Below are 57441 nucleotides of genomic sequence, written 5' to 3' on the forward strand. Positions count from 1 at the left end.
AATTGTATTCCTTTTTATTTTTTAATTTATTTTTATTCTTTATTGTTTTATTTTTTTGCTATGGTTTTTTATTTTTGTTTTTAGTTGTTTGTGTTTTTAGTGATTTGGCTTTTGGATTTATATTGTTTGGGGATTTAGTTGTTTTATCTTTAAAATGTTTATAGCGAGTTTGATAAATTTGGTTTTTTTAGTTTTTATTGCTTATGTTTTTGCTTTTTTATTGATCTGAAAAATTAGGTTTGTTTAGTTGTTTAGTTGTTTAGTTGTTTAGTTGTTTAGTTGTTTTTATGGCTTAGATTTGTGTTGTTGGTTATTGAATTGTTATTTGGTGGGTTGTGGGAGGGGGTTATTATTTTATTTTTTATTGTTTTTATTTAGTGGTTTAGTCAGCTTGGTTATTGACTACAGATGGGCTTTAATTCTTATTTTTAGTTGTTTGATTTAGTTTTAGGTTTTTTATTATTCAGCTTGTAAAATAAATTATTTTAGTGTTAGGATGGTATAGATTTTGTTTTATAAGTAGTGTATTTGTAAGTGAGTTTGTGGTGGATTTTTGGGTGAGATAGTAGTTTTCTAGTAGCAATACTTTAATTTGATATTTGAAGCCATTGTGGTTGATAGGTTTTAGTTTTTACGTCTTTGTTTTTATTTGTTTTAATTGCTTATATTTTTTTATTAATCTGATAAATTTGGTTTTTACGTATTTTAGTTAGGTTAGGATTATGTGTTATGAAAATAGTAAATTAGTTGACTAATTTAGTTATTTAGTTGAATTGGTTTATTTTTAGCTTTTTTGTTTTTGGTTGTATTATAAAGTGTTATACGTGATTTTAATTTATAATAAAATCTATAATAAGATACAACATATGGATTGAAAAATCTAGCTTTCTTAGAAGAAAATTATCTTCTAAGAAAGAATGTTTTATTCAGCACCTTTTGGAGCTGTAAATGCTGTTATTTCAGGCGGTAATCCTTTGTATTTTTCTATATTTACTAAGCTTGTATGAGAAATGTTTCCGTTTGCTAATTCAGAAGTTGGCATATCAATAGTCAAGACATTTACGTTTCCGTATTTGCACATTCCTTCATCATTTGGGTCATACCACCCACCTTCGCATAATCTTACAACATTTGGCATAATGTCTTTTGTTACAACAGCACCTGCGAGAACTTGACCTCTTTTATTGAAAACTCTTACAATATCGCCATTTTTGATTCCAAGTTTTTTAGCATCAATTGGGTTAATCAATATAGGCTCTCTACCATTTACCGCATACTTTTCACGCAGTGAAGTATGGCACATTTGTGAGTGGAGTCTATTTGTTGGGTGATTGGTTAGTAGATGAAAAGGTGTTTCCTTGGTAGCATTTCCTAGCCATTCTATCGGCTCCATCCACATTGGATGTGCTTTGCAGTCTTTATAGTTATACTTTTCGATTGTTTTTGAGTAAATTTCTATCAAGCCTGATTCAGTACCTAGAGCATTTAAGATAGGATCTTCGATAAATTCAGAAAATCTAACCCATTCCATGCTTTCTATAGTTGGAGAAAAAGTTATAGGCTCGTTTTTCGCCCAAAATTCTTCAAAACTTGGCATTTTTGGTTCAAATACATCCCCATAAGCTTGAGTTTGTTTTAAAGCGCTATTGTAGTATTCTTTGATAAAATCTTTTGCATTTTTACCATTTTCAGTATAAGCATTAAATACATCATCTCCATACACTTTACAAATATCAGCAAAAATTTCATAGTCATCTTTGCTCTCGCCTATTGGTAATACCGCTTGCTTCATTGGAACTATATTCATATTAGAATAATCACCACTCATGGTAATATCATCTCGTTCATAAGAACTTGTAGTAGGCATTATAATATCTGCCATTTTGGCAGTTGGAGTCCAATAAATTTCATTTACAACTATAGTTCTTGGTTTTTGCCATGCTTTTACATTATTGTTTGTATCTTGATGATGAACTAATGGATTTCCACCCGCCCAATAAATAAAGTCAATATCAGGATAGGTTATCTTAGAACCATTATTGTCTATAACTTTTCCAGGATTTAACAAAGCATCGGCTATTCTAGCTACTGGAAAAGAATAACTAGCAGCATTTTGTAGCCATTCGGCACCACCTTGACTAACTCCTGCTTTTGGTAGCCCCTTAAATTTTCCATTTTCCCAAATTCCCACAGCTCCTGCTGTAATACCTCCTATAACACCACCTTTGCATGATGGAACCCCACCATTACTATAGTGATAGTTTAAGCCAAAGCCACCTCCTTTAGTACCAATTTGTCCTATCATTGAAGCTAGGGTTATTAACATCCAATGAGGTTGTTCACCATGATGAGCTCTTTGCATACCCCAACCACTCATGAGCATGGTAGGGTTATCATAAAAGCTTTCAGCTAGTGTTTTAATGGTTTTTTCATCAATCCCGCAAATTTTGCTTGCCCATTTTACATCTTTTTTAATACCATCATTCTTGCCATCTAAATAAGCTTTAAATTTATCAAAACCACTTGTATAATTTTCTAAAAATTCATAATTGACTTTATTTTTTTCGATCAGATGACTAGCCATACCTATCATCATAGCAACATCTGTATTTGGTCTTGGGGAGATCCATTGTGCATTTAAAAATTTAGCAGTTTCAGTTTTTATAGGATCTATACAAATAACCTTGATCTTGCTATTTTTTAATTTTTCAAAATACTGCAAACCCCTTTGGTCGTTTGAAGTCCAAGCTATTCTTAAAGTGGCGATAGGATTAGCACCCCAAATAACTACTATTTTAGAATGTTCTAAAATATTTTCCCATGAAGTTTGTTGTTCATAAACTTCAATGGAGCCTACAACATAAGGCATGATCACTTGAGAAGCTCCGGTTGAGTAATCTCCAGTAGTCCCTACAAACCCACCTGTGACATTTAAAAATCTATGAAGTAATATTCTACAATTTTGCATATTTCCGCTAGATTTCCACCCATAACTTCCACCAAATATAGCTTGAGTTCCTTTTTGCTCTCTTGTTTTTTTAAGTTCTTTTGCTATAAGTTTTATAGCCTCATCATAACTTACACGCACAAATTCATCTTTTCCTCTAAGCTCAGGCTTTGGATTGTCAGGATTTTCAAGATAACTTTTTCTTACATAAGGATATTTCACGCGCGATTTGTAGATCATATCTGCTGTATAGTGTTGTAAAGGATTGTCAATTTGTGTTACTTTTTCCCATGGCTCACTTTTGATCACAATGCCATCTTTAATGGTAAGCTTTAAAATTCCCCAATGTGCTGCTGTTATCACGCTTCCATTTTTTACTAAACCTGAATTTATAGTCGAAGCTTCAACGCTTTTTCCCATAACCAAACTAGGAACCAGAGGTAATACACTTAAACCAGCACCAATTTTTAAAAATTTTCTTCTATCAAGCCCCATTTTATTTTACCTCCTTAAAATCTTTTGCACTTTTTTGTAAATACTGTATCACTAACCAATGATCTTTTTTATCAATTCCTGTTCTATTTACCATTGATCTAAAAGTAGCAGGCCAACTATTAGCGCTAAATTCACTTTCTTTATGAACACTATGACAAATTCCGCAGTTATTCATATAAAGTTCTTTTGCTTTTATAAACATTTCTTTGTTGCTTTTTGCAAAATCTTTCTTATCAGTCCAAACTTCTATGGTAGCTTTATCCCATTTGCCATTTTTACTTTTAGTGTAAGTTTTAAAATCAAGTTTTGTATTTTTAGAAAATGCAGCAACTATGATTCTTTGACTATCGTTGTAATAAAGCACAGAAGGTGAAGCAGGATTAACATAGCCTGTGATCTTGACTAAAACTTTATTTCCATCAGTTTTTAATACTTTAAAAGGATTTGTAGGTAGCAATCTACCAACAGCTTTTGTGTCATTTTTGCTTAAGTAAAGTGAGCTTACTTCACTTGTAAAAAATTCATTTTTAGCACAAACAAAAGAAACAAGTGCTAAGCAGAAAACCAAAATTTTTCCCATTTTGCCTCCTTGACATTTTTTTGATATAAACTTATTGTATATCAATAAAATTAAAAATTTCTTAGTACAAAAAATGTAAAATTAAATATTATTTAATAATTTTTTATTGATTATCAGTTTATTTGTTTTTATATTTTCACAAAGTCTTTTCAATCCTTTAAAGTAAATTTTAGTAAAATACAAAATATTCTTTATAAAGGTTAAAAATGCACTTTACTTTGCTAAATGAAAAAGATTTTTTCAACCCTTACTACCGCAAAAAGCAAATTACACAAAATGAATTTGACACTTTTGGCAAGGCTTTAACGCAGTATCTAGAAAGGCTTGAAAGCTCACAAAGTGAAAATGAAGATTATCTTGTAGCTAACACACTTAGTCCATTTTTAACCACCCTAAATTTCAAAACCCACATCAAAACCAAGCAAAAAGGCAAAAGCGAGATTGATTTAGCTATTGCTAAAGATGAACTTAGCAAAGACTTAGAAGTTCTCATCGAAGCTAAAAAGCCCAACTCAAAAGAATTCATCACCCATACAAAGCCAAATTCCAAAGCCTTACATGAAGCCATTTTGTATTATTTTAGAAACAGAGAGCATAGCTTTAGTTTGAAATTTATCATCATCACAGACTTTTATAAATTCTACATTTTCAAAGCTAGTGAATTTGAAGAGCTTTTTTATAAAAACACAAGCTTTAAAAAGCTTTTTGAAGAATTTCAAAGCTCAAATTCACTTTTTAAAGGCAACACTGATGAATTTTACAAAGAAGCAAGCAAACTCATAGAAAATTCCAAAGAAAGCTTAAAAGGCTTTTTTATTGACTTGGCATTTTTAAAAGACAAGCAAAAGTCAAATTTCAAAAACCTAGCAAGCATTTTTAAAACCTTTCATAGAGACTTTTTGTTAAATGAATTTAGTCCAAATGACGCAAACTCACTAAACAACGCATTTTACAAAGAGCTTTTATACATCTTAGGTTTAAGCGAGAACAAACAGCTTTCTAAATTCATCATCACACAAAGTGAGCAAAGCAAACAAGCCCAAGGCACGCTTTATCATCTCATAGCGAGCAAACTCTCAAAGCATGACTTTGAAGAGGTGTTAAAATTCATCATACTTTGGCTAAATCGCATTTTATTTTTAAAGCTTATTGAGTCAAATTTAGTTAGATTTAACGATGATAAAACCCTTAAATTTCTAAACTACGAAAAAATTCCAAATTTTACTACCCTTTCACATCTTTTCTTTGATATCTTAGCTAAAGAAAAGCACACAAGGACGCAGAGTAAATTTAGCTATTTGCCTTATTTAAATTCATCGCTTTTTGAAAAACAAGCCATCGAAAAAACCACATTAGAAATTGCCACTTTAGAAAATGACGCTTTGCTAGAGTACCACCCACACACGCAGTTAAAAGATGACAAAGGCAAAAGCAAAAAAGGCAAAGTAGGTTTGCTTGAGTATTTGTTTGAGTTTTTAGACAGCTTTGACTTTGGAGCAGATGAGCAAAGCGAAGAACTTATCAAACAAAAAGAACTCATCAACTCAAGCGTTTTGGGAAATGTCTTTGAAAAGCTAAATGGCTACAAAGAAGGTAGTTTTTATACTCCAAGTTTTATCACTTCATATATGTGTAAAGCAAGTATAGAAAAAGTCGTGCTAGATAAGTTTAACCATACTTTTAAGTTAAATGCCACCAAGCTAAACGAGCTAAGAACCCAGCTACGCCAAGAAAAAATCCCTCAAGAACAAAAACTAGCCTTGCTAAATTCCATACGCATTTGCGATCCTGCGGTGGGAAGCGGGCATTTTTTAGTTTCAGCTTTAAATGCCATGCTTATGGTGCATTATGAGCTTGGTTTGTTTGAAGAGGACTTTTACTTAAGCGTGCAAAATGATGAAATTTTAGTGCAAAATCACAAAGGCCAGTTTTTAGAGTATAAACGCCCTGATTTTGACAAAGACAAAACCCACCTTTGCCAAAAAGAACTTTTCGAGCGTAAAAAAGACATCATAGAAAACAACCTTTTTGGAGTAGATATCAACCCAAACTCATGTGAGATCACTAAACTAAGGCTTTGGATAGAGCTTTTAAAACACAGCTTTTATGAAAGCTTTGATGATACAAACTATCATGATCTTAAAACCCTACCAAACATCGACATCAACATAAAATGTGGGAATTCGCTTATAAGTTATTTTGAAATTCACAAAAGCCTTTCTCACTACCCAAACATCAAAGAACGCATGGATAAATACAAACGCATAGTCAAAGACTACAAAGAAGGCTTTTACGCCGATAAAACTCTCATCGCAAAAGAGATCAAAAACCTTAAAGAGTCTTTTAAAAATTTCTGTTTAAAAGACAAATTTGCCAAAGAGATCAAGCAACTTACCAGCGGCGCTAATGAATACTCTAAAAAATACGGCGATTTTTTAGCACAAGATGAAAAAGATGAGAATTTTAGAGCATTTTTCTCTAAAAATATGTTTGAATTTGACTTTGATGAAAGTGCAGCTAAGAAAGAATTTAAAAAGCTTAAAAAGCTTTATGAGAGTATATTTGACTTAGAAAGTGCAAATCCTTTTGAATGGCGTTTTGAATTTAGCGAAGTGCTTGATGAGGGCGGGAATTTTCAAGGGTTTGATCTCATCATCGGTAACCCACCTTACATCAGACAAGAAGACATCAAAGAGTTAAAGCCAAATTTAGCCAAAAACTATAAGGTATATAAAGGCACAAGCGACATTTATACTTACTTTTATGAGCTTGGGTTTAATGTGCTAAAGCAAAATGGTGTTTTGTCGTTCATCACTTCAAACAAATACACAAGAGCAGGTTATGGAGAAGCTTTAAGAGAGTTTTTACTCAAAAATACCACACTTTTAGAATACATCGATCTAAATGGTATAAAAGTCTTTGATAGTGCTACGGTAGATACTTCCATACTAAGCTTTGAAAAAGCAAAAACTAAAGATAGTAGCTTCAAATACCTAGCCCCAAACACCGAGCTTTTAAAAGAAAATGACTTTAATATAGAAAGCATTTTAAATTTTAACAAAATCGCACAAAATTCTTTAAGCAAAGAAAGCTTTGCTTTCAATGATGAAAGCACAAACGCACTAAAAGCAAAGATAGAAAAGCACGGCACTCCGCTTAAAGACTGGCATGGGCTTAATATAAACTATGGCATAAAAACGGGCTATAATGAAGCCTTTATCATCACTACTGAAAAAAGAGATGAAATTCTAGCTAAATGCAAAGATGAAGCCGAAAAAGAACGCACCGCCAAACTCATACGCAAAATGCTACGCGGTAGAGATATAAAAAGATATAGTTATGAGTGGGCAGGGCTTTGGGTGATAGGAACTTTTCCAAGTTTAAAAATCGATATAGAACAATACCCATCATTAAAATCTTATCTATCTAAATTTTTACCACGCATAAAACAAAGCGGAGAAAAAGGCTGTCGTAAGAAAACAAGTAACAAATGGTTTGAGACCCAAGATAGTATAGCTTATTATCAAGAATTTGAAAAAGAAAAGATAGTGTATCCTAATATGAATAAGGAATTTATAGCATTTTTTGATAACGAATTATTATTGCTAAATCAAAAATGCTTTATTTTATCTCATCAATCAAATAATAAAAAAGAATTATTGTATTTAACAGCATTGCTGAATTCTAATGTCAATTTTTATTATTTTAAACAGATTGGAGCGAAGTTAGGTGCTAGTGGTTATGAAATGAGTAAAATATTTGTCGAAAAACTTCCTATACCAAAAATAAATTCTAAAAATGAAAAATTAGCAAACGAGCTTATAAGCTTAGTCGATGAGATTTTAGTTTTAAAAGAACAAGACAAAAATGCAAACACCAAAACCCAAGAAGATAAAATAAACTCTATCGTTTACAAACTTTACAACCTAAACGAAGAAGAAATAAAAATAATCAAAAACAAGGAGTGAAAATGAACCAAAATAAAATCGAGAAATTAACACAGCATATTTATAAAAGTAAAGAAATCTTAAAAGAAGAAAATCCATCGAAATGTTGGAAACAAATAAAATATATAGAAGAAATTTATAAAAATATATATTATGAAAATTTTGACATAGTATATCCTACTATTGAAGGTGAATATTACCCTAAGCCATCAGAAAATGATTATGGTATGATAGAATCTTTACAAAAGATGATAGAAAGAATGGAGATTTATTTAGCAGAGTTAAAAGATGAAAGTGAAAAAATAAAAGAAGATAAAAAGTTGATTAATATAAATAATGACATTAAAAACAACAATACAAATACAGCAAATGCCACTATATTTCAAAATATAACAATAGAACAAGCATTAGAAGAGTTAAATAAAATTCCAGAAGGTATTTTAGATAAAAATCAAAAAGAAGAAATAGAAAATTTACTTTTGGCTATTGATACATTAAAAGAAAAAGATAAGACAAAAACAAAAGAAAAGATATTTTCTGTTTTAAAATATTTAAGCGATAAAAGTATAGATGCTTTTATATCTTTGCTGCCTTATTTAGGACAAATTGCAGGAGTAGTAGGAAGATGACTCAAATAGTTTTTTCGAAATATTTTAAAGATCACAGTAGTTCTAACAAAATAATATTTGAAGTCGATAACAAATCTTTGAAAATAAAAATAAAAGAATATGGTAAATTAAAAGAAGTAAAAATCTTAAAGTCGGATAATTATGAAATACATATAGATGATATAGATAAAAATATATTTAAAATAGAGTGTATAGAATTTAAAAATTGTAGCTTTAAAGATATTTATTTTGAAAGTTTTGAAGATAAAAGACAAAATGCAGTGTTGTTGATTAGTGTAAGTCAAGATAACAATGAAATGCAAAGAAATACAAAACCAGATTTTAAGTCTAAAACAACTAAGGAAAATTTATGTTATCCAAAATTATATTTCGAGGCATGTAAATTTGAATATTTTGGAATAAAAAAAGCAGAAATTGATTACGAAAAAAATGAGAATGTTTCACGCGAATATATCAATTCGTATGCATTTTCTATGGATGCAATTTTTAATTATGATTTGCATGTAAACGCGTGTGAGTTTGATTTTGGTTTTCAACTGCTTGGTGTTCAGGTAAAAAGTAATATAACTTTTGAGGATATTACGTTTTCAAAAACTTTTAAAATATCCAGAAGTAATTTCAGTAAAAATATTAAATTTAAAAAAATTACATTTGATAGGGTTGTTTTAAAGAGCAATTCTTATGAAGAAATTCAAATGGAAAAAGTTGATTTTAAAAAAGATATTCTATTTATTAGTAATGAAATTATTAAGAGTGCATTTTTTAAAGGCATAACTGTTGAAAAGATTGAAAAGGATAATACTGTAGAATTTTATTTTAGATGTAAAGAAAATTCAGAAATAAATTTTACTAAGTGTTGTTTTTATAGAAGAATTAATTTTATTGGAAAATTTGATAATACTACACTAGATATTGATAATGGAAATATCTTTTATGAAAATGTTTTGTTTAAAGATATGAAATTTAAGAATAAACAAATTTTATCGGTAAATCAATTTAAAAAAGAAGTTTCTTTTTTTGGGGTAAAGTTTGATGATGGTATAGAAATAAAAGATGATTTCTTAAAAACAAAAAATATATCGTTTAAAAGTTGTGAATTTAATCAAGTAATTGCTTTTGAAAACAAAACTATAAAAAACTTAACATTTGGAACATGTATTTTTAATAAGGGTGTGTATTTTGTATTTTGCAATTTTTTTGATGTGAAAATTTATAGTTGTAGTTTTAACCATCCTGCTTCTTTTTATGGGTCTACTTTTAATATGGTTCCAAATTTTTCTCAATCTACTTTCAAAGATAGTATAAATTTAGTAAATATAAAAACTAATTTTAACTTCAAAAATTTAAACACTACTATAGATAACATAGATAAACCAAAATATGAAGCAGCAAATGATTTTAGAGATTCTTTCAGGAATTTTAAAAGTGCTTTGATAAAAGATAACAATTTTTTAGATGCTTCAAATTTTCATAAATACGAGCTTTATTGTAAAGAGATAGAACTAGAAGAGAAAGAGCTTAGAGTATTTTCTAAAGAGTGGATAGACAAATGGCAACTTGTTTTTTATCGTAAACTTTGCGATCATCATACAGACTTGCTAAAGGTATTTCATAATCTACTTATCATCATCATGCTTTTTAGTGTTTTTTATTTTGTACTTGATAAATTTAAACAACCCAGCATAGAAAATCATGCAAAATATCACATCGTTCAAGTAGATACTAACGAAAGCTATATCTTTAAAGAACACAATAAAACGACTTATAATATCTTTGGTTTAAATATAAACAAAGAAAGTGGCAAGCTAGATGAATTTATAAAAAACAATTTTGTTTATATATTGATTTTGTTATTTATAGTTTTACTGATACTTTCTTTCAATATTTTTACTAATTTATATATTTTTGTTAGCTTTTTTTATGTGATTTTTAATTTTTTAGATTTTGTAGCTTTGTATACACATATTGCTATTATAAGTCTTTTTGTATTTTTTGTATTGAAATTTATTTTACTTGATGATAAGCAAGAAATTATAAGAAAAATCATCATTGGTATTTCTTATATAGTTTGCATTTTTGCACTACTTGCAAAACCTAGTTTAATGCTTCCTGTGTTTGGAAGCTTTTTAGAAAAAGACAGCAATGCTACTTACCTTTTATTGCTTAGTTTATCGGTGGTGTATTTTATACTTGTAGCTTTAGTGATATTCTCACTCCAAAAAACCGCACGTAAAAACTCCATAGTGCCAAGTTGAAAAATATAAAAATGGAAAAAACAATAATTCAAGATGAAATAAAATAATAATAATAATAGGTGTTTAAATTTATATATGATATACTTTAAACAATTGATTAGGATTTTATATGTTGATATGATTAATAAAACAAACTAAAGGAGTAACAATGGTTAATGCTTTAGATTTAGCAAAATATATTCTTTATAAATCAGATAAAGATTTGAGTAATTTAGAACTACAAAAAACTTTATATTTTACGGAACTTGATTATATTAAAAAATTTGATAAACATCTTATTAATGATGATTTTGAAGCTTGGAAGTATGGCCCTGTTGCTAGAGATGTTTATTGTGAATACAGAAATTATGGAGCTAATTCTATAGATAAGCCTAATGAAGAAATTCAATTAAATCTTGACAATGATGAATTGGATACAATTAATGATTCGATTAAAAAATGTAATAAACAATCTTATTGGATTCTTGTTGAAAAAAGTCATAGAAAAGGTGGAGCATGGGAGCAGAGTTTTAAAGAAAATAAAAAGGAAATTATCGATAAGAAATTAATAAAACAAGAAGCCAAAAATGAATTTTAAAGAAGAACATAAGGAACTAAAAGTAATTATAGAAAAAATATATAATGAGCAAAGCTTAGAAAGTAGTTGTGATGACATTGTAGAAAAGTTAATCGCAATTTATAAAACAGAATATAAGCATAAGTATTCAGAGCTTACGACGATAATATTAAATATTACAAAAAGCGACAGAGAACAAGATTTGATGACATTAGCTCAAAATGTGAGAATGCTTGAGGAAAAATTAGATGATAAAAATTGCGATAAGTGTATTAAAGAAAAAATTAAAGATTTTTATGATCATATTAATTTAGAGTGTGTCAGATTACAAGATTCTGATGGTAAAATAAAAAAGATAAAAGATGAATATAATGAGCTTTATAAAAACTACAATAATATAAAAGACAACCTTAGCAAGCAACAAACTCAATATATCACTATTTTAGGTATTTTTGCTTCTATTGTTTTAACTTTTGTAAGTGGTTTGGTTTTTTCAAATTCTGTTTTTTCAAATATAGATAAATCAAGCATATATAGACTGATTTTTGTTATGTCATTTATAGCTTTATTTATGGGAAATACTCTTTATGCTTTATTCGCATTTCTTTTAAAAATTTCATTATCGCATGATTTTCAACATAATAAAAAATTTCTCTACGGGTTTAATGTGAGTGTATTGTTAATTATGTTTGCAAATTTTTTATTTTATCTATACGAAGAGAAACTAAAAGATATATCTTTATTTATTGAGAAAATGGTATATATTTTTATATAAGATATTTTGGAATTTAGCTTATGGTATAATGAAAATTATCCAAAAAAGGAGTACCATGCTAAAGACAAGTTTTAAAAAATCAGTTTTTATCCCAAGCATTAGCATTATAATCATCTTAAGTCTTAGTTGTATTTTCTTGCCTAAGCTTACAAATGATTTTATCAATCATATTAAAAGTGGAATTTTTTCAAATTTTTCATGGTTTTATATATTAAGCGTGAGTTTTTTTGTGTGTTTTATGCTAGCACTTGCTCTTTCAAAATTTGGCGATATCAAGCTCGGCGATGATGATGAAAAACCTCATTTTAAATTCACTTCATGGCTTGCTATGCTTTTTGCTACGGGTATGGGTGTGGGGCTTATGTATTTTGGTGTGGCTGAACCTCTCATACATAAAAAAGCCTTGCAAACAAGCGATGAAGAAGCTATGCTACATACTATCTTCCACTGGGGAATTCACCCATGGGCTATTTATGGGGTGTGTGCTTTGGCTATGGCGTATTTTGGTTTTAGATATAAAATGCCTCTTAGTTTGCGTAGCGCTTTTTACCCTTTGCTTAAAGACAAAATTTATGGCTTTTGGGGAAATTTAGTCGATATGCTAGCTTTGATTGTCACGGTTTTTGGCATTAGTACCACACTTGGTTATAGTGCTTCTCAGCTTAATGCTGGCTTTTTAAATTTAGGCATTTTAAACGAACAAAGCTTTTTAGAACAAAGCGTGATTATAATCATCATCATTTCTTTAGCTACGCTTTCATCGATTAGCGGTTTGACAAAGGGCTTAAAAATTTTAAGCGAGGCAAATTTGGTTTTTGCAGTGTGTTTAATGCTTTTTGTGCTTTTTTCAACCAACACCATTCAAATTCTTTCACAATTTAGCTCTAATATTGGAAATTATTTGCAAAATTTAATTTCTTTGAGCTTTAAGACTTATTATTATGAAAAAGAACATATAGAGTGGTTTAATAATTGGACTATTTATTATTGGGCTTGGTGGCTTAGTTGGGCACCTTTTGTGGGCTTTTTCATCGCTAAAATTTCTCGCGGTAGAACGATAAGGGAATTTATCTTTGGTGTGCTTGTAGTACCTACTAGTTTTAATATACTTTGGTTTAGCATTTTTGGCAATAGTGCTTTAAATTTTAATGATATTTTAAGTCCTTTTACTTCAGCACCTGAAAGTTTGCTTTTTTATTTTTTACAAAATTTTTCTTTTTCTTATTTTAGCTCTTTGCTTGCACTTTTGGTTTTAGCTTTATTTTTCATCACTTCAGCAGATAGTGGGATATTTGTGTTAAATTCTTTAAGCAGTGGTGGTGCTCATGAGCCATATAAATGGCAAAATGTCCTTTGGGGTTTTGTACTTGCGCTTTTAGCTACTTCTTTGCTGTATTCAGGTGGCTTGGGAGCGATTTTAAGTATCACTATGATAGTGGCCTTACCTTTTGCTTTTTTGCTTTGTTTGATGTGTTTTTCACTGCTTAAAGGTTTAATCGTAGATGTAAATTACTCTTTAACTAAGCTTAGTCAAAGCAGTGTGTATTTTTCAGGAGAATTTTGGCAAGAAAGACTAGCTAGAATTTTAAAACAAAGCAAAGAACAAGACATACAAAATTTCTTAAATACCAAAGTTAAAAATGCTATGGAATCACTCAGCCAAAGTCTAAAAAATTACGGCTTAAAAACACAGATTGTTCAAGAAAAATCAAGTATAAGTTTGATTATAAAAAAAGAATTTGCAAAAGATTTTATCTATGGAGTGCAAGTAGTAAAAAAACAAGCAAGCCAAAGCATAATCGATGATAAATTTATGCCAACTTATTCTAAAGAATTTATCTTTGAGCCACAAACTTTTTTTGCTGATTCGCGTAATGGTTATAATATAGAGTATTTAAACGAACAAGAAATCATCGTAGATATACTAAAGCAGTATGAGAGGTATTTGCAACTTTTATTTGATGATAAAAATGAAATTTTTACCAAAGCTTATGATTAAAAAGCGTTATAATTTCACTTTATTTTATAAGAAAGGCCTTTTATGTTGAGATTTTTTATCATGCTTTTTTGTGCTTTAAATCTTTTTGCTATCACGCCAAAAGATACGATTGTTATAGCAGTGGAAAATGAGCCAGAGCGTATAAATCCGCTTTTTAGTGAAGATCATGATGTGGCAATTGCTCTTGTGTTTTCAGGACTTACACGCTTTGATGAAAATATGAGCTTAGCGCCTGATCTTGCTAGCTCTTGGAAAGTTAGTAAAGATGGACTTGTTTATGAATTTACTTTAAGAGATGATGTGTTGTGGCATGATGGGACTAAATTTAGCGCTAAAGATGTGGAATTTAGTATAAATGCTTTAAAAGATGAGAAATTAAATTCACCTTCAAAGGTAAATTTTGACGCAGTTAAAGAAGTAAAAATCATCGATGATTATCACTTGTCTATCACACTTTCAAAGCCTTTTCCTGCATTTTTAGACGCTTTGAGTGTAGGGATTTTACCAAAACACTTACTTGAAAAAGAAAATTTAAACACTACTAAATTTAATCAAATGCCTATAGGAACAGGATCATATAAGCTAAAGCAATGGAAAAAAGGTCAATACATGATCTTAGAGGCAAATGAAAATTATCATTTAGCTAAGGTAAAAACACCAAAACTCATACTAAAACACATTAAAGATTCAAGTATAAGTGCTATTGAGCTTAAAAATGGTTCTATTGATGTGGCTTTGGTTGATTTTGCTCTAGCTTCAAATTTTGCAAATGATAAAAACTTTAAAATGCTTATAGAACATTCGGCTGATTACCGTGCTTTGATGTTTAATCTTAATCATGAGTTTTTAAAAGATCAAAATGTACGTTTAGCACTAAATTATGCTATCGATAAACAAGCTATTGTAAATTCACTTTTGCATTCTTTTGGAAAAGTAGCAAATCATCCTTTAGAAAAATCATGGGCAAATCCTAAAGAATTTGCAAGCTATGCTTATGATGTAAAAAAAGCAAACGAGCTTTTAGCAAAAGCAGGCTTTGTGAAAAACAAAAATGGAATTTTAGAAAAAAATGGCAAAGAATTTAGCTTTGAAATGTATGCTATGAGTGAAGATCCACTAAGAGTAGCTTTGGTAAATATCTTGCAAAGTGAGTTTTTAAAGCTTGGCATAAAAGCAAAAGCGGTAGCTAAACCAAGTGGAAGTTTTGATTATACGAAAATTGATAGCTTTTTAGTAGGTTGGGGTAGTCCTTATGATCCTGATTTTCATACCTTTAGAGTTTTTGCAAGCTCTCAAGATAGTGCTTTAAACTCAAGTGGATGGAATTTTGGCCATTATCAAAATGCTAAAGTTGATGAGGCTTTAACAAAGGCTAGAAATTCACTTGATGTAAATGAAAGAAAAAAACACTATAAAGAATTTATCGATGCTTTATATAAAGATCCTGCGTTTTTATTTATAGCTTATATTGATTATCCTTTAGTTTTTGCTAAAAATATCCAAGGTATAAAACCTCATATTTTAGGTCATCATGGGGTAGGTTTTACTTGGAATGCTTATGAGTGGAGCAAAAATTAGTGCTAAAACTCATTTTTAAACGCCTTTTATGGGCGTTTTTCTTGATGATTTTTGCAAGTTTTTTATGTTTTGTGATGATTTATCATGCTAAAGGAAGCGTGGTTTTTGCTAGTGTGCCTCAAGGAACTAGCCTTAAAATAAAAGAGCAAATCGAGCGTAATTTAAATTTAGACAAGCCCTTGTTAGAGCAGTATGAAAATTGGCTTTTTAATGCCATGAAAGGCGACTTTTCCTACTCTTTAATTAGCGGAGAAAAGGTTAGTGAAATTTTAAAAGAAAAACTTCCCTATACCATCATACTAGGGAGTTTAGCTTTTTTTATACTTTTTGTGTTATCTTTGGTTTTAGCGCTTTTTTGTGTTCTTTATAAAGATAGCTTTTTGGATAAATTTATTACTTTTTTAACGATGAGTTTTTTTGCACTGCCTGCTTTTTCTTTATCACTAATGCTTATTTTGGTTTTTGCTGTATTTTTTAAGCTTTTTCCAAGTTCGGCTATTGCAGATATTGGCTTTGAAGATGATGTGTTTAATCGTTTGTGGCATTTGTTTTTACCAGTATGTGCTTTGGTGCTTTCGCATTTAGCTGTTTTTGTGCGTTTTATAAGGACAAGTTTGATTGATAGTTTAAATCAAAGCTTTATAGAAAGTGCTTTTGCAAGAGGGCTTAGCAAAACAAGAATTTATTTGCACTTTGTGTTAAAAGATGCTTTTGGTTCTATACTTGCGTATTTTGGTGCTTCTTTTGTGAGTTTTTTAATGGGAACTTATATAGTAGAAAGTGTGTTTTCTTATGAGGGTGTGGGAAATTTGGTGATTAAAAGCATATTATTTAAAGACTATCCTGTGGTGCTAGCTGTGGTGATTTTTAGCATTTTGGTGGTGGTGCTTGTAAATTTGATCGTAGAAATAATTTGCAAGATGATTAATCCAAGGTTTGCTAATGCGTAAGTTTTGTGTGATGATGATTTTGCTAAGTTTTATTTTAGCACTTTTTGCACCTTTAATAAGTTCTTATGATCCAAATTTAGTGGATTTAAGTAAGGCTAAAATAGCCCCAAATTTAAATCATATTTTTGGTACAGATTTACTTGGTAGGGATGTTTTTACACGTATTTTATACGCCTTGCGTGTTTCTTTATTTGTAGGGGTAATGGCAGCATTTTTTAGTGTGCTTTTTGCTTGTGCTTATGTGTTTTTAACAAGATTTTTTGCTTATGCTTTTTTTGCTAGGGTGCTTGATATGCTTTTAGCGCTACCTTCTTTGCTTGTGATTATGTTTTTTCAAAGCTTTTTAGCAGGATCTTTGTGGAGTATGATTTTTATCATCGCTTTGGGGCATTTTGCTTTTGTGGCAAAAGTGCTTGATACCCAACTGAATAAATTTCAAAAACTTGAGTTTTATCAAAATGCTATCATTTTAGGTTCTAGCAAGATGAAAGCTTTATTTAGTGAACTTTTGCCTGCTTGTTGGAATTTGCTTTTTGTGCTTTTTGTTTTAAATATTGCTCATGCTATTACAAGCGAAGCCACTTTGAGTTTTTTTGGTTTGGGCGTAGAGCTTTGGACTCCAAGTTTAGGAAATATGCTAAATGAAGCAAGCAAGGCTGTGTTTTTAGGATTTTGGTGGATGATAGTTTTTCCAGTAGCCTTTATACTTATACTTATTTTGCCTTTGCTTGCTTTGGGTAATGATTTGCAAGAAGAGATTAAAGTATGATAGAAATTTCAAATCTTAACCTTAGCTTTAAAGATAAAATCTTACTAAAGGATGTAAATCTTAATTTAGAAGATGGTAAAGCTTTGGCTATCATGGGTAAAAGTGGAGCAGGAAAAAGCTTACTTTTAAAAAGCATGATTAAGCTTTTTGATAAACACTATAAGCTTAATGCGCAAAAATTTCAGATAGATCAAAAAGATATTTTAAATTTAAAAGAAAAAGAACTAAATGCCTTAAGAGTTAAGATAAATTTGCTTTTTCAAGATGTTTATGGGAGTTTTTATCCTCTTGTTGATATAGGAAGTTATTTTAATATAGTTTTAAAAACTCATACTAATTTAAGCACAAAAGAGATTAAAGAAAAGGCCTTTTATTATTTTGAGTGCTTAGGGCTTAAAAATCATGATCTTTTGTGGCATTCTTTTATATATCAGTTAAGTGGTGGTATGGCAAGACGCATTCAAATAGCGCTAGCTTTGTTAAGCGAGGCTAAGTATTTATTGTGTGATGAGATTACAAGTTCTCTTGATAGAGCTAATGAAGAAAAAATCATCGCTATTTTAAAAGAGCTAAAAACACAATTTAAAAATCTCATTTTCATCATGCATGATATAAATTTAGCTAAAGAGCTTTGCGATGAGGTGGCCATCATAGAAGATAAAACTTTGCTTTATCAAATGCCTATGAAAGAATTTTTAAGCAATCCAAAAGGAACTTTTGCAAAAGAATTGCTAGAACTTTATGAGAATGAAAATGTTTTTAGAAGTTAAAAATTTAAGCAAATCTTATAAATTTAAAAAACACTGGTATTTAAAAGAAGAAGAAATTTTTGTTTTTAAAGATGTGAGTTTTGCTTTAAATCAAAATGAAAATTTATTGCTTTGTGGGGAAAGTGGTAGTGGTAAAAGCACTCTAGCTAAAATTCTTTGTATGCTTGAACGAGCAAATACTGGAGAAGTTTTGTTTGAAAATGAAAATATATTAAATTTAGATTTTAATACTCAAAGAAAATTACGCCAAAAAATTCAATATGTTTTCCAAGATCAAAAGCTAGCTTTAAATCCTTACAAAAGCACTAAAAGACTTTTACTTGATGTATATGAAAATTTTAAACTTAAGCCCGATTTTGAAGAGCTTTTTAAACTTTTTGATGCTTTTGAACTTGAAAAAGATATTTTAAATTTAAAACCCTCTAAGTTAAGTGGTGGTCAAAGTCAAAGATTAGGTTTGATTAGAGCTTTGCTTTTAAGGCCAAAATTACTTATTTTAGATGAAATCACAGCAGCGCTTGATGTAGTAACTGCTTATAAAATTTTAAACTACTTGCACACTTTTCAAAAAATGCATGATATTACTTATATATTTATTTCTCATCAAGAAAAAATCTTACAAGATATATGCCATAAAAAAGTGTTTTTATAATAAAGATAAAAATTGTTTCATTTTGAAATACCTAAAAAATTATTTTTTTGATAATAAGTTTTTATATAGCTAAGTTAAAGTAAAATAAATTTTAATTATGCTTGAATAAAAGGTTTATTATGACGCACGCAACTATAGAGCATCAATACTTTGGCATCTTTGCAATGCTTGTTATTGCAAGTGTTATATTTTTTACTTTGGTGTACATTTCTTCTAAAATAGGCTCCAAACTCGCCTCTCATAATAGAAAAAAACTCGGACTTGGGATTTATGAGTGTGGGCCTATGGCTTCTAAGCAAGCAAACAAAATCAATTCTCAATTCTTTGTTTTTGCTTTGATTTTTATTTTGCTTGATATTGAAGTAGTATTTTTATTTCCTTGGGCAGTGATTTTTAAAGATTTAACCGCAGAGCTTTCAAATTATGGCCTATCTTTATTTGCCTTAGTGGAAGTGTTTGTTTTTATTTTATTACTTGCAGTAGGCTTTTTATATGCTTATAAAAAAGGAGCATTTGTATGGCAGAGTATCAAAAAATGAGTAATGCGCCAGTTGTTTTAACTACGGTTGATAAGTTAGTGCAATGGGGTAGAAGTAATTCTTTATGGGCGCTATCTTATGGGCTTGCTTGTTGTGCTATTGAAATGATGGCAGCAGGTGGTGCAAGATATGATTTTGATAGATTTGGAACGATTTTTAGAGCAAGTCCAAGACAATCTGAAGTAATGATTATAGCGGGTACTTTAAGCAAAAAACATGCTGAATTTACAAGAAGACTTTATGATCAAATGCCTGATCCTAAATGGGTTATTTCTATGGGTTCTTGTGCAAATACCGGTGGTATGTTTAATACTTATTCTACCGTTCAAGGGGTAGATAGAATCATTCCTGTTGATATTTATGTACCAGGCTGTGCCCCACGCCCTGAAACTTTTCAATTTGCTTTGATGATTTTGCAAAAAAGAATTCGTAAAGAAAAAGCAAGCAGAAAAATAGCTCCAAAAAGGCTTATATGATGAGAAAATATAGCGATAAGAAAAATGCTCAGCTAAAAAATTATTATGAAGATAGATTTTACCATGCACCTGCAACTAAAAAACTAAGTACAGAGAGTAGTGTTTTTGAGAGTGATCATCAAATCTTAAGCCAAGAATTCGGGTTAAAAAATTCTTTTATAGAGCTTGATTTTTGGGTGATTGAAATAAATAAAGATGATAATGTTGCTATTCTTAACAAGCTTAAAAATTTAGGTTATAGTTGTTTTACTGATGCAAGTGTGATTGATTTTGTCGCTCAAAAACAAGGTTTTGAAGTATATTATCAGCTTTTAAATATGGAGAAAAATTTAAGAGTGAGAATAAAGACTTTCATTGGTTTAAAAGAAAGACTTCAAAGTGTTATGAGTGTTTTTAAGGGTGCTAATTGGTGTGAGAGAGAAATGTATGATATGTTTGGAATTTTCATTATCAATCATCCGAATTTAAAAAGACTTTTAATGCCTGATGATTGGTATGGACATCCTTTTTTAAAAAGCTATCCTTTGCATGGTGATGAATTTGCTAAATGGTATGAGATAGATAAAATTTTTGGAAAAGAATACCGCGAGGTTGTAGGTGAGGAAAATAGAGATCCAGGTTTTGTAGATGAAAAAGACACGCTAAACTTTAGCAGAATTTATCATGAGGTTGGTAAAGGCGAAGTCCCAAGAGAAGATAAATATCTACAAGAATATCAAGAAGAAGGTGGCGTGCCTTTTGTGAAAAAAGCCAAAAGAACGCAAGTAAAAATTTTAGATAAGAGAAGATAAAATGCAAATTTCTACTAAATTAAAACCTTATTATGAAAATATAAGCTTTGAGCGTGAAGATGGTACTATGATAGTAAATCTTGGTCCCCAACATCCAAGTGCTCATGGAAATTTACGCCTTATTTTAGAACTTGATGGAGAAGAAATCACCAAGGCTGCTCCTTGTATAGGCTATATGCATCGTGGTATGGAAAAAATGGCTGAAAATATGATCTATCAAGAGTTTATCCCAACTACTGATAGAATGGATTATATCGCAGCTAGTGCAAATAATTATGCCTATGTAGCTGCTGTGGAAAAACTTTGTGGTTTGGAAATTCCACGCAGAGCAAGTGTGATAAGGATGATTTTACTTGAGTTAAACCGCATTGCTTCGCATTTGTTATGGCTTGCTACACATGCTCTTGATATTGGTGCGATGACAGTATTTTTATACTGCTTTAGAGAGCGTGAATATGTGCTTGATTTAATAGAAAAATATTGTGGGGCAAGACTTACACATTCATCTATGAGAATAGGCGGGGTAATGCTTGATTTACCTGAAGGTTTTTTAGATGAACTTTTAGCATTTTGCAATAAATTTCCAAATGATATAAAAGATTATGAAGCCTTGCTTGATGATAATAGAATTTGGCGTGCAAGAACTGAAAATGTAGGAGTGGTAAGTAAAGAACAAGCGCTAAGTTGGGGTTGTAGCGGGGTTATGCTAAGAGGAAGCGGGATTGCTTATGATGTTAGAAAAGAAGAGCCTTATTTGCTTTATGATGAGGTAGATTTTGGCGTGCCTGTGGCTAAAATGGGTGATTCTTATGCAAGATATAAAGTTTATATGCAAGAATTTAGAGAAAGTTTGAAAATTTTAGTTCAATGTGCTAAGCTTTATCAAGATACTCCGCCTGAAATTTTATGCAATCATCCTGAGTATGTAAGCGCTTCAAAAGAGCAAATCATGACGCAAAATTATTCACTTATGCAACATTTTGTCCTAGTAACCCAAGGCTTAAAACCACCAAAAGGAGAGGTGTATGTGCCAACTGAAAGTCCAAAAGGCGAACTTGGATTTTTTATCCACTCAGATGGTAGCGGTAGACCATATAGATTAAGAGCTAGAACTCCAAGTTTTTTTCACTGTGCGTTTTTAGAAGAAATGCTTATAGGGTCATATTTGGCTGATGCGGTGGCGATTTTAGGAAGTATTAATATAGTTTTAGGTGAGATAGACCGATGAGACGCGTGGATTTAAGAAAAAGTCAAGATTTATTTAAGGATTTAGAACAAATCATTCAAAAAGCCTATATGGATGAAGTTTTAGTGGTTTTGTTTGAAATAGGAGATTTTTCCAATGTAGAAAAAAGTTTTGCTTTCATAAAAGAGCAAAATTGTGAACTTTTAAATTCTTTAAAATTTAATCAAGTAGATTGGACTATAGTTTTTAAAAAGGTAGGACAATGAAATTAGCAAAATATCAAGAAGGCTTAAATGCTTTGTGTTTTGTGGATTTACTTTCTTTAAAAAATCCTTCACTTTGTGCTAAGCTTAACAAAAGTAAAAATTACAATATTTCCTGTTTAGAAGATAAAAATTTAAAAGCAAGCTTTTATAAATGTGAGATTGCAAGTGTGCCTTTTGTGCTTGCATTACTTTGTAAGATGAGCTTAGAGGCTGAATTTAACGAGCTTGATGAGGGTTATTTAAGTGCTGAATCTTGCTTTGGCGAAGAAGAGGCTTTAGAGATTTTGGAGTTTTTAAAAGAAGCAAAGTGTATTATTTTTGATGAAAATTTATACCAACATAAAGACTTTGAAAATATTAAGTATTTTTTAGAAAAACTTTGTCATAAATTTAATCTTTTGCTGATTTGCTCTAATGAAAATGAAGAAAATTTGTTAATACAAAATTCTTTTAGTGAACTTTTAGAACTTGATAATTTTGATGGAACTATCATCATGCAAGCACCTTTAGCGGACAAAAATTTGCATTGTTCTTCATCTTTTGCTTTGATTGCTAAGGTCAAGGATGAGGATAAAATTAATTTAAAAATAAACACTCAAGAATTTACAACTATAGTAAAAATCAATCATGATTTAAAAGGCACGGTGGCTTTGTTTGATTATGAAAGCGCTGGTTTTGCTTTTTCAAAAGCTCAAGTTAAGGTTATAAAATGAAAGTTATCATTAATGGTATAGAATGTGAGGCAAATGAGGGTGAGTATATCTTAAATGTCGCAAGAAAAAATGATATTTTCATTCCTGCAATTTGTTATTTAAATGGTTGTTCTCCAACACTTGCATGTCGTATGTGTATGGTAGAAGCTGATGGTAAAAAGGTTTATTCTTGTAATACTAAAGTTAAAGAAGGTATGGTAGTAGAGAGTGATTTGCCAAATTTATGGGATGAGCGCAATGCTATCATGCAAGCATATTGTATCAACCACCCTTTACAATGTGGGGTATGTGATAAATCTGGCGAATGTGAGCTTCAAAACTTTACACACAAAGCAAGAGTAAATGTGCAAAATTATTGGATTAAAGATACCCATAAAGAGCATAAAAAATGGGGTGAGATTAATTATGATCCAGCTTTATGTATAGTGTGTGAAAGATGTATCACAGTTTGTAAAGATAAAATAGGTGAAAGTGCTTTAAAAACTACTCCAAGAGGAGCAAACGCGCCCGATGCAAGTTTTAAAGAGAGTATGAGTAAAGACGCACTAGCGATTTGGACTAAATTTCAAAAGAGTTTAATTGCGCCAAGTAGTGGTGATATGCTTGATTGCTCTTTTTGTGGAGAATGCACTAGCGTATGTCCAACAGGAGCCTTGGTGGGTTCGGCTTTTCAATATACATCTAATGCTTGGGAATTAAAGAAAATTCCAGCTAGTAATCCACATTCTAGTGATTGTGAGTTGATGTATTATGATATTAAACAAACTAGTATTAATAATCAAAAAGAAAAAATTTATAGAGTGAGCAATGATTTTGCTTTTGCTACGCTAAATAAAGCTGCAAGATATGGTTTTAATACCCAAAATGAAGTTCAAGGTAAAGATGAAAAAGCTTTTGAAAAACTAGTAAATATGATAAAAAATGATGAAATAAAAAATATTTTATTTAATAGTTTTATTACCAATGAAGAAGCTTTAATCTTGCAAAATTTAAGTAAAAAATTTAATCTTAATCTTATAAATCATGAAGCTAAAAAATTCCAAGATTTCCTAGCTTGTTTTTATCAAAATGCAAATGCAATGTATAATGCAAATACAGATGATATCACTCAAAGTGATTTTTTAATCATCGTAGGTTCATTTTTACGCTATGATGCGCCAACGCTAGGATATAAAGTTAATAACGCTTTAGTGATGAATAAAGGTGCGGGACTATATTTTCACCCTATAAAAGATAAGGGTGTGGATAAATATTCTAAAAATTTCTTGCAGATTAATCATGATATTAAAGATAATGAAAATATTTTATTGTTTATCTTACAAAAATTTGCTAAAGAGTTTCCACAAGAATTTAAAAATACATTAGAAAATGCGTATTATCAAGGCACTAAAGAAATAGAAGAAACTATTAATGAAGAAGTTATTGAAAAGACAGAAAAGCAAAATGAAAATGGCGAAACTATTATAGAAGAAGTTAAAAAGCTTGTGCCTAAAAAAATTAAAAAAAGCATAGAGGTGCAAAGATCAAATTATGCGAAAAATCTTGGCATAGATGAGGATATTTTAGAAACTTTGCTCGCAAAAAAGCAAAAATTTACACTTATTATAGGAAGTGATTTTTACTATGACGAGCAAAGTGTAAAGCTAGCAAAACTTTGTGCTTTGGTGCAAAAATATACTGATTTTAAAGTCTTTTTAAATCCAACTTGTACCAATACTTTAGGCGTGAGTTTAATTTGTGATTTAAGTCAAGATTTTCAAGCGGGAAAAACACTAGGTTATAACGAAAAAGGCGATTTTACTTTTTCTTATGATGGGCATTTTGATCTTGCAAGTTCTAGTTTAAATCAACAAGAAGGTAGCTTTGTAAATTATGACAAAAGATTAGTTCCTACAAATGCAGCTTTAGAATTTAAAGGTTATTTTTTAAATGATTTAGCAAATGCTTTAGGTTTTGATGAGGAATTTACAATCAACTATACTAAATTTTTACCACAAAATAAAGGCTTTATGGCAATTGATTTTGATGAGTTGGAAAATCATTATGATAATGGTGGGGCAAATCATAGAGGCTATGAGCTTGATTTTTCTCATTTTGAGTTTGAAAAAACATTAAGCACTCAAGAAGTCAAAGAGCAAAATGAAGGAAATTTAACCTTATATCATGCAAATTGTATTCATCAGTTTTCAAAGCTTAGCAATAGAGCTTTTAATGAGGTTGGAGCTTTATTTTTATCGTCTGATTTAATGCAAAAATTTGATTTAAACCAAGATGATAGTGTTATTTTAAAAAATGAAAAAACTCAAATTGCTATAAGTGTAAAATGTGATGAATCTTTAGAAAATGGAGCGTATTTGGGGGATTATGATAGTAAGATTGATTATAAATCTTTATTTAATAATACTCGATATGCAAAAGTTTGGCTTGAAAAAGCAGGAGCTAAAATATGAGTGATATTACTTTTTTTATTATAGAAACAATTATCAAATGCGTGCTTGTTATAGCTATTTTTGCAACTTTAGCAGGCTTGGCAACTTATCTTGAAAGAAAGGCTTTGGCTTTATTTCATCGTCGTTTAGGGCCTGATATGGTAGGTCCTTTTGGATTGCTTCAGGTAGTTGCTGATATGATTAAACTTTTTACTAAAGAAGATATTGTTCCAACTTATGCTCAAAAAGTGGTATTTTTAATTGCTCCATTGATTGCAGCAATTTGTGCTTTTGTGGCAATTGCGGCTATACCTATTTTTCCTGAATTTACTTTATTTGGTAGAGTGATTCGTCCTATTATCGCTGATATTAATGTGGCCTTGTTATTTGTCATAGGTATGGGCGGGGTTAGTTTTTATGCGATTTTTTTAGGAGGCTTGGCTAGTAATAATAAATGGTCGCTGCTAGGCGGGGCAAGAGGGCTTGTTTCTATTATCTCTTATGAGAGCGTTGCAGGACTTTCTTTGGTGTGTGTTGTAATGCTTGTTGGCTCTTTGTCTTTAGTAGATATTAATAACTATCAAAGTGAAGGCATACTTTCTTGGCTTATTTTTAAACAACCTTTGGCTTTTATTTTGTTTGTGATAGCTATTTTTATAGAAACTAATAGAACTCCACTTTGTTTAAGTGAAAACGAAACTGAACTTGTTTCAGGTTATGGCACTGAATATAGTGGGCTTAGATGGGGTATGTTTTTTATCGGAGAATATACAGCCATGATAACAGGAGCGATTATGATATCGCTTTTATTTTTGGGTGGATTTAATGATTTTTGGATTATACCAGGGGCTATTATGATGCTTTTGAAAGTGTCTTTTGTGTTCTTTTGGTATTTTTGGGCTAGAGGGGCTTTTCCGCAACTGCGTCCTGATCAAGTAATGAGAATGTGTTATTTGATTTTAATTCCTTTAGCGGTTTTAAATTTATTAATTAGTGCTTTAGTACTTGTGATATAGGAAAAACAATGAAAAAAGGTTATTTTAAAGTAGATTTTGAGCGTAAAAATCCTCAAAATGCTTATGAAAAATTTATACAAGTAATCAAGCGTTCTTTAAATACAGAACTTTTTGTAGGTTTGTTTGTCGTATTAAGAGAAATGTTTAAAAAAAATAATAGCGCAACGATTAAATACCCTATGGAAAAAGTTGCTTTAGATAATCGCTACCGTGCGGTACATCGTTTGATGCGTTTTATTGAAAGTGAAAATGAATGTTGTATTGGTTGTGGCTTGTGCGAAAAAATTTGCATTAGCAATTGCATAAGAATGGAAACAAGTTTAAGCGAAGATGGACGTAAAAAGGTTGAAAATTATAGTATCAATTTAGGACGTTGTATTTATTGTGGCTTTTGCGCTGATGTTTGTCCTGAACTTGCTATTGTGCATGGCAAAGAGTATGAAAATGCAGCAGAGCAAAGATCGTATTTTGGTCAAAAGGAAGATTTTTTAACTCCTATCGATGAGCTTAAAAATCAAGTAGTATTTGAAGGAAGTGGTAGTTTAAGAAAAGATGCTGATGATTTAGTAAAGAAAACTCCAAATTATTATGAGATAGATTTGCAAAGACAGCAAGATACCCCAAAGGAAGAAAATGTTTGAAACGATAGCTTTTTGTTTGTTAAGTGTTTTGGTATTGGGATTTTTTCTAATTAGCGTTTTAAGTACTAGTGTACTTTATGCTATTAGTTCTTTGGCTGCGGCTATGGTGTTTTTGAGCGGATTTTATTTTTTACTTAATGCTGAATTTATTGGAGCGATTCAAATTATCGTTTATAGCGGGGCTATTTTAGGTCTTTATAGTTTTGCTATGATGTTTTTTGATGCTTCGATAAAAGTAAAGGAAAGTCTAAAAGGTAAAAGAGTATTTATTTTTGCTGTGATTTTTAGTGCTATTTTGTTAATTAGTATTATTATGGGCTATAACTTTGGTTTAAATGAAACTAGTGAAGTTTATGATCTTGATTCAACTCAGCAAATAGGTTTTACTTTATTTACAAAATACATGCTTGCTTTTGAATTTATGGCAATTTTACTTTTAATAGCTTTAATTTGTGCAATAGCACTTACTCAAAAAAATATAAAAAAGGATGAGCAATGATGTTAGAAAAATACTACATTGTGGCTATTTTGATGTTTATCATTGGTCTAATAGGTATTATAAAACGCCAAAATTTAATTATGCTTTTTATTTCAAGTGAAATTTTATTAAATGCTGCTAATTTGGCCTTAGTTACAGCAGGAGTTTCTCATAAAGATATTGAAGGACAAATTTTTGCTTTATTTGTAATGGGGGTTGCAGCTTGTGAGGTAGCTGTTGGGATAGCACTTTGTGTTTTATGGTATAGAAAAACAGGAACACTAGAGCTTAGTTCTTTAGCTGAAAAAGGAGAGTTAAAATGCAAAATTTAGCTTTAATTGCACTTTTTTCTCCTTTAGTTTCAGCTATTGTTTTAGGTATTTTTGCTTTTAGTGCTAAGAAAATTATTTTAGGCTATTTAGCTTCTTTGCTTATAGCTTTTTCGGCACTTGCTTCAATTATTTTATTAAGCAATGGAGTGCATTTTAATTTTGAACTTGGTACTTGGATATCTTTGGTAGATGTTAGTTTTGGTTTTAAAATAGACTCTATTACTTTAATTATGATGAATATAGTAAGCATAGTTGCTACTTTTGTGCATTTATATAGTATATTTTATATGGAGCATGATGAAGGGTTTAATCGCTATTTTAGCTATTTGGGACTTTTTGTTTTTTCTATGATGTTCTTGATTATGAGTGATAATTTCTTAGGACTTTTCATAGGTTGGGAGGGCGTTGGACTTTGCTCATGGCTTTTGATAGGTTTTTGGTATCATAATGAAAAATACACCTTTGCTGCTAATGAAGCATTTATCATGAATAGAATCGCAGATTTGGCTTTGCTTTTAGGAATTTTCTTAATTTATATAGAGTTCAATTCTTTAAAATACGATGAGTTTTTTACTCTTTTATCTTTAGGGCATGAAAATGATATGATTTTGATTTTGATAGCGCTTTTACTTTTTGTGGGTGCTATGGGTAAATCAGCACAATTTCCTTTCCATACTTGGCTTGCTGATGCTATGGCAGGACCTACACCAGTTTCAGCGCTAATCCATGCTGCGACTATGGTTACTGCTGGAGTTTATTTAGTAATTCGTGCTGGAGAGCTTTATTTACAAGTTCCTGAAGTAGGATATTTTATCGCTATACTTGGAGCTTTTGTAGCGCTTTTTGCCGCTTCTATGGCTATGGTGGCTAAAGACTTAAAGAGAATTATTGCTTATTCAACGCTTTCTCAACTTGGATATATGTTTGTAGCAGCAGGTCTTGGGGCTTATGCTATAGCTTTATTTCATCTAGCAACCCATGCATTTTTTAAATCTTTACTATTCTTAGGTGCGGGCAATGTTATGCATGCGATGAATGATAAGCTTAATATTAGCAAGATGGGCGGGCTTTATAAAAGTATGCGTTTTAGCGCTATTTTAATGCTTATAGGCTCTTTGGCTTTGGCAGGAATTTATCCTTTTGCAGGATTTTTCTCTAAAGATTTAATTTTAGGATTTTCTTTTATAAGTCATCATCATGGAATTTTCTTGGTACTTTTAATAGCAGCTTTTATGACAGCTTTTTATAGTTTTAGACTTTTAATGTTTGTATTTTTTACTCCAAAAAGACATGAAGAACATCCTCATGAAGCTAGTAAAATAGCTTTATTTGCGATGAGTCCTTTGGCTTTGCTTGCTATTGTTGCAGGATTTTTTGAGCATAGCTTTATGGAGTTTGTAAGTAAAAATTTAGCTTTTATTGATGGGCAAAATTCTTTAGTTATGATGCTTGCAAGTGCTGCTGCAGTGCTTGGAGTGCTTTTGGCTATCATGGCTTATTGGAAAAATTGGTTTAAACCATCACTTTCTAAAACAAGTATTTATAAGATTTTGTTTAATGAATACTATATACCAAGGTTTTATCATCAATTTATTGTTAGTAAATATGCTTTATTTTGTGAATTTTTAAGAAAAAGCGATAAAGAAATTTTAGATACTTTGGTAGATAGTGTTGCATTTTTCCTTAAAACTTTTGCTAGGACTCTTAGTATAGGTAAGGATTATTCTTTGGTTTTAAGAATCGCAGTGTTGGCTTTTGTATGTTTATTTTGTTTAGCGTTGGCGGTGTAGAATGCTTAGTTTATTAATGTTATTTCCATTTTTTGCAGCTTTTATAGCTTTGTTTTTGCAAAAAGAAGATAGCAAGTCTTTTGCTATTTTAGTTAGCTTTTTGATTTTAGTTTTTAATGTTTTTTTATTGTTTAATTATCATAATGGTATAGCTTATGAGTTTAGTTTAAATTCTTTAATAGTTAATTTTCATATCGGTGTAGATGCTATAGCGCTTTATTTGATGTTGCTTTGTTCTATTATGATTTTTTTATCTTTTATATGTTTAGATATTCAAGATAAAAGTGTTGTAGTAAGTATATTTTTATTGCAATTTTGTATTATAGGGCTTTTTGCTTCATTGGATGCTTTATTGTTTTATGTATTTTGGGAGTTTTCTCTTATACCTATTATTTATTTAATAGGCAGATATTCAGATAATTATAAAGCAGGGATTAAATTTTTCATTTATGCATTTTGCGGTTCTATGCTCATGCTTTTAGCGATTATTTATGTAGGATTTTTGTATTATCAAAGTTTTGGGTATTGGAGTTTTGATTTACTTGCTTGGTATCAGAGTGAATTTTTCATACCTGAAAGTGTGCAAAATTTAATCTTTATAGGATTTTTTATCGCTTTTGCGATTAAAAGTCCTTTATTTCCTTTCCACACTTGGGCGCCAAAAGTTTATGCAAAAAGTCCGACTTTAGTATCTGTAATGCTTGTTAGTTTTAAAATGGCTCCTTTTGGATTTTTAAGATTTATCTTGCCTTTAACACCTGATACTTTAAATCATTATTATTCTTTACTTGCTATTTTATGTATAGTTGGAATTTTATATGCAGCTTTAATTGCTTTTAAAACCAAAGATTTAAAAGAATTAATTGCTTATAGCTCAATTTCGCATTTGGGTGTGGTGATTTTGGGTATTGTGACTTTTACTTATAATGGGGTTAGTGGTTCTGTATTTTACATGTTTGCACATGGTATAGTAACGGGTGGTTTGTTTTTGGCTGCTTATATGCTTTATAAAAGATATCATACTTTTGATTTAGACTTTTATAAAAATTTAGCTAAAACAGCTCCATTATTTAGCTTTTTCTTTGCGGTGTTATTATTTTCATCTATTTCACTACCTTTGACTATTTCTTTTGTAGGTGAGTTTTTAATTTTACAAGGCATAGCAAGTGTGAATTTATGGTATGCATTATTTGCAGGTGGTGTGATTATTTTAGGGGCTATTTATATGTTAAATATTTATAGAAATATGTTTTTTGCCACTAGTGAAGAAAAAATAGAGAAATTAATATTAAAAAAAGGTGAAATTTTTGTTTTGAGTATTTTAAGTGCCTTGGTAATTTATTTAGGGATAGCTCCAAGTGCTATGCTTGATGAAATTGCTTTGAATGTAAATAGCATTCTTGAAGTTATGCAAACAAGAAATATTGCAATAGAAAATCAAAAAATCATAGATGATATAAGAGGTTTTTAATGAGTGGCTTTAGTTTAGAAAAATTCAATTTTGTATTGTTATTTCCTGTGTTATCATTGCTTTTTTGGGCTATTGTTTTGCTTTTGTTGGATGCATTTAAAAAGCTTTCTAGAAATTTTTATATAGGAGCAAGTGTTATAGCTTTATTTAGCGCTTTGTGTTTTTTATTGCTTTATAATGGCTTTGTTTTAGATAATTCTCATGCCTTTTTTGGTTTATTTGTAAGTGATAATTATGCAATTTTTGCTCAAATAGTTATTTTAGTTTTTTCAATGCTTTATTTATTAATGGATAAAGATGAGCAAAAGGCAGAGTTTTTTTCTTTGTTTTTATTTATGATTGCTTCTTTGATATTAATGATATCAAGCACTAATTTAATTGTAATTTTCCTAGCTTTAGAAGGTTCTTCTTTAGCTCTTTATACATTAATAGCACTAAGAGGAACTCATAATGCTATTAGCTCTAGTATAAAGTATTTTACTTTAGCTGCGGTAGGCGCTGGGTTTTTTGTCTTTGCTTGTGCTTTTGTATATTTAAAAACAAAATCTTTGGATTTAGATAATCTATTGCATTCTGAATATATTTCAGATCCTATCTTGCTTTGTGCTGGGGTAATGTTTTTAGTTATTGTTGGAGTAAAACTTTCTATTGCACCTTTTCATTTTTGGTTAAAAGATGTGTATTGTGGAGTGCATACAAATTTTATAGCATTTATATCTATAGTACCAAAAATAGCTATGATAATAGTAGTTTTAAGAATTTTTTCTGCTTTAGGCGGTGGAGTAAAATTTGAATACATAGTAGCATTACTAGCAATTTTTTCTATGCTTGTTGTAAGTATAGTAGCTTTAATCCAAAAAGATGTGAAAAAAATGCTAGCATATAGTTCTATTACTCATTCTTCTTTTATATTAGCAGTTATTGTTTCTAGTATGAGTGTGAGTTCTCAAGGAGATGGGACTTCTTATTTGCTTTCAATTTTTGCTTTGTTTGTGTATTGGATATCTTTTGCTTTTGCAAATTATGGAATTTTTTTAATATTGAGTTTATTTCAAAAAAGTTCATTTGAGAGTTTTTCAGGTTTGTTTGATCAAAGACCAGTGTTGTCTATAATGCTAGCTATATTCATTTTGTGTATAGCAGGTATTCCGCCTTTTGGTATTTTTTGGGGTAAAATTTTAATTTTAGCTTCTATTTTAAACTCAGGCTATTATGTACTTGTATTTGCTATAGCTTTAAGTTCTATGATTATGCTTTATGCTTATTTAAAAATTTTAATTTATGTTTTTTTCAAAAAGGCTCAAATCATAGAAAGTGCAAACTTAGATGTAAAACAAAAGATTATTTTATGCTTGTGTTTGATTGGAAGTGTTTCTTGCGTGTTTTTGCTTTTGTAAAATAATATTGCTATAATCACGCTTATGATAAGGGTTTTATTTTTATTTTTATTAAGTATAACTTATACATTTTCTTTTGAAATTATTGTTAATAAAGGAGAAGAGCATAAACGCCCTTTTACGCTTTTGCATTTAAAAGATGATAAGGATTTTACTTGCAAAAGTGTTTTTGAATTTGAAAAAACCCATTTTGAGTGCAATGTTTTAGGTGTTAGCAATATGCAGTTTCAAAATAAAGAATTTGATGATTTTACGATTTATTTTGAAAAGCACCAAACTTTTTTGACAATCAAAATCTATCCTAAAATTTTAGCTAAGATGTTTAATTATTCTCAAGATATTTTTAATGCTAAAGAAATTCAAAGTCAAAGTGAAGATGCTTCTAAGCATTTTGTATTTATTTTTACCAAAGATTTAAGGTATTATAAACCTAGCGATGGGCTTGATTTTGATATTTATTTTGATGATGCATTAATGCCTTATATTGGAGCATTAGATTTAAATTCTAATCCTATGGAAACTTCAAAAAGTGCAGATTTTAACGCTTATTTTAGTATAAAACAAGAATATGAAGCAAAAAAATATGATCAGGTTTTAAGGGATGCAACTAGCGCTATTAAGCGTTATCAGGGTAGTGTATTTATGAATGAATTTGAGCTTTATAAATTAAGAGCTCAAAATAAACTATACACTTATGAACTTGATAAAGACCAAGTAATTTTAGAGCAAATGTTAGATGATGCTAAAAGATGGGTAAGAACTTATATTAACGATAAAGATTATACAGAAGTAATGTATATTATGATGAGAGTTTATATGGGTTTATCGCAAAGATCTAATGTTGAATATATTATAGATACTTTAAATACTGAGCACAAAGGCGATAAATATACTATAATGGCTTTACTTGATTATGCAGATTATTTGTATCATTTGGGTAAAAAAAATACCGCAAATAATATTTATCAAGATGTGTATTATTCTACTCCAAATGCAGATTTAGCCAGTAGAGCCGCTTTATTTTTATCAAAAAATCATCTAGAGGCAAAAAATATAAAAGAAGCCAAAGAGTTAGCAAATAAAATTTTAGAATCAAACCCTGAATTTTTCATGAGTGATTTGGAAAATTCTCTATTATTGGCAAAAGCTTTTGCTAATAATAGGGTTTATGATTTAAGTTCTAAAATTTATGAGTATATTTTTACGCATTTAACCAAGGTAGATAAAGAATATGAAAGAGTATTAAAAGATCTTGCCTTGTCTTTATTAAATGCAAATGAGCATATTAAAGCTCAAAAATATTTAGATCTTTATGCAGAAGATTTTCCTTTGGGTGAATATGTGAGTTTAATTAAAGAAGCACAAGATAAAAACTTTTTATATTTAAAAGATGCTAATGCAAGTTTTTTGCATCAAAAATATGAAGAAATTATGAAAAAATACGCTGGAGAAATTTCTAGTAAGGCGCTGTTTGATAATGTCAAATTATATTTTCAAGAAAAAAATTATGAAAAGGTTATAAGTTATCAAAAAGACATTGAAAAATACTCCAATAAAGAAGTAAAAAATCTTTTAGAGCAAGCTGCTATTTTGGTTTTAGAGCAAAGATTAAAAAATGATGAGTGTTTGGCTGCTATTAAAATATATGATGATTTTAAAGCCTATAATATAGGAGGCAAAATACAAAATAAAAAACAAATGCTTGAGTGTTTTAAACGCACAACGCGCATAGAAGAAGCTAAAAAATACATAGTGGAAAATGAAAATGATGATATTATCTTTTATAAGCTTCAAAGTGCTGATTTAGCTCTTAAAGATAAACGCTATAACTTTGTTATAAAAACAATTAACGATATTTTAAACACAAGAACGATTATTAGTGATAATGAAAAATTTGAAGCAAATTATATTAAATTTTTTGCTGAGCTTAGATTGCAAGATTATAATGCCATGATAAGAACTTTACAAAAACTAGAGCAATTTCCTATGAATTATCGTATGGTGGAATTATATTATGAGTTTTTGCGTTATTGTGAAAAAAATAATTTTCTAACAAGTATTTTAAACTATGCTCCAAAGGCTATTGATTATCAAAACTTAAAGGGAGTAAATCTTTTTAGTCCCGATTTAGAATTTATCTATATCAAAGCTTTAAAACAAAGCAATCAAGCTCAAAAAGCCTTAACTTTGTTTAAAGACTTACTTGCTAATCCTTTAAAAGATGATGAGCGCGCAAGAGTTTTTTATGTGCAAAGCAATATTTATGAAGATTTAAAAGATGTGCAAAATCAAAAACAAAGTTTGCAAAATTGTATAGATATTAATGTAACGAGTAATTGGCAAAATTTATGTAAAGATAAATTAAATGTCTTAAATACTCAGCCTTGATATTTTTTTAAAATATAAGCTTTTAAATTCTCATAAGCACTTTGAAAATCTAAAATTTCTTTATTGAATTTTTTATTAAAAGTTCTTTGTCTTTTGGCAAGTTGTCTTGTATGGATGATGATGAGCTCTTCAAGCTCATTTAAATTTATTTTTTTATCTAAAAACTCTTTGCATTCTTTTAAACCTATGGAATTTAGTGCTTTTAAATGATGATCATAATTATCAAATAACATTTTAGCTTCATCTATTAAGCCCTCATTTAGCATATTTTTAGTGCGCTTGATAATGCGTTTTTCTAAAAGATCTTTTTGCCAAGAAATTTCAAAAATATCAAGTTTTTTAATCAAAGCTTCTTGTTTGGTTTCTTTTAAAACTTCACTTGGAATTTTATTAGTTTGTTCATAAATTCCAAGCCATTTTTTCAAACGATAAGTATCGTTTTTTTCTATTTTTGCTTGCGGATCAATTTTTATCATTAAATGATAAATTTCATCATTACTTAGTGTGCTTTGACTTTCTTTAAAATTTTCACTCAAACCATCCATTAAGGCTTTTAGATAAAAACTAGTTCCGCCTGTGATGATAAGCATTTGATTGTTTTTTTGAGCAAAGGCTTTTGCTTTTTTGTATTCTTCAAAAAACAAAGCAATGTTAAAATGCTCATTGACATTTAATAAATTTATACCAAAATAATCAAGCTCATCTAGGGTTTTTTGCTCTGTTTTGGCTGAAGCGATGTTGATTTGTTTATACACGCAAAGACTATCAAGGCTTAAAATACTTGCGTTAAATTCATAAGCTAGTTTATTAGCAAGTTCTGTTTTGCCACTTGCAGTGGTTCCAATGAGTGCAAATTCAAAAAACATCGTAAAAATATCCTAAATTTAAAATTATTTTAGTAAAATCATAACAAAAATATATTATAAAGAGAAAAAATGCCTATATTAAAAGAAAAATTAAAAGATATTTTAGATTTGATTGTTTTTAAGCATTCTATTTTTGCTTTACCTTTTTTATTCACTTCAATGATTGTGGCTTCTGTTATTTTAAATGATAGCACTTGGTTTGGCTTTAAGGCTTTACTTTTGGGTGTTATTTGCGCAGTGAGTGCAAGAAATTTTGCAATGGCGATTAATCGTTTGATGGATGAGGATATTGACAAAAATAACCCAAGATGTGCAAATAGACCTAATATCGATGGACGTATAGGTAAAACTAGTATTTTACTTTTTATTATTTTAAATGCTATTATTTTTGTTTTGGCAAGCTATTTTATTAATAAGCTAGCCTTTGCTCTTTCTTTGCCGGTATTGTTTATTTTAGCTATTTATTCAGCTTTTAAAAGATTTTCATCCTTAGCACATTTAGTATTAGGATTTTGCTTAGGGCTTGCTCCTATTGCAGGTAGCATTGTAGTTTTGGGAAGTATTGAAATTTATAGTGTTATTTTGTGTTTGGGTGTTACTTTTTGGACAGCTGGATTTGATTTGCTTTATGCTTTGCAAGATATGGAATATGATAAAAAAACAGGCTTGTACTCTATACCTGCTAAATTTGGGCTTGAGGCAACCTTATTTATCTCAGCGTTTTGTCATGTTTTAGCAGTACTTTTTTGGCTTTTATTTGTTTGGGTGGCTCCAACGGGAAATATTGCCTTTTTAGGGGTGATAATTAGTGCGATTATTTTATTTTTTGAGCACCGCATAGTTAGAAAGAATTTTGCAAAAATCGATAAAGCATTTTTTACTTTAAATGGGTATTTAAGTATAGTGTTTTTTATATTTATTTGGGTTGATCTTTTATGGAGATAAATTTTTTTAAAAGTTCGTTAGAGCTTGAGTTTGAAGAGAGTAAAGAAAGATATGAAGAGTTTTTGCAAGAATATCTTTCAAGCAATAATTATGTCAATTTAAGCAAATGGAAAAAGCTTGCCTCAAGAGTGGAATTTAGTGAGGGTGAGCAAATTATTTTTGATTTGCTTATGGATTTAAAGCAAGAATTGTATTTGATAAAAAATGATATCAATAAAACAAAATTATTTACAGATTTAAAATATAAAGCCTTTGTGATAGGTGTAAATTTTGCACACATTCAATTTAAAGATAAGTGTTTGACTCAAGATGAGGAATATTATGCAAGATTTGAGTTAAATGGTCAAAAAATTAGTATTTTTTTTAAAGCTTTAAGTGAAAATGAGGCAAAAATCACACAAATAAAAGCAGAAGATGAGCTTGTGTATGATAATTTTGTAGCAAATATGCAAAGAGCGATGATTAAGATTTTAAAGGAGCAAGAAAATGGGTAGTGATTTATTATTGTGGCTTGTGGTAGCTTTATTAATTTTTGCTATGTTTGCTTATATGATGATAAAAGAAAAAGAAAGTATTGCTAAGATTAACGAGCTTGGTAAGATGATAGAAGATTTAAATAAGCAATATCATTATTTAAAAAAAGAAAGTTTAGATGAACAAGAGCAAGAAAAAGAGGAAATAGATACTGAAGCCATTAAAGAAGAGCTAAAAGAAGAACTTTTGCAGATATTAGAACAAAAAATTAATCAAAATATCATTCCTATTTTAAGTGCTTTAAAAGAAGTAGAAGAGGTGATTGAAGAATTTCAAAGTGAGCAAAAAAATCGTTTATTAAATTTAGAACAAAAAACCCAAAGTATTACAAAATTAAGCCCAAGCTATGATAATGAAGAACAAAAGGTAATAGAGCTTTTTAATCAAAAAAAATCTATAGAACAAATCGCAAAGGATTTGCGTATAGGCATGGGCAGAGTTGAGCTTATTTTGAAATTTAATAAATTATTATAAAGGCCTTTGATGTTGGTAGATAGTTATGGAAGAGTGATAGATTATTTAAGAATTTCAGTAACACAAAGATGTAATTTTCGTTGCCTTTATTGTATGCCAAAAACTCCATTTGAATGGAGTGCTAAGGAAAACCTTTTATCTTTTGAAGAACTTTTCATGTTTGTTAAAGTTTGCATTGATGAAGGGATTAAGAAAATTCGTATTACAGGCGGTGAGCCTTTAGTAAGAAAAGATTTGCATAAATTTATTGCTATGATTAGTGAGTATAAGCAGGATATAGACTTAGCACTTACTACTAATGCTTCTTTGTTAAAACAACAAGCAAAAGATTTAAGACAGGCAGGTTTAAAAAGAATTAATATCTCTTTAGATACCTTAAAAGAAGAAGTGGCTTTTAAGTTAGCCCAAAAAAATATACTTAAAGATGTATTAAATGGTATTAATGAGGCTTTAGAATTAGGCTTTAATATTAAATTTAACACCGTAGCTCTTAAAGGGATTAATGATAGTGAATTTATCGATCTTTTAGAATTTGCCAAAGCACGCAAAAGCCAAATTCGCTTTATAGAATTTATGGAAAATTATCATGCTTATGGGGATTTAAAAGGCTTAAAATCAGCAGAAATTTTAAATATTATTGCTCAAAAATATTCTTTTAAAGAAGGACAAAAAACCCCTAACGCGCCTGCGACTATTTATGAGCTTGAAGATGGGTATGAGTTTGGCATTATTGATCCACATAGCCATGATTTTTGTGATAGTTGTAACCGTATAAGACTTTCAGCTGAAGGGCTTTTAATACCTTGTTTATATTATGATGAAGCTTTAAGCATTAAAAAGGCTATACGTAATAAAGACATAGCAGGTGCTTGTGAGGTTTTAAAAACCGTGATAAAAAATAAATCAGAAAAAAATAGATGGGCAGAAAATGAAGCCAATCAAAGTTCTACAAGAGCCTTTTATCAAACAGGTGGATAATGGAAGTTGTTGAAACTTTTTTAAGCTTGCAAGGTGAGGGAAAATATAGCGGAAATTTGGCTGTTTTTGTTAGATTTGCCGGGTGCAATTTTAATTGTATTGGCTTTGGGGTGAAAAAAGAACAAAACTCTAAAATACTTTTAGGGTGTGATACCATTAGAGCGGTTTTTACTCAAGAATTTAAAGCTTGTTATCAATCATATAAAGCAAAAGAACTTTTTGATGAGGTTGTAAAACTCGCAAATTCACACAAAGCTATGGTTGTTATTACAGGTGGTGAGCCTTTATTAAATTATCAAAATAAAGATTTTTTGTGTTTTATTAATTTGCTTTTAGAAAATGATTTTAAAGTGCATTTTGAAACCAATGCAAGTATTGAAATTGATTTTGAAAAATATCCTTTGTATAAAAAATGTTATTTTGCTTTGGGTGTAAAGCTTAGTAATAGTGGGGTTAAAAAAGAAAAAAGGATTAATGAAAAAGCTTTGAAAGCTTTTAAATGTTATGCTAAAGATAGTTTTTATAAATTTGTTTTGGATAAGGATTTTTTACAAGAAAATAAAGCCTTAGGCGAAATTAATGAAATTTTACAAGTTTGTAAAAATGATGTTTTTTGTATGCCTATGGGGTCAAATGAAGAAGAAATTTCCAAAAACGCCTTAAGTGTTGCTGAATTTTGTATAAAAAATGGATATAATTACTCCGATAGATTGCATATTAGAATTTGGGGAGATAAAGAAGGCGTATGATTATTAGAAAAATATTTGAATTTGAAAATGCTCATATTGTTAGATTTTGTAGCTCCAAGCGATGTAAAACAAGCATACATGGCCACTCTTATAAGGTAGAAATTTTACTTGAGAGTAAATACCTTGACAATGCGGGAATGGTATATGATTTTGGTTTGTTAAAAGATGAAATAAAACAAATTATTGATAGTTTTGACCATGCTATTACGCTTTTTAAAGATGATGATAAAGTTTATTTAGAAGATATGAAAAAACACTCACAAAGATGGGTAAGTTTACCTGTGAATGTAAGTGCAGAAAATTTTGTACGCATATTTTTTGTACTGATAGATACTTTGCTTTTAAAGACTAAGATGGTCAATGGCGAGCAAGGTGTTAGTTTAAAAAGTATTATTGTGCATGAAACAAGAACAGGCTATGCACAAGGTTTTAGAGAAGATGCTTATAGTGAGTTTTTACCAAAGATAAATTTGGCAGATATTGAATTTTCACAAGCTATAAGCGATGAATGGAAAGATAAAGATTTTTTTAAAAAACTTCAAGATGCAAATTTTGTTTTTATTAATCAAAAGGAGGTGTAATGAAAAAGATTTTATTGATTGTATTATTATTGTTTTTTATTGCTTGCTCAAGTCAAGAAGATACAAACGTAAAAAAAGAGGTGCAGACTGAGCAAGTTCAAATTGAGCAAAGTGATTCTAATGTGATTATAGATGATGATACGCTTCCTATACCTGTAGATGATGATATCAAAGATGAAAATAACACACAAGGACAGTGATGGATCAAAGTTATGAGTTTTTTTTAGCATTGCATGTATATAGTTTATACGCAAATGGCTTTTTAATGTTGTTTTATTTGTATTTAACTCAAAGTAGTTTTTCGCAAGAGTTTATTTTTATAAAAAGAATTCGCCTATTTTTGCCAATTTATTATTTATTTTTAGCAATTACACTTTTTACAGGAAGTTTGCTTTGGGCTTTAAAGCATTTTGAGCTAAATTTATACATGCTTTCTATGTGGTTTTGTTGGATTTTGATTTTTGCTTTGGCTATTTATCAATTTGTTTTATTTAAAAAAGCAAGATTGTTCAAACGTTATGCTAAATTTAGATTTTTAAGCTTTTTTATTTTGTGTTTAGGTATATTCTTACTTTTTGTGCCTTATTTGCTTCAAAGGTTTTATTTTTAATGCGATTTTTATATCATCCACAAAGTGGTGCTTTAAATTTAGAGCTAGAAAATGAAGCTTTCTTGCATTTAAAAGCTAGAAGAATTAAAGTAGGCGATAAAGTCATATTAAAGAATTTGAAAGATTTTTATGCTTATACTTATGAATGCATAGAGTTTTCTAGACGCTCATGTGCATTAAATTTACTTGATAAAAAAGAAGAAAAACAAGAATTAAAAACGCATTTACATCTAGCTTTAGCGGTGATTGATCCAAAGATTATAGAAAAAACCTTACCTTTTTTAAATGAACTTGGAGTGGTAAAGCTTTCTTTTGTGTATATGGATTATTCACAAAAGAATTTTAAATTAGGTTTTAAAAGAATGGAAAAGATTCTTATAGAATCATCCCAGCAATGTGGTCGTGCCTCTTTAATGGAGCTTGAAAGCTTTGATGATTTTAAAAAATTTCAGCAAGTTTATGAAAATATTGTTTTAATAGACTTTGAAGGTGAAGATTTGATGAGATTTGAACCTAGTAAGCATGTGTTTTTAATAGGTGCTGAAGGTGGATTTTCGCAAAAAGAAAGAGAGGAGAATGTAAAAAAAGCAAAATTACAGGCTGATTTTATACTTAAAGCGCAAACGGCTTTAATAGGGGTTGCTTCAAAATTCATAATTTAAAAACACGCTTAAATTTAGCTATTTTTTATATAAAAATTTATATAATTACGCCTTAATGTTTTGAAAAAGGATAAACAATGAAAAAAGAAATTCACCCAGAATATGTAGAATGCAAAGTTAGTTGTGCTTGTGGAAATTCTTTTACTACTAAGTCAAATAAACCAGAAATTAAAGTTGATATTTGCTCAAGCTGCCATCCATTTTTTACAGGTAGTGAAAAAATCGTAGATGCTGCGGGTCGTGTGGAGAAATTTAAGAAAAAATACGCAATGCAATAATGTTATATTTTATTCCTACGCCCATAGGAAATTTAAACGATATTTCTTTTCATTCTTTAGAAATTTTACAAAAATGCAAACTCTTTTTATGCGAAGATACGAGAGTTTGCAAATCCTTAGTTCATCTCCTTAATGAAAAATTTAATTTAGAAATAAAACCTGATAAATATCTAGCCTTACATACTCATAATGAAAAAGATTTTTTAGCAAAAATAGATGGTGATTTTTTCGAACAAGATGTTGCATATTTGAGTGATGCGGGTATGCCAGGTATTAGTGATCCGGGGCAATTTTTAATTGAATATGCCGTTAAAAATAATATTGATTATGAAGTCTTGGCAGGGTCAAATGCTGCTTTACTTGCATTAGTTTCAAGTGCATTTTGTAAAAAAGAATTTATTTTTATGGGTTTTTTGGCTAATAAAAATCCTCAAAGACAAAAAGATATTGAAAATTTAATGCTTAATCCTTATCCTAGTATAGTCTATGAAGCACCTACTAGGATACTTAATTTAGTAGAAGAAATTAGTAAAATTGATCCTTTAAGAGAAATTTTTATCATAAAAGAAGCAACAAAGAAATTTGAAGCCAAATTTAGAGCAAATGCCTTAGAAGCTTTAGAAAAATTAAAAACAATGGACTTGCGTGGTGAATGGTGTGTAGTCGTAAGTGCCAAAGAAAAGCAATTTCACCAAAATATCTTGTGTGAGCAAGATATTTATGAACTTGATTTGCCTTTAAAAACAAAGGCAAAGCTTCTTTCAAAAATCAATGCGAAATCTCCAAAAGAAAATTATCAAAAACTGCTTTTAAGTTGAATTTGGTTATTATTTAAAAATGATAGTTTATGGTAAGCAAGTGTTTTTTTATATCTTAGAAAAGCACAAAGAAAAAATTAAAGAAATTTATTTAGCAAAAGAATGTGAAAAAGCTGATTTTTCAAAAATAGCAAAGGCATCAAAAAAAATTAAAAAACTTGATTTTAAGGCCGCGCAAAGTTTGGCAAGAGGTGGAAATCATCAAGGTTTTTTAATGGAAATTGATGAGTTTGAATTTAGCTCTTTTGAGAGTTTAAAAGAAAAAGATTTTATAGTTATTTTATATAATATTAGCGATGTTGGAAATATAGGCGCTATCGTGCGTAGTGCTTATGCTTTGGGTGCTGATGGGATTATTCTGGTAGCTAAAAGCGTGGCTATGGATGGAGTTATTCGTGCAAGTAGTGGCGCGGCTTTAGATATGAAAATAGTTTTAAATGATGATATTTTAAGTATGATAAATGAATTAAAACAAAAAGGTTTTTATATCTATGCTAGCGCAAGCGGAGGTAGTGATATACATACTATCAAGGCCAAAAATAAAAAAGTTTTGATTATGGGAAGTGAGGGTTTTGGTATAGCGCCAAAGGTGCTTAAAAAATGCGATGAATGTGTAGGGATAAAAATGCACAATGATTTTGATAGTTTAAATGTTAGTGCAGCATTTGCAATACTTTGCGATAGGATGAAAAATGGATAGTTGGAAAAAATTAGAAGATTTAAATTTATTAGAAGTTCAAAAAAGAACACAAATAGAAATAACTTGTCTTGAATATATTATTAAAAAAGATTTTAAGTCTTTATCTCGTTTTAATATAAATGGTTTTATCAAAATTTTACAAAGAGAATATGAGCTTGATTTTTCTAGCTTTTTAGAAGAATATCATGCCTATTTAGAAGAAAATGGTATTGAGAAAAAAAATCATGTGCATATTGCTCCTAGAATGAACTCATATACCAAAGAAAGCTCAAGTGTATGGTATATTGTGATTATAGTAGTAGTGCTTTTGATAGTGGCTTTAGCTTGGGGTGTTTCAAGATTTTTCCAAAGTTCCACACTAGATGAAAATACTACTAATGTGCTAAATCAAGAACAAATTATCTTAGAAGAAAAAGTTGATGAGAATGAAACTCCAGTTCTTAATTTTTTTGCTGATGAAACCACAGAAAACAATGAAACAAACACAAGTGCTATTTTAGAACCAATAGATGAGAGTAATAATACTATAGAAGAAACATTAGAGGGTAATACTAGTTTAAATATGCCCGAAGAAAATATGGTTTTGCTTAAAGAAAGTATTATAAAACCAAGTGCAGAGCTTTGGCTTGGTATGGTAGATTTAAAAACTTTTAGAAAAAGTTCTTTGACTATTAAAAATGATTATACTTTATCTTTAGATAAAGATATGCTTATTACTACGGGTCATGCTGCTTTTAGTTTAAATGATGAGAATAATAATACTTTAGAGTTTAAAAATGGCGTGTCTAAGTTTTTAATGATTAAAGATGGTAAAATCAAACAAATTACAAAAGCTGAGTTTATAAAAGAAAATAGAGGAAAATTATGGTAAGAATTTTAATATTTTCCATTTTTTTTGCTCTTAATGCTTTTGCGCTAAGTGCTTTAGAAGTTGCTAAGCATATTGTTAATGATAATTCTAAAGATGCACAATTGGAACTTTTGTTTGCAAGAAATGATTATAAAGATGAGCGCGGAAATGTAGATATTTACACTATTTCTCAAATTTTAAAAACCAATTCTTTGGCAAATTTTATATTAAATGAACCAAAAACTTTAACTTTTAGTTTTAAAGCCCAAGCTGATTCTGTTTTGTTTTTTAAAACAATCAATGATACTTTAAATGAACTAGGTTATATTTATTTTATACCAACTGAATTAACTTTAAGGGAAAACTATATCACATATAAGTTAGCCGTAGATTCTCAGTACATGCTTGATCCAGGAGTTTTTTATAAGGCTTTGTTGGGTAGTTCTGTTTTTATTAAAGATATTTATAAAATTTCAGAGTTAAATTATGAATATGAGCTAGATTTTTCAAAAGCAAAACCTAAAGTCAATACTCAAATTCCATTAAATACTATTACTCAATTAAACAAACCTTTAAGAGAATATATTATTGATTTGCAAGGTGCAAAAAGTATGGAGCTTAGTGCGCACAATCTTGATTCTTGGTTTTGCAAAATTCAATTTTTAGATAAAAACTTAAATTTTATACAAGGTGTAGAAAATACACATAAGCAAAATGAAGTAAATGTAAATATACCATTGGGCGCAAAATATGCTATTATAGGAGATATGTTTAGCCTTGATAATATAAAAAGGGGTTTAAAAATTTACTTAAGACGCTAAAAAGGACGGACGATGTTTGAAGAAATTCATTTTAATACCATAGAAAGACTTCCAAATTATGTTTTTGCTGAAGTTAATGCGATTAAAATGGCAGCAAGAAGAGCAGGGGAGGATATAATAGATTTTTCTATGGGAAATCCTGATGGCAAAACTCCTCAACATATTATAGACAAGCTTTGCGAAAGTGCAAATAAAGACAAAACTTCAGGGTATTCTGCTTCGAGTGGAATTTATAAACTAAGACTTGCAATTTGTAATTGGTATAAAAGAAAATATGATGTTGATTTAGATCCTGAAAGTGAAGTAGTTGCAACGATGGGCTCTAAAGAAGGCTTTGTAAATTTAGCAAGAGCTGTTATTAACCCAGGAGATGTAGCTATTGTGCCTACGCCTGCTTATCCTATACATACTCAAGCTTTTATCATAGCAGGTGGTAATGTAGCAACTATGAATTTTGATTTTAATGAAAATTATAAATTAAACGAAAATACTTTTTTTGAAAATTTACAAAAAACACTGCATGAAAGTATTCCGCGTCCAAAATATGTAGTGGTAAATTTTCCGCATAATCCTACAACAGTTACAGTGGAAAAAAGTTTTTATGAGAGATTGGTTGCTATGGCAAAAAAAGAAAGATTTTATATTATTTCTGATATTGCTTATGCGGACTTAACTTTTGGCTCTTATAAAACTCCTTCGATTTTTGAAGTTGAAGGTGCTAAAGATGTAGCAGTAGAAACCTATACACTTTCAAAATCTTACAACATGGCAGGTTGGCGTGTAGGTTTTGTGGTGGGTAATAAACGCTTAATTGCGGCTTTGAAAAAGATCAAATCTTGGTTTGATTATGGTATGTATACGCCTATACAAGTTGCTGCTACTGTAGCTTTAGATGGAGATCAAACTTGTGTTGAAGAGATTAAGGCAACTTATGCAAAAAGATTGGAAGTCTTACTGGAATCATTTTACCAAGCAGGATGGGAATTAAAAAAGCCTAATGCAAGTATGTTTGTTTGGGCAAAACTCCCTCAAAGCAAGGCCCATCTTGGTAGTATGGAATTTTCTAAGCAGCTTTTACAAAAAGCAAATGTAGCAGTAAGTCCTGGAGTTGGCTTTGGTGAAGCGGGTAATGAGTATGTTAGAATAGCTTTAATAGAAAATGAAAACCGTATTCGTCAAGCAGCAAGAAATATCAAAAAATACTTAAGAGAATAAAATGAAAATAGCGATTTTAGGCTATGGCACGGTAGGAAGTGCTGTTGTAGAAACTTTGTTAAAAAATCAAGATTTAATTAAAGCAAGATGTGATGAAGAAATTCTTCCGGTAATTGCTTTAGCAAGAAGTGCAAAGCCAAATGCATTGATTCCTGTGGTTAATGATATTGATGAGGTTTTAGAGCGTGAAGATATCGATGTATTTGTGGAGTTAATGGGTGGTATTGATTTACCCTTTGAGATAATTTCAAAAATTTTAAAAAGAAAAAAATCAGTAGTAACTGCTAATAAAGCTTTACTTGCTTATCATCGTTATGAGCTTGAAAAATTAGCACAAGATACAGCTTTTGGTTATGAGGCAAGTGTAGCGGGTGGAATTCCTATTATTAAAATTTTAAAAGAGGGTTTGAGTGCCAATAATATCGTTTCTATCAAAGGCATTTTAAATGGCACAAGTAATTATATTTTAAGCAAGATGGCAGAAGATAATGCCAAATTTCAAGAGGTATTAAAAAAAGCCCAAGATTTAGGATATGCTGAAGCTGATCCTACTTTTGATATAGAAGGATTTGATGCTGCGCACAAGCTTTTAATTTTAGCAAATATTGCTTATGGACTAAGAGTAAAACCTGAGGATATCTTGATTGAGGGTATTAGTAAGGTAAGCGATGAGGATATTTATTTTGCAAAGGAATTTGAGTACACCATAAAACATTTAGGTATTGCTAAAATAAAAGATGAAAAAATAGAATTAAGGGTTCATCCTGTTATGTTAAATAAAGATAAAATGTTAGCAAAAGTTGATGGGGTGATGAATGCTATCAGTATAGATGGGGATATTTTGGGCGAAAGTTTATACTATGGTCCAGGAGCAGGTGGCAGGGCAACTGCAAGTGCTGTTGTAGCAGATTTAATCGATATAGCAAGAAAAGAAAAAAATAGTGCTATTTTTGGATATTTAAATGATACTTCTTATAAGCTTTTAAATAAGGATGAAATTTATACAAGATACTATCTAAGATTAAAAGTATTAGATAAAATAGGTGTTTTATCAAAAATTACGCAATTAATGAGTGAACATCAAATTTCAATCGATACTTTTTTGCAAAAGCCAAAAAAAGAAAAGCAAGATTGTAGTACTTTATTTTTTATTACTCATCAAACTTATGAAAAAAATATACAAATTTTAACTCAAAAACTTAAAGAACAAGAATTTGTTAAAGATGATGTTTTTATGATGAGAATAGAAGATTAAATGGCTTTATCACAGTATCTTTTTGGTATAAAAGGTGAAGATATAGCATGTGAATATCTTAAAAATAAAGATTTTGAAATTTTAGAAAGAAATTTTCATTCTAAATTTGGAGAAATTGATATTATTGCTAAAAAAGATAAAATTTTACATTTTATTGAAGTTAAAAGTACACAAGGAAATTATGAAGTAGCCTATAGACTAGATGGTAAAAAATATAACAAAATTATTAAAACCATAGAGTATTACTTTATGAAACACAAAAGTAATGAAAATTTTCAATTAGATTTACTTTGCGTGCATAAAGATGATATAAAACTTTTAGAAAACATTAGTTATTAAGAGAATGTTTATTTTAATCTAATAAAATCTTAAAAAATTAAAGGAGATAACATGGGAAAATATATTGATTTAACTGCAGAAAATTTTGCACAAGCAAAAGAAGGCGTAGCTTTAGTAGATTTTTGGGCTCCATGGTGCGGACCTTGTAGAATGCTTGCACCGGTAATTGATGAGCTTGCAAATGATTTTGATGGCAAGGCTAAAATTTGCAAAGTAAATACAGAAGAGCAAGGTGATTTAGCTGCGCAATTTGGTGTAAGATCTATTCCAACTATCTTTTTCTTTAAAGATGGTGAAGTGGTTGATCAATTGGTTGGCGCTCAATCAAAACAAGTTTTAGCAGATAAACTAAACTCACTTTTATAATCTCAAGCCACTTTTAGTGGCTTTTCTTCATATTTTTTACTATTTAATAATTTTTATTATTTATAATTAAAGAAAAATTTGTATAATACTTATAAATAAAACTATAAGGAAAATATCATGTTAGATTTAGCTATTATAGGCGGTGGCCCTGCTGGTTTAAGTGCGGGATTATATGCTACTAGAGGCGGATTAAAAAATGTTGTAATGTTTGAAAAAGGTACACCAGGTGGGCAAATAACTTCAAGTTCAGAAATTGAAAATTATCCTGGAGTTGCACAAGTTTTAGATGGAATTTCTTTTATGGCTCCATGGAATGAACAATGTATGCGTTTTGGTTTAAAACATGAAATGATAGGTGTAGAACAAATTAGCAAAAATACTGATGGTAGTTTTAATATCAAATTAGAAAATGGTAAAGTCGAACAAGCAAAGGCTGTTATTGTTTGTACAGGTTCTACCCCACGTCGTGCAGGTTTTAAAGGCGAGGATGAATTTTTTGGCAAAGGTGTAAGTACTTGTGCAACTTGCGATGGATTTTTTTATAAAAATAAAGAAGTAGCTGTTTTAGGTGGAGGAGATACAGCCTTAGAAGAGGCATTGTATCTAGCTAATATTTGCTCAAAAGTATATTTAATCCATAGAAGAGATGAGTTTAGAGCAGCGCCTTCAACGGTAGAAAAAGTAAGAAATAATGATAAAATAGAATTAATTACAAATGCAGTAGTTGATGAGGTTTGTGGTGATAATATGGGTGTTAATAAGGTAAAAATAGCATTTAATGATGGCTCTAAAAGAGATCTTGATGTGCCTGGAATTTTTACCTTTGTTGGATTGAATGTGAGAAATGAAATCTTAAAACAAGAAAATGGTGAGTTTTTATGTGCTATGGAAGAAGGCGGTCAAGTGAGTGTTGATCTTAAAATGCAAACTAATATAGCAGGGTTGTTTGCAGCAGGTGATTTAAGAAAAGATGCTCCAAAACAAGTAATATGTGCAGCAGGTGATGGAGCAGTCGCAGCACTTAGTGCTTTAGCATATATTGAAAACTTGCATTAATCTTCACATAAATTTCACAAAAATTAATTAAGATTCTCCTATAAAAAATCAAGGAGAATCTAAAATGAAAAAAATACTAATCCTAAGTACAACTTTAGCGCTAATGGCTAGTGCAAATATTACACAACAAAATACTAATTCATATCAACAAAATATGCCTCATATGCCTCAGCATAATCCTTATGCGCAAAATTATTATGGGCTTTCTAAACCTATTATGGATAAAATTCAAAGTTCTTTTCCTGGAGCTTTTATTGTAGATGTGGATTGGGAAGAATTTGGTTATGAAATTAAACTAAGTAATAATATGGAAATGTTTTTTGATAGAAATGGAAATTTTTTAGGGCAAAAATGGGATGATTAATTAAAAGCGTTATTTGCTTTTAAATAAATAAACGCTACAATTTTCCAAATTCTAAAAAGGCAGATTTAAAATGATTAATATTGGAATCCATGGAAGTAGTGGGCGTATGGGTACTCAAATAAGACTTTGCCTAGAAGATGATGAGCAGGCAAAGGCTAGTGCGTTTTTTGATCAAGGATCAAATTATGAAGATTTTTTTAATAAATGTGATGTAATTATTGATTTTTCTACTCCAAAGGGTTGTGAGGATTTGCTTTTATATGCAAGAAGTAATCCCAAGCCTTTGGTGATAGGTACTACAGGTTTGGATGTTAAGCAAAATGAGTTAATGCAAAGTGCAAGTATTACTATGCCTATTCTTTATGCAACTAATATGTCTTTGGGTGTGGCGATTTTAAAAAAGCTTTCTTATTTAGCTAGTGAGGCTTTGAGAGATTTTGATATAGAAATACTTGAAATGCACCATAATAAGAAAAAAGATGCTCCAAGTGGTACCGCAATGACTTTAGCACAAAATGTTGCTAAGGCTAGAAATTTAGACTTAGAAAAGGTCAGAGTAAGCGGTAGAGATGGGATTATTGGGCAAAGAAGTAAAGATGAAATCGCGGTGATGAGTTTAAGAGGCGGTGATATAGTAGGTTCACATAGGGTTGGTTTTTACAATGAAGGTGAATTTATAGAATTAAATCATACGGCTACTTCAAGAGCTACTTTTGCAAAAGGTGCGATAAAATGTGCAAAATGGTTAGCTTCTCAAGAAAATGGCTTATATGATATAGATGATTGTTTAGGAATTTAAATGTGTGCAGTAGTTGGAGTAATTAATTCAAAAAATGCAAGTACGGTGGCTTATTATGCTTTATTTGCTATGCAACATCGCGGACAAGAGGCAAGTGGGATTAGCGTAAGTGATGGTTTGAGTATCAAAACACACAAAGCTAAAGGTGAAGTAGGACAAATTTTTAATACTCAAATTTTAGCAGATTTAAAAGGTAGTATAGCTGTAGGGCATAATCGTTATTCTACTGCAGGAAATTCTTCTTTGCATGATGCCCAACCTGTTGCAGCTACTTGTTCTTTGGGTGATATTTCTTTAGTGCATAATGGAAATTTGATTAATAAAGAAGAAGTTAGAAAAGAATTGATTAACAACGGGGCTATTTTTCATTCTAATATGGATACAGAAAATGTGGTACATTTAATAGCAAAAAGCAAAAAAGAAACTTTAAAAGATAGATTTATAGAAAGCTTGACTCAAAGCAAGGGAGCGTATTGCTTTATGCTTGCTAGTAAAAATCAACTTTTTGTAGTAAGAGATCCTTATGGGGTTAGACCTTTATCTTTGGGTAGATTAAAAGATGGTGGGTATATTGTAGCGAGTGAAACTTGCGCTTTTGATTTGATAGAGGCTGAATTTATCCGCGATGTAAAACCAGGCGAGATGTTGATTTTTACTCAAAGTAGTGATGAGTTTGAAAGCATTCAAGTATTTGATAAGACAGATCCAAGAATTTGCGCATTTGAGTATATTTATTTTGCTAGACCTGATAGTATTATAGAAGGTAAAAGTGTATATGAAGTGCGTAAAAAAATGGGTGAAGCCTTGGCTAAAAAATTTAAAGAAAAAGTGGATTTTGTAGTGCCAGTTCCAGATAGTGGTGTAAGTGCTGCTATAGGTTTTGCGCAATATTTAAAAATCCCACTTGAAATGGCAATAGTGAGAAATCACTATGTTGGAAGAACTTTCATAGAGCCAACTCAAGAAATGAGAAATTTGAAGGTAAAATTAAAACTCAATCCTATGAAAAAAGTCTTAGAAGGCAAAGATATAGTGGTGATTGATGATAGTGTGGTAAGAGGAACAACTTCTAAAAAAATCATTGCACTTTTAAAACAAGCAGGTGCAAGAAAAATCCATTTAGCGATTGCATGTCCAGAAATTAAATTTCCTGATATTTATGGTATAGATACACCTACCTTTGAAGAATTAATCTCAGCTAATAAAAGCGTTGAAGAGGTTAGAGAGTATACAGGTGCAGATAGCTTGACTTTTTTGGATATTAATGAACTAGTTTCAAGTATAGGCAATGAAAGAAAATACTCTTTAATTAGTTTTGATGGGGATTATTTTATTAAATAATCCTTATCTGCATTTTAATTGTTTAAATACCTTATAGCTTTGAAAATGAGGCGGTAATCCCACTTCAAATGAAAAATCTTTATAAGTATGCCCTGGTAAATTTTTTGCAATATTGATATTATATGAAGCATCTCTTTGTTCTTGATTTGCTCTTTTTATGCTATCAAAATTTTGTTGATTAAAGATTTCACCACTTACCTCATGTTTTTTGTTATCATCAATTATCCTAAGTTCTAAAAAGCATTCAGAAATTTTAAAATTAGTATCATTAGTTACTCTACCTTTTACAGTAATACTTTCTGTTGCTAAGCGTCTGTAGGTTGAAAAATTACTCAAACTTGCTTTTTTGGTATATTGATCTATAGTTAATAGTAATGAAATGGTTAAAATTAATGCTAGTATAAAACTCACTATGCAAAAAATAATCATATATTTTTTATTTTGAACTTTTAAGTAAAGCAAAACCCAAGTTAAACCTGTAGAAGCTAACATAATAACAATGATTAAAATATGAAAAAATGTAAAATATCCCATTAAAAACACTTTGAACTAATCTCAATGTCAAAATTTTGACCTTCTTTAAAATCGGAAAATTTGGTTTTTAAATTAATAGTTTGTTGTGGATTTATTGTTTTTTCTATCATGGTTGATTTGCTTCTTAGAGGTTTTATAGTATGTATTAAATTTTTAAAAGTACTATTATCATCACTTTTCTTAAAAACTTCTACTTTTAATTTGCAGTATCTAAAGCTTTTTTTAGAAGTATTTGTTAAGCTATAATCAACGCTGAGTGAGTTATCGTATACAAAAAATTGAGCATTATCTAAGCTGGTTATTCTTGATCTAACTTTAGTATCAATTAAAAAATATCCTAAATAAGCGATACCTGCTGAACATAAAATTCCTAAAAAAATAATTGTAAAAGCAAAAGCAGGCTTGTTTCTAATGATTAAAGCTAAAAATAAAGTGATAATGAAAAAAAATATAACCAAGGCCATTAATAAAAAATCTACTAAGTGCAAATGAGTAGTATAAAAAATCATTTGCTCTCGAATGTGTTGAGCATTCATTATCACTTCTTTAGTTTTTAATTTGCTACTGAGCTTGTTCTTTTACTATCTTTGCTATCAACCCAAATATTTGGCACAGCTCCACCAGGTGTTAAGAAAATTTTGGCATCTTTATTAACCTTAAGTGCTTCGTTAAACTGCTTTTGAGTTTCAATTTGTTTTAAATCAAGCAAAGGGTTATTTAAACTTTTTGCTATTTCTCTATTTGAATACGCTTGTGCATCAGCTTCTATTTTAACCGCACTTGCTCTACCTTTAGCACTAATTATGGTTGCATTTGCTTCCCCTTCAGCTAAAGCTGCTTTTTTAAGTGCTTCTTGATTAGCTCTTTCTACTTCGTATTTGGTTCTTTCAGCTTCTTGTTTAGCAATTTGTACTCTTTCAATTTGCTCTTTTACTTTTATAGGCAAGATAATCTCTCTAAGTTGAACTGCTTGAAGCTCAGCAGGCTCATTTGGTTGGCTTTCTATGGTTTTTCTAATGCCTTGATCAATTTGCACGGCTATGGTGTTACGATTTGTTGGAAGCTCTTCTGCAGTATATTGACCTACCACATTTCTTACTACATCTCTTACAACCGGATCAATAATTTTATTTTCCCAATTAAGCCCCCAAGTAGCTATGGTTTGAGGAACCTGTAAAGGATTTAATCTATATTGAACGGTTACATCAATAGACACAGGCAAACCTCTTGAATCAAGTACAGAGATACTATTTTTATTTACAACACCTGAACCTATTTGTAAATTTTCATTTACGCCTTCAATAGAAGCATAATTAATTTGTCTTACTCTAGTATCTACTATAGTGATTTTTTGTAATACTGGCATAAAAAAATGAAGTCCTGGCTCAAGCGGAGTAGGGCTGTATTTACCCGTGGTAGACTTGATCCCCATTTCCCCTGAATTAACTATTGCAAAAGGTTTAAAAAGTGCAAAGACTAAAACAATTGCAATCGCGCTATAAATTAATGGAGAAAATTTTCCAAAACCTTTGAAATTAAATTCTGGGGCTTTGAAATTTAAATTTTGCTTATTATTGTTTTGATTGTTTTTTTTATTAAAATAATCATTCAAATCAGCTGGCATTTAGTTCCTTTGTTAAATATAAGTTAGCATAGAAGCGTATTTTTCATTGCGTCCATAAACTATATCAAAATACGCATTTTGGAGCTTTGTCGTTAGCTCACCTCTTTTTCCATTTCCTATAATTCTTGCATCAATATTATTTATTGGGGTTATTTCTGCTGCAGTTCCTGTAAAAAATGCTTCATCGGCCACATAAACTTCATCTCTTGAAATTCTTTGGCGCACTACGCTTATGCCCAAATCATGTGCAATTTTTAAAACAGTATCTTGGGTAATACTTTTTAATGAAAAATCATTTGGCGGGGTGATTAATTTCCCGTCTTTAACCATAAAAAAGCACTCGCCTGTCCCTTCTGCTACAAAACCTTCTTCATCAAGCATTAAAGCTTCTTCATATCCTGCTTCTATAGCTTCATATTTAGCCATTTGAGAATTTAAATAATTTGCACTTGCTTTGGCTTTACCTAGGCTAGATTTTACGCTATTTCTAGCAAAAGAAGAAATTTTAACCTTAATACCTTTTTCTAAGCCTTCTTCGCCCAAATAAGCACCCCATTCCCAAGCAGCAATAGCTACTCTAACAGGAGCTTTAGCATGATAAACTCCCATAGTTCCATCACCTAAAAAGATGAATGGGCGCAAATAAGTGTTATTTTGAAAATCATTTGCTCTTAAAAGTTCAACTTGTGCATTTTCAAGTTCTTCTTGAGAAAAAGGTGAGTTGATTAAAGTGATTTTTGCAGACTCTAAAAGTCTTTTGGTGTGTTCTTTTAATCTAAAAATTGCTAAACCATTTTGTGTTTTATAAGCTCTTGTTCCTTCAAAAACTGCATTTGCATAATGTAATGAATGTGTTAAAACATGAATTTTTGCATCATCAAAATCAATGATTTTTCCATCCATCCAAATTTTTTTTGCCCTAATCATAAATAAGCCTTTATTGAAAATAAAACTAATTTTATCAAAAATATACTAATAATTGCTAGAATATAGTAAAATTCTTTATTTAAAGCAAGGAAAAACAATGCCTATTATTAGTATCAAACTCGCTAAACCAGAATTTAGTAAAGCACAAAAAGAAGAGTTAATAGCAGATATTACAGAGCTTTTGCATACAAAATATAATAAACCAAAGCAAAATATAGTCATAATGCTAGAAGATATTGAGCCATATAATATTGCTTTTGGTGGTGAAAGTGTAGAAAAATTAAGATTGAAAGGTAAAAAATGAAAGAATTGCAAATTGGCGATAAAGCCCCAGTTTTTGAACTTTTAAATCAAGATGGGGTTAAAATTTCTCTAAGTGATTTTTTAGGTAAAAAAATTATTTTGTATTTTTATCCAAAAGATAATACCCCAGGTTGTACTACACAAGCTTGTGAATTTAGTCAAAATTATGAAGATTTTTTAGGGCAAAATGCTGTGATTATAGGTATTAGTCCAGATAGTGTGAAATCACATGAAAATTTCATAAAAAAATATGATTTAAAGCACACTTTATTAAGTGATAGTGAAAAAGAAATTTGCAAACTTTATGGCGCTTGGGGTTTAAAGAAAAATTATGGAAAAGAGTATGAAGGGCTTATAAGATCTACTTTTGTAGTTGATGAGGAAGGAAATATCGCAAAAATTTATAAAAATGTAAAAGCTAAAGATCATGCTTTTAAGGTGTTAAAAGAATTATGCTAGTACATATTTGTTGTAGTGTGGATAGTCATTATTTTATACAAGAATTAAGCAAAGCCTATCCTGAAGAAAAAATCATCGGGTATTTTTATGACCCAAACATCCATCCATATAGTGAGCATGAACTTAGATTTTTAGATGTTAAACGCAGTTGTGATAAGCTGGGTATTAAACTTTATAAGGGTGAATATGAGTATGAAAAATGGCTTGAGAGTGTAAAGGGCTATGAGGATGAGCCCGAAAAAGGTGCAAGATGTCAAATTTGTTTTGATTTTAGAATGCACAAAAGTGTTGAATTTGCTCAAAAAATAGGAGAAAAAAAACTTACAACAACTCTTTTAACATCTCCTAAAAAAGACCTAGAGCAACTAAAATTAGCATTACAAAAAGAATGTGATAAATTTGGCATAGAGTTTTTAGCGCCTGATTTTAGAAAAAATGGAGGCACGCAAAGACAATTTGCCCTAGCAAAGCAAGATATGCTTTATCATCAAAATTATTGCGGATGTATTTATGCGCTTTCTAAGCAAAAAGGTCAAAAAGCCTTTATAGATGAGCTGATGAGTCCTATTAATAAACAAATATTGCCTTCAAGTATAGAAGAAAAAATTAAATTCTATAACCAAGTAAAAAATTTAGAAAAAAAGGGCATTAAATTTGAAATTCAAAGAGAGAAATTTTTAAATTATCGCTTGTTAAGGGCTTTGATAAAACAAAACAAGCAAGCTATAAGAACTCATGTTTTATTTTACTCACATTTTAAAAATTCTTACACTAAATTTAGTGTTTTAGATGAGGGTTTAAAGCATTATAAAAGTGCAAAGGATGAGATTAATTTATGGAGTTTTGATTATTTTAATAGCTTATGTAAAATGCGATTTAAAAATTACGAAGATTTTTTACAAAATCCTTTAAAAATAGAGCAAGAAATCAAAATAAGACAAAAGCATTTTGGTGCTTATGATCTTTCACCGGTGATTATTGTTGAAAATATTATTAAAGGTGCTTATGAATTTATGGCAAAAAGTGAAATTTATTTTGATAGCAAAGAAAAGATTGTGAAGTTATAAAACTTAATTAATTTATTAATATTTTTTTTGTAAAATCTGAATTTTGAATATATTTTAAGGCTAAATTTATGATAGATGTAATGCAAATTCAAAAAATTTTACCACATAGGTATCCATTTTTACTTGTAGATAAAATCGTAGAATTAAAAAACAAAGAAGTTGTTAGAGGTTATAAAAATATTAGTATAAGCGATCATGTTTTTATGGGACATTTTCCAGATCATCCAATTTATCCGGGTGTGTTAATTTTAGAAGGTATGGCACAAACCGGAGGGGTTTTAGCATTTGAAAGTATGGATGATAAAGTAGATCCAAGCACTAAGGTAGTGTATTTTACGGGTATTGATAATGCAAAATTTAGAAATCCAGTGCGTCCTGGTGATAGACTTGATTATGAAATGAGTGTAGTAAAAAATCGTGGAAATATGTGGATTTTCCAAGGAAAAGCTTTTGTAGATGGGCAATTAGTTGCAGAAGCTGAACTTAAAGCCATGATAGTAGATAAATGATGAGCAAAATTCATCCAAGTGCAGTTATAGAAGATGGAGCTATTATAGCAGATGATGTTGTAGTAGAAGCTTATGCTTATATTGGTAAAAATGCTAACATAGGCGCAAATACCATCATCAAACAAGGTGCAAGAATTTTACCTAATGTAACTATAGGTGAGAATTCGAAAGTGTTTTCTTATGCTATAGTTGGAGATATCCCGCAAGATATATCTTATAAAGATGAGATAAATTCAGGTGTTATTATAGGAAAAAATGCGGTTATTAGAGAATTTGTTACTATTAACTCAGGTACAGCTAAAGGCGATGGCTTCACAAGGATAGGCGATAATGCTTTTATCATGGCTTATTCTCATATTGCACATGATTGTACTTTAGGAGATCACATCATTTTAGCAAACAATGCTACTTTAGCAGGCCATGTAGAACTTGGAGATTATACTGTAGTAGGTGGGCTTACTCCAATACATCAATTTGTAAAAGTAGGAGAAGGGTGTATGATAGCAGGTGCTAGCGCACTTTCTCAAGATGTGGTGCCATTTTGCTTGGCTGAGGGAAATCGTGCAAGCATTAGAAGTTTGAATTTAGTAGGCATTAGAAGA

At 30.0% G+C, this 57441-nt stretch carries 60 protein-coding genes (1 of these 60 only partly in view); 53 read left to right on the forward strand and 7 right to left on the reverse strand.

Translation table 11 applies throughout. The features are described from left to right. Positions 1-922: 922 nt before the first annotated feature. Together L8V79_RS01755 and L8V79_RS01760 are read right to left on the reverse strand one after the other, a co-directional pair. Entirely contained in the window at positions 923-3442 is a 2520-nt protein-coding gene (locus tag L8V79_RS01755) for a molybdopterin guanine dinucleotide-containing S/N-oxide reductase (RefSeq protein ID WP_263702276.1), read from the reverse strand. Position 3443: 1 nt separating this feature from the next. Continuing rightward, entirely contained in the window at positions 3444-4022 is a 579-nt protein-coding gene (locus tag L8V79_RS01760) for a cytochrome C (protein ID WP_263702277.1), read from the reverse strand. A 206-nt stretch (positions 4023-4228) separates the two neighbouring features. Between L8V79_RS01760 and L8V79_RS01765 the strand changes: the two genes are divergently transcribed. From L8V79_RS01765 to L8V79_RS01890, 26 genes are all read left to right on the forward strand, one after another. Further along, positions 4229-7990: an Eco57I restriction-modification methylase domain-containing protein gene (locus L8V79_RS01765; RefSeq protein WP_263702278.1), complete on the forward strand. Its 3762-nt coding sequence runs from the start codon at positions 4229-4231 to the stop codon at positions 7988-7990. Positions 7991-7992: 2 nt separating this feature from the next. Then, entirely contained in the window at positions 7993-8598 is a 606-nt protein-coding gene (locus L8V79_RS01770; RefSeq protein WP_263702279.1) for a hypothetical protein, read from the forward strand. A gap of 77 nt (positions 8599-8675) precedes the next feature. After that, positions 8676-10853 carry a hypothetical protein gene (locus L8V79_RS01775; RefSeq protein ID WP_263702280.1) on the forward strand — a complete coding sequence of 726 codons (2178 nt, stop codon included), beginning with the start codon at positions 8676-8678 and terminating at the stop codon, positions 10851-10853. A gap of 148 nt (positions 10854-11001) precedes the next feature. Next, positions 11002-11430 (forward strand): Panacea domain-containing protein, encoded by a 429-nt coding sequence (locus L8V79_RS01780; RefSeq protein WP_263688009.1) that lies wholly within the window; start codon positions 11002-11004, stop codon positions 11428-11430. Further along, positions 11420-12184, forward strand: coding sequence for a hypothetical protein (locus tag L8V79_RS01785; protein ID WP_263702281.1), 765 nt, complete (start codon positions 11420-11422; stop codon positions 12182-12184). Before L8V79_RS01780 ends, L8V79_RS01785 begins: the two co-directional genes overlap by 11 nt. A 55-nt stretch (positions 12185-12239) precedes the next feature. Further along, positions 12240-14183, forward strand: a complete 1944-nt coding sequence (locus L8V79_RS01790) for a BCCT family transporter (RefSeq protein ID WP_263702282.1) — start codon at positions 12240-12242, stop codon at positions 14181-14183. A 42-nt stretch (positions 14184-14225) separates the two neighbouring features. Further along, positions 14226-15761 carry an ABC transporter substrate-binding protein gene (locus L8V79_RS01795; protein WP_263702283.1) on the forward strand — a complete coding sequence of 512 codons (1536 nt, stop codon included), beginning with the start codon at positions 14226-14228 and terminating at the stop codon, positions 15759-15761. 11 nt (positions 15762-15772) lie between these two features. Beyond that, positions 15773-16711, forward strand: a complete 939-nt coding sequence (locus tag L8V79_RS01800) for an ABC transporter permease (RefSeq protein ID WP_318529918.1) — start codon at positions 15773-15775, stop codon at positions 16709-16711. Further along, on the forward strand, positions 16704-17480 hold the full coding sequence (locus L8V79_RS01805; RefSeq protein WP_263702285.1) for an ABC transporter permease: 777 nt from the start codon (positions 16704-16706) through the stop codon (positions 17478-17480). Before L8V79_RS01800 ends, L8V79_RS01805 begins: the two co-directional genes overlap by 8 nt. Continuing rightward, complete coding sequence (locus tag L8V79_RS01810) at positions 17477-18250, forward strand: ATP-binding cassette domain-containing protein (RefSeq protein ID WP_263702286.1); 774 nt, start codon at positions 17477-17479, stop codon at positions 18248-18250. Before L8V79_RS01805 ends, L8V79_RS01810 begins: the two co-directional genes overlap by 4 nt. Then, complete coding sequence (locus L8V79_RS01815) at positions 18234-18902, forward strand: ATP-binding cassette domain-containing protein (RefSeq protein ID WP_263702287.1); 669 nt, start codon at positions 18234-18236, stop codon at positions 18900-18902. Before L8V79_RS01810 ends, L8V79_RS01815 begins: the two co-directional genes overlap by 17 nt. Before the next feature lie 119 nt (positions 18903-19021). Next, positions 19022-19441: an NAD(P)H-quinone oxidoreductase subunit 3 gene (locus L8V79_RS01820; RefSeq protein ID WP_263702288.1), complete on the forward strand. Its 420-nt coding sequence runs from the start codon at positions 19022-19024 to the stop codon at positions 19439-19441. Then, positions 19420-19917, forward strand: a complete 498-nt coding sequence (locus L8V79_RS01825; RefSeq protein ID WP_039619352.1) for a NuoB/complex I 20 kDa subunit family protein — start codon at positions 19420-19422, stop codon at positions 19915-19917. Before L8V79_RS01820 ends, L8V79_RS01825 begins: the two co-directional genes overlap by 22 nt. After that, positions 19914-20708: an NADH-quinone oxidoreductase subunit C gene (locus L8V79_RS01830; RefSeq protein WP_412175170.1), complete on the forward strand. Its 795-nt coding sequence runs from the start codon at positions 19914-19916 to the stop codon at positions 20706-20708. The genes L8V79_RS01825 and L8V79_RS01830 overlap by 4 nt, the downstream gene beginning before the upstream one ends. Before the next feature lies 1 nt (position 20709). Continuing rightward, positions 20710-21936: an NADH dehydrogenase (quinone) subunit D gene (gene nuoD / locus L8V79_RS01835; RefSeq protein WP_220701708.1), complete on the forward strand. Its 1227-nt coding sequence runs from the start codon at positions 20710-20712 to the stop codon at positions 21934-21936. Continuing rightward, entirely contained in the window at positions 21933-22160 is a 228-nt protein-coding gene (locus L8V79_RS01840) for an NADH-ubiquinone oxidoreductase subunit E family protein (protein WP_263702290.1), read from the forward strand. The genes nuoD and L8V79_RS01840 overlap by 4 nt, the downstream gene beginning before the upstream one ends. Next, complete coding sequence (locus L8V79_RS01845; protein WP_263702291.1) at positions 22157-22873, forward strand: hypothetical protein; 717 nt, start codon at positions 22157-22159, stop codon at positions 22871-22873. The genes L8V79_RS01840 and L8V79_RS01845 overlap by 4 nt, the downstream gene beginning before the upstream one ends. Continuing rightward, positions 22870-25323 carry an NADH-quinone oxidoreductase subunit G gene (locus L8V79_RS01850; RefSeq protein ID WP_263702292.1) on the forward strand — a complete coding sequence of 818 codons (2454 nt, stop codon included), beginning with the start codon at positions 22870-22872 and terminating at the stop codon, positions 25321-25323. The genes L8V79_RS01845 and L8V79_RS01850 overlap by 4 nt, the downstream gene beginning before the upstream one ends. Continuing rightward, positions 25320-26318, forward strand: coding sequence for an NADH-quinone oxidoreductase subunit NuoH (nuoH, locus tag L8V79_RS01855; protein ID WP_039619340.1), 999 nt, complete (start codon positions 25320-25322; stop codon positions 26316-26318). Before L8V79_RS01850 ends, nuoH begins: the two co-directional genes overlap by 4 nt. Before the next feature lie 8 nt (positions 26319-26326). Then, complete coding sequence (nuoI, locus tag L8V79_RS01860; protein ID WP_039668894.1) at positions 26327-26959, forward strand: NADH-quinone oxidoreductase subunit NuoI; 633 nt, start codon at positions 26327-26329, stop codon at positions 26957-26959. Next, positions 26952-27458, forward strand: coding sequence for an NADH-quinone oxidoreductase subunit J (locus L8V79_RS01865; RefSeq protein ID WP_263679527.1), 507 nt, complete (start codon positions 26952-26954; stop codon positions 27456-27458). The genes nuoI and L8V79_RS01865 overlap by 8 nt, the downstream gene beginning before the upstream one ends. Beyond that, complete coding sequence (nuoK, locus tag L8V79_RS01870) at positions 27458-27769, forward strand: NADH-quinone oxidoreductase subunit NuoK (protein ID WP_070255456.1); 312 nt, start codon at positions 27458-27460, stop codon at positions 27767-27769. Before L8V79_RS01865 ends, nuoK begins: the two co-directional genes overlap by 1 nt. Beyond that, on the forward strand, positions 27757-29559 hold the full coding sequence (gene nuoL, locus L8V79_RS01875) for an NADH-quinone oxidoreductase subunit L (protein ID WP_263702293.1): 1803 nt from the start codon (positions 27757-27759) through the stop codon (positions 29557-29559). The genes nuoK and nuoL overlap by 13 nt, the downstream gene beginning before the upstream one ends. Before the next feature lies 1 nt (position 29560). Then, the gene (locus tag L8V79_RS01880; protein WP_263702294.1) at positions 29561-31030 is read left to right on the forward strand and encodes a complex I subunit 4 family protein; all 1470 of its coding nucleotides are present in this window, start codon (positions 29561-29563) and stop codon (positions 31028-31030) included. Continuing rightward, positions 31030-32427: an NADH-quinone oxidoreductase subunit N gene (locus L8V79_RS01885; RefSeq protein WP_263682484.1), complete on the forward strand. Its 1398-nt coding sequence runs from the start codon at positions 31030-31032 to the stop codon at positions 32425-32427. Before L8V79_RS01880 ends, L8V79_RS01885 begins: the two co-directional genes overlap by 1 nt. A 24-nt stretch (positions 32428-32451) precedes the next feature. Further along, positions 32452-34815, forward strand: a complete 2364-nt coding sequence (locus L8V79_RS01890) for a tetratricopeptide repeat protein (RefSeq protein WP_263679523.1) — start codon at positions 32452-32454, stop codon at positions 34813-34815. On the opposite strand, the gene miaA is transcribed toward L8V79_RS01890, so the two are convergent. Beyond that, positions 34806-35681: a tRNA (adenosine(37)-N6)-dimethylallyltransferase MiaA gene (miaA, locus tag L8V79_RS01895; RefSeq protein WP_263679521.1), complete on the reverse strand. Its 876-nt coding sequence runs from the start codon at positions 35679-35681 to the stop codon at positions 34806-34808. The genes L8V79_RS01890 and miaA overlap by 10 nt on opposite strands. 69 nt (positions 35682-35750) lie before the next feature. Between miaA and mqnP the strand changes: the two genes are divergently transcribed. From mqnP to purF, 22 genes are all read left to right on the forward strand, one after another. Further along, positions 35751-36626 (forward strand): menaquinone biosynthesis prenyltransferase MqnP, encoded by an 876-nt coding sequence (mqnP, locus tag L8V79_RS01900; RefSeq protein WP_263702295.1) that lies wholly within the window; start codon positions 35751-35753, stop codon positions 36624-36626. Continuing rightward, on the forward strand, positions 36617-37120 hold the full coding sequence (locus L8V79_RS01905) for a hypothetical protein (RefSeq protein ID WP_263702296.1): 504 nt from the start codon (positions 36617-36619) through the stop codon (positions 37118-37120). Before mqnP ends, L8V79_RS01905 begins: the two co-directional genes overlap by 10 nt. Beyond that, the gene (locus tag L8V79_RS01910) at positions 37113-37634 is read left to right on the forward strand and encodes a hypothetical protein (RefSeq protein WP_263679519.1); all 522 of its coding nucleotides are present in this window, start codon (positions 37113-37115) and stop codon (positions 37632-37634) included. Before L8V79_RS01905 ends, L8V79_RS01910 begins: the two co-directional genes overlap by 8 nt. A 9-nt stretch (positions 37635-37643) precedes the next feature. After that, complete coding sequence (gene moaA, locus L8V79_RS01915; protein WP_263702297.1) at positions 37644-38612, forward strand: GTP 3',8-cyclase MoaA; 969 nt, start codon at positions 37644-37646, stop codon at positions 38610-38612. Beyond that, the gene (locus L8V79_RS01920; protein WP_263682479.1) at positions 38612-39361 is read left to right on the forward strand and encodes a 7-carboxy-7-deazaguanine synthase QueE; all 750 of its coding nucleotides are present in this window, start codon (positions 38612-38614) and stop codon (positions 39359-39361) included. The genes moaA and L8V79_RS01920 overlap by 1 nt, the downstream gene beginning before the upstream one ends. Then, complete coding sequence (locus tag L8V79_RS01925; protein ID WP_263682478.1) at positions 39358-39942, forward strand: 6-pyruvoyl trahydropterin synthase family protein; 585 nt, start codon at positions 39358-39360, stop codon at positions 39940-39942. Before L8V79_RS01920 ends, L8V79_RS01925 begins: the two co-directional genes overlap by 4 nt. Then, positions 39942-40142 (forward strand): cytochrome C, encoded by a 201-nt coding sequence (locus L8V79_RS01930; RefSeq protein ID WP_263682477.1) that lies wholly within the window; start codon positions 39942-39944, stop codon positions 40140-40142. The genes L8V79_RS01925 and L8V79_RS01930 overlap by 1 nt, the downstream gene beginning before the upstream one ends. Continuing rightward, positions 40142-40552, forward strand: coding sequence for a hypothetical protein (locus tag L8V79_RS01935; protein WP_263702298.1), 411 nt, complete (start codon positions 40142-40144; stop codon positions 40550-40552). Before L8V79_RS01930 ends, L8V79_RS01935 begins: the two co-directional genes overlap by 1 nt. Further along, positions 40552-41214: a 16S rRNA (uracil(1498)-N(3))-methyltransferase gene (locus L8V79_RS01940; RefSeq protein WP_263702299.1), complete on the forward strand. Its 663-nt coding sequence runs from the start codon at positions 40552-40554 to the stop codon at positions 41212-41214. The genes L8V79_RS01935 and L8V79_RS01940 overlap by 1 nt, the downstream gene beginning before the upstream one ends. 77 nt (positions 41215-41291) lie before the next feature. Next, positions 41292-41492 carry a 50S ribosomal protein L31 gene (gene rpmE, locus L8V79_RS01945; protein ID WP_012662118.1) on the forward strand — a complete coding sequence of 67 codons (201 nt, stop codon included), beginning with the start codon at positions 41292-41294 and terminating at the stop codon, positions 41490-41492. After that, positions 41492-42310, forward strand: a complete 819-nt coding sequence (gene rsmI, locus L8V79_RS01950) for a 16S rRNA (cytidine(1402)-2'-O)-methyltransferase (protein ID WP_263702300.1) — start codon at positions 41492-41494, stop codon at positions 42308-42310. Before rpmE ends, rsmI begins: the two co-directional genes overlap by 1 nt. A gap of 19 nt (positions 42311-42329) precedes the next feature. Then, a complete protein-coding gene (gene rlmB / locus L8V79_RS01955) occupies positions 42330-43010 on the forward strand; it encodes a 23S rRNA (guanosine(2251)-2'-O)-methyltransferase RlmB (RefSeq protein ID WP_263702301.1) in 681 nt (226 codons plus the stop codon). Next, entirely contained in the window at positions 43003-43881 is an 879-nt protein-coding gene (locus tag L8V79_RS01960; RefSeq protein ID WP_263702302.1) for a hypothetical protein, read from the forward strand. Before rlmB ends, L8V79_RS01960 begins: the two co-directional genes overlap by 8 nt. After that, on the forward strand, positions 43875-44681 hold the full coding sequence (locus L8V79_RS01965) for a hypothetical protein (RefSeq protein ID WP_263663884.1): 807 nt from the start codon (positions 43875-43877) through the stop codon (positions 44679-44681). The genes L8V79_RS01960 and L8V79_RS01965 overlap by 7 nt, the downstream gene beginning before the upstream one ends. A 12-nt stretch (positions 44682-44693) precedes the next feature. Next, positions 44694-45896 (forward strand): LL-diaminopimelate aminotransferase, encoded by a 1203-nt coding sequence (locus L8V79_RS01970; RefSeq protein WP_263702303.1) that lies wholly within the window; start codon positions 44694-44696, stop codon positions 45894-45896. A gap of 1 nt (position 45897) precedes the next feature. Next, on the forward strand, positions 45898-47151 hold the full coding sequence (locus L8V79_RS01975; RefSeq protein WP_263702304.1) for a homoserine dehydrogenase: 1254 nt from the start codon (positions 45898-45900) through the stop codon (positions 47149-47151). Then, positions 47152-47490, forward strand: coding sequence for a YraN family protein (locus tag L8V79_RS01980; protein WP_263702305.1), 339 nt, complete (start codon positions 47152-47154; stop codon positions 47488-47490). A 51-nt stretch (positions 47491-47541) separates the two neighbouring features. After that, the gene (trxA, locus tag L8V79_RS01985; RefSeq protein ID WP_012662110.1) at positions 47542-47856 is read left to right on the forward strand and encodes a thioredoxin; all 315 of its coding nucleotides are present in this window, start codon (positions 47542-47544) and stop codon (positions 47854-47856) included. Positions 47857-47973: 117 nt separating this feature from the next. Further along, positions 47974-48912: a thioredoxin-disulfide reductase gene (trxB, locus tag L8V79_RS01990; protein WP_149062791.1), complete on the forward strand. Its 939-nt coding sequence runs from the start codon at positions 47974-47976 to the stop codon at positions 48910-48912. Positions 48913-48976: 64 nt separating this feature from the next. Next, complete coding sequence (locus L8V79_RS01995; protein ID WP_070255351.1) at positions 48977-49276, forward strand: PepSY-like domain-containing protein; 300 nt, start codon at positions 48977-48979, stop codon at positions 49274-49276. Between the two features lie 70 nt (positions 49277-49346). After that, entirely contained in the window at positions 49347-50075 is a 729-nt protein-coding gene (dapB, locus tag L8V79_RS02000) for a 4-hydroxy-tetrahydrodipicolinate reductase (RefSeq protein WP_263702306.1), read from the forward strand. Further along, complete coding sequence (purF, locus tag L8V79_RS02005; RefSeq protein ID WP_263702307.1) at positions 50076-51416, forward strand: amidophosphoribosyltransferase; 1341 nt, start codon at positions 50076-50078, stop codon at positions 51414-51416. Positions 51417-51419: 3 nt separating this feature from the next. Here the strand turns inward: purF and L8V79_RS02010 are convergent, their stop codons facing one another. The 4 genes from L8V79_RS02010 to ilvE are packed head-to-tail and all read right to left on the reverse strand — an operon-like array spanning position 51420 to position 54501. Next, the gene (locus L8V79_RS02010; RefSeq protein WP_263702308.1) at positions 51420-51950 is read right to left on the reverse strand and encodes a DUF2393 domain-containing protein; all 531 of its coding nucleotides are present in this window, start codon (positions 51948-51950) and stop codon (positions 51420-51422) included. Then, a complete protein-coding gene (locus L8V79_RS02015; protein ID WP_263702309.1) occupies positions 51950-52486 on the reverse strand; it encodes a DUF2393 domain-containing protein in 537 nt (178 codons plus the stop codon). The genes L8V79_RS02010 and L8V79_RS02015 overlap by 1 nt, the downstream gene beginning before the upstream one ends. Positions 52487-52503: 17 nt before the next feature. Then, on the reverse strand, positions 52504-53574 hold the full coding sequence (locus L8V79_RS02020) for a prohibitin family protein (RefSeq protein WP_263663891.1): 1071 nt from the start codon (positions 53572-53574) through the stop codon (positions 52504-52506). A gap of 12 nt (positions 53575-53586) precedes the next feature. Further along, complete coding sequence (gene ilvE / locus L8V79_RS02025; RefSeq protein ID WP_263702310.1) at positions 53587-54501, reverse strand: branched-chain-amino-acid transaminase; 915 nt, start codon at positions 54499-54501, stop codon at positions 53587-53589. Positions 54502-54598: 97 nt separating this feature from the next. On the opposite strand from ilvE, the gene L8V79_RS02030 reads away from it, so the two are divergent. From L8V79_RS02030 to lpxA, 5 genes are all read left to right on the forward strand, one after another. Further along, positions 54599-54805, forward strand: a complete 207-nt coding sequence (locus L8V79_RS02030; protein ID WP_263702311.1) for a tautomerase family protein — start codon at positions 54599-54601, stop codon at positions 54803-54805. Next, positions 54802-55263 (forward strand): thioredoxin-dependent thiol peroxidase, encoded by a 462-nt coding sequence (gene bcp / locus L8V79_RS02035; RefSeq protein WP_263679502.1) that lies wholly within the window; start codon positions 54802-54804, stop codon positions 55261-55263. Before L8V79_RS02030 ends, bcp begins: the two co-directional genes overlap by 4 nt. Beyond that, the gene (locus L8V79_RS02040) at positions 55257-56330 is read left to right on the forward strand and encodes an epoxyqueuosine reductase QueH (RefSeq protein ID WP_263682465.1); all 1074 of its coding nucleotides are present in this window, start codon (positions 55257-55259) and stop codon (positions 56328-56330) included. Before bcp ends, L8V79_RS02040 begins: the two co-directional genes overlap by 7 nt. A gap of 68 nt (positions 56331-56398) precedes the next feature. Next, on the forward strand, positions 56399-56839 hold the full coding sequence (gene fabZ, locus L8V79_RS02045) for a 3-hydroxyacyl-ACP dehydratase FabZ (protein WP_039619275.1): 441 nt from the start codon (positions 56399-56401) through the stop codon (positions 56837-56839). Continuing rightward, on the forward strand, positions 56839-57441 hold the 5' portion of the coding sequence (lpxA, locus tag L8V79_RS02050; RefSeq protein WP_263663942.1) for an acyl-ACP--UDP-N-acetylglucosamine O-acyltransferase. Its footprint extends 189 nt past the window's final position; 603 of the gene's 792 nt are visible here — the first part of the coding sequence; the start codon lies at positions 56839-56841; its stop codon lies off the right edge, out of view. The genes fabZ and lpxA overlap by 1 nt, the downstream gene beginning before the upstream one ends.

The organism is Campylobacter sp. IFREMER_LSEM_CL2194, assembly GCF_025771685.1.
GTDB lineage: Bacteria > Campylobacterota > Campylobacteria > Campylobacterales > Campylobacteraceae > Campylobacter_D.

What these genes read in the sequence shown, in the direction of transcription:
- L8V79_RS01755 (WP_263702276.1), bottom strand. Translation starts at nt 3,442, where the DNA reads ATGGGGCTTGATAGAAGAAAATTTTTAAAAATTGGTGCTGGTTTAAGT.
- L8V79_RS01760 (WP_263702277.1), bottom strand. Translation starts at nt 4,022, where the DNA reads ATGGGAAAAATTTTGGTTTTCTGCTTAGCACTTGTTTCTTTTGTTTGT.
- L8V79_RS01765 (WP_263702278.1), top strand. Translation starts at nt 4,229, where the DNA reads ATGCACTTTACTTTGCTAAATGAAAAAGATTTTTTCAACCCTTACTAC.
- L8V79_RS01770 (WP_263702279.1), top strand. Translation starts at nt 7,993, where the DNA reads ATGAACCAAAATAAAATCGAGAAATTAACACAGCATATTTATAAAAGT.
- L8V79_RS01780 (WP_263688009.1), top strand. Translation starts at nt 11,002, where the DNA reads ATGGTTAATGCTTTAGATTTAGCAAAATATATTCTTTATAAATCAGAT.
- L8V79_RS01785 (WP_263702281.1), top strand. Translation starts at nt 11,420, where the DNA reads ATGAATTTTAAAGAAGAACATAAGGAACTAAAAGTAATTATAGAAAAA.
- L8V79_RS01790 (WP_263702282.1), top strand. Translation starts at nt 12,240, where the DNA reads ATGCTAAAGACAAGTTTTAAAAAATCAGTTTTTATCCCAAGCATTAGC.
- L8V79_RS01795 (WP_263702283.1), top strand. Translation starts at nt 14,226, where the DNA reads ATGTTGAGATTTTTTATCATGCTTTTTTGTGCTTTAAATCTTTTTGCT.
- L8V79_RS01805 (WP_263702285.1), top strand. Translation starts at nt 16,704, where the DNA reads ATGCGTAAGTTTTGTGTGATGATGATTTTGCTAAGTTTTATTTTAGCA.
- L8V79_RS01810 (WP_263702286.1), top strand. Translation starts at nt 17,477, where the DNA reads ATGATAGAAATTTCAAATCTTAACCTTAGCTTTAAAGATAAAATCTTA.
- L8V79_RS01815 (WP_263702287.1), top strand. Translation starts at nt 18,234, where the DNA reads ATGTTTTTAGAAGTTAAAAATTTAAGCAAATCTTATAAATTTAAAAAA.
- L8V79_RS01820 (WP_263702288.1), top strand. Translation starts at nt 19,022, where the DNA reads ATGACGCACGCAACTATAGAGCATCAATACTTTGGCATCTTTGCAATG.
- L8V79_RS01825 (WP_039619352.1), top strand. Translation starts at nt 19,420, where the DNA reads ATGGCAGAGTATCAAAAAATGAGTAATGCGCCAGTTGTTTTAACTACG.
- L8V79_RS01830 (WP_412175170.1), top strand. Translation starts at nt 19,914, where the DNA reads ATGATGAGAAAATATAGCGATAAGAAAAATGCTCAGCTAAAAAATTAT.
- nuoD (WP_220701708.1), top strand. Translation starts at nt 20,710, where the DNA reads ATGCAAATTTCTACTAAATTAAAACCTTATTATGAAAATATAAGCTTT.
- L8V79_RS01840 (WP_263702290.1), top strand. Translation starts at nt 21,933, where the DNA reads ATGAGACGCGTGGATTTAAGAAAAAGTCAAGATTTATTTAAGGATTTA.
- L8V79_RS01845 (WP_263702291.1), top strand. Translation starts at nt 22,157, where the DNA reads ATGAAATTAGCAAAATATCAAGAAGGCTTAAATGCTTTGTGTTTTGTG.
- L8V79_RS01850 (WP_263702292.1), top strand. Translation starts at nt 22,870, where the DNA reads ATGAAAGTTATCATTAATGGTATAGAATGTGAGGCAAATGAGGGTGAG.
- nuoH (WP_039619340.1), top strand. Translation starts at nt 25,320, where the DNA reads ATGAGTGATATTACTTTTTTTATTATAGAAACAATTATCAAATGCGTG.
- nuoI (WP_039668894.1), top strand. Translation starts at nt 26,327, where the DNA reads ATGAAAAAAGGTTATTTTAAAGTAGATTTTGAGCGTAAAAATCCTCAA.
- L8V79_RS01865 (WP_263679527.1), top strand. Translation starts at nt 26,952, where the DNA reads ATGTTTGAAACGATAGCTTTTTGTTTGTTAAGTGTTTTGGTATTGGGA.
- nuoK (WP_070255456.1), top strand. Translation starts at nt 27,458, where the DNA reads ATGTTAGAAAAATACTACATTGTGGCTATTTTGATGTTTATCATTGGT.
- nuoL (WP_263702293.1), top strand. Translation starts at nt 27,757, where the DNA reads ATGCAAAATTTAGCTTTAATTGCACTTTTTTCTCCTTTAGTTTCAGCT.
- L8V79_RS01880 (WP_263702294.1), top strand. Translation starts at nt 29,561, where the DNA reads ATGCTTAGTTTATTAATGTTATTTCCATTTTTTGCAGCTTTTATAGCT.
- L8V79_RS01885 (WP_263682484.1), top strand. Translation starts at nt 31,030, where the DNA reads ATGAGTGGCTTTAGTTTAGAAAAATTCAATTTTGTATTGTTATTTCCT.
- L8V79_RS01890 (WP_263679523.1), top strand. Translation starts at nt 32,452, where the DNA reads ATGATAAGGGTTTTATTTTTATTTTTATTAAGTATAACTTATACATTT.
- miaA (WP_263679521.1), bottom strand. Translation starts at nt 35,681, where the DNA reads ATGTTTTTTGAATTTGCACTCATTGGAACCACTGCAAGTGGCAAAACA.
- mqnP (WP_263702295.1), top strand. Translation starts at nt 35,751, where the DNA reads ATGCCTATATTAAAAGAAAAATTAAAAGATATTTTAGATTTGATTGTT.
- L8V79_RS01905 (WP_263702296.1), top strand. Translation starts at nt 36,617, where the DNA reads ATGGAGATAAATTTTTTTAAAAGTTCGTTAGAGCTTGAGTTTGAAGAG.
- L8V79_RS01910 (WP_263679519.1), top strand. Translation starts at nt 37,113, where the DNA reads ATGGGTAGTGATTTATTATTGTGGCTTGTGGTAGCTTTATTAATTTTT.
- moaA (WP_263702297.1), top strand. Translation starts at nt 37,644, where the DNA reads ATGTTGGTAGATAGTTATGGAAGAGTGATAGATTATTTAAGAATTTCA.
- L8V79_RS01920 (WP_263682479.1), top strand. Translation starts at nt 38,612, where the DNA reads ATGGAAGTTGTTGAAACTTTTTTAAGCTTGCAAGGTGAGGGAAAATAT.
- L8V79_RS01925 (WP_263682478.1), top strand. Translation starts at nt 39,358, where the DNA reads ATGATTATTAGAAAAATATTTGAATTTGAAAATGCTCATATTGTTAGA.
- L8V79_RS01930 (WP_263682477.1), top strand. Translation starts at nt 39,942, where the DNA reads ATGAAAAAGATTTTATTGATTGTATTATTATTGTTTTTTATTGCTTGC.
- L8V79_RS01935 (WP_263702298.1), top strand. Translation starts at nt 40,142, where the DNA reads ATGGATCAAAGTTATGAGTTTTTTTTAGCATTGCATGTATATAGTTTA.
- L8V79_RS01940 (WP_263702299.1), top strand. Translation starts at nt 40,552, where the DNA reads ATGCGATTTTTATATCATCCACAAAGTGGTGCTTTAAATTTAGAGCTA.
- rpmE (WP_012662118.1), top strand. Translation starts at nt 41,292, where the DNA reads ATGAAAAAAGAAATTCACCCAGAATATGTAGAATGCAAAGTTAGTTGT.
- rsmI (WP_263702300.1), top strand. Translation starts at nt 41,492, where the DNA reads ATGTTATATTTTATTCCTACGCCCATAGGAAATTTAAACGATATTTCT.
- rlmB (WP_263702301.1), top strand. Translation starts at nt 42,330, where the DNA reads ATGATAGTTTATGGTAAGCAAGTGTTTTTTTATATCTTAGAAAAGCAC.
- L8V79_RS01960 (WP_263702302.1), top strand. Translation starts at nt 43,003, where the DNA reads ATGGATAGTTGGAAAAAATTAGAAGATTTAAATTTATTAGAAGTTCAA.
- L8V79_RS01965 (WP_263663884.1), top strand. Translation starts at nt 43,875, where the DNA reads ATGGTAAGAATTTTAATATTTTCCATTTTTTTTGCTCTTAATGCTTTT.
- L8V79_RS01970 (WP_263702303.1), top strand. Translation starts at nt 44,694, where the DNA reads ATGTTTGAAGAAATTCATTTTAATACCATAGAAAGACTTCCAAATTAT.
- L8V79_RS01975 (WP_263702304.1), top strand. Translation starts at nt 45,898, where the DNA reads ATGAAAATAGCGATTTTAGGCTATGGCACGGTAGGAAGTGCTGTTGTA.
- L8V79_RS01980 (WP_263702305.1), top strand. Translation starts at nt 47,152, where the DNA reads ATGGCTTTATCACAGTATCTTTTTGGTATAAAAGGTGAAGATATAGCA.
- trxA (WP_012662110.1), top strand. Translation starts at nt 47,542, where the DNA reads ATGGGAAAATATATTGATTTAACTGCAGAAAATTTTGCACAAGCAAAA.
- trxB (WP_149062791.1), top strand. Translation starts at nt 47,974, where the DNA reads ATGTTAGATTTAGCTATTATAGGCGGTGGCCCTGCTGGTTTAAGTGCG.
- L8V79_RS01995 (WP_070255351.1), top strand. Translation starts at nt 48,977, where the DNA reads ATGAAAAAAATACTAATCCTAAGTACAACTTTAGCGCTAATGGCTAGT.
- dapB (WP_263702306.1), top strand. Translation starts at nt 49,347, where the DNA reads ATGATTAATATTGGAATCCATGGAAGTAGTGGGCGTATGGGTACTCAA.
- purF (WP_263702307.1), top strand. Translation starts at nt 50,076, where the DNA reads ATGTGTGCAGTAGTTGGAGTAATTAATTCAAAAAATGCAAGTACGGTG.
- L8V79_RS02010 (WP_263702308.1), bottom strand. Translation starts at nt 51,950, where the DNA reads ATGGGATATTTTACATTTTTTCATATTTTAATCATTGTTATTATGTTA.
- L8V79_RS02015 (WP_263702309.1), bottom strand. Translation starts at nt 52,486, where the DNA reads ATGAATGCTCAACACATTCGAGAGCAAATGATTTTTTATACTACTCAT.
- L8V79_RS02020 (WP_263663891.1), bottom strand. Translation starts at nt 53,574, where the DNA reads ATGCCAGCTGATTTGAATGATTATTTTAATAAAAAAAACAATCAAAAC.
- ilvE (WP_263702310.1), bottom strand. Translation starts at nt 54,501, where the DNA reads ATGATTAGGGCAAAAAAAATTTGGATGGATGGAAAAATCATTGATTTT.
- L8V79_RS02030 (WP_263702311.1), top strand. Translation starts at nt 54,599, where the DNA reads ATGCCTATTATTAGTATCAAACTCGCTAAACCAGAATTTAGTAAAGCA.
- bcp (WP_263679502.1), top strand. Translation starts at nt 54,802, where the DNA reads ATGAAAGAATTGCAAATTGGCGATAAAGCCCCAGTTTTTGAACTTTTA.
- L8V79_RS02040 (WP_263682465.1), top strand. Translation starts at nt 55,257, where the DNA reads ATGCTAGTACATATTTGTTGTAGTGTGGATAGTCATTATTTTATACAA.
- fabZ (WP_039619275.1), top strand. Translation starts at nt 56,399, where the DNA reads ATGATAGATGTAATGCAAATTCAAAAAATTTTACCACATAGGTATCCA.